54 protein-coding genes (1 of these 54 running past the window's edge) are annotated in these 56813 nt (G+C 59.8%); 29 read left to right on the top strand and 25 right to left on the bottom strand.

Annotated elements, in window-relative coordinates:
* On the top strand, nucleotides 1-545 hold the 3' portion of the coding sequence (locus tag ABJ99_RS21825) for a YceH family protein (protein WP_054087577.1). The gene continues 118 nt to the left of window position 1, outside the view; only the last 545 of its 663 coding nucleotides appear in the window; its start codon lies off the left edge, out of view; the stop codon is at nucleotides 543-545.
* A 42-nt stretch (nucleotides 546-587) separates the two neighbouring features.
* Here the strand turns inward: ABJ99_RS21825 and ABJ99_RS21820 are convergent, their stop codons facing one another.
* A complete protein-coding gene (locus tag ABJ99_RS21820; protein ID WP_054087576.1) occupies nucleotides 588-1403 on the bottom strand; it encodes a shikimate 5-dehydrogenase in 816 nt (271 codons plus the stop codon).
* Nucleotides 1404-1654: 251 nt separating this feature from the next.
* Here ABJ99_RS21820 and ABJ99_RS21815 point away from each other — a divergent pair, with 251 nt between their 5' ends.
* Nucleotides 1655-2011, top strand: a complete 357-nt coding sequence (locus ABJ99_RS21815; protein ID WP_054087575.1) for a hypothetical protein — start codon at nucleotides 1655-1657, stop codon at nucleotides 2009-2011.
* 174 nt (nucleotides 2012-2185) lie between these two features.
* The gene (locus ABJ99_RS21810; protein ID WP_054087574.1) at nucleotides 2186-2368 is read left to right on the top strand and encodes a hypothetical protein; all 183 of its coding nucleotides are present in this window, start codon (nucleotides 2186-2188) and stop codon (nucleotides 2366-2368) included.
* A gap of 18 nt (nucleotides 2369-2386) precedes the next feature.
* Here the strand turns inward: ABJ99_RS21810 and ABJ99_RS21805 are convergent, their stop codons facing one another.
* On the bottom strand, nucleotides 2387-2947 hold the full coding sequence (locus ABJ99_RS21805; RefSeq protein ID WP_054087573.1) for a hypothetical protein: 561 nt from the start codon (nucleotides 2945-2947) through the stop codon (nucleotides 2387-2389).
* A gap of 265 nt (nucleotides 2948-3212) precedes the next feature.
* On the opposite strand from ABJ99_RS21805, the gene pbpG reads away from it, so the two are divergent.
* On the top strand, nucleotides 3213-4148 hold the full coding sequence (gene pbpG, locus ABJ99_RS21800; RefSeq protein WP_054087572.1) for a D-alanyl-D-alanine endopeptidase: 936 nt from the start codon (nucleotides 3213-3215) through the stop codon (nucleotides 4146-4148).
* Between the two features lie 74 nt (nucleotides 4149-4222).
* Here the strand turns inward: pbpG and ABJ99_RS21795 are convergent, their stop codons facing one another.
* From ABJ99_RS21795 to ABJ99_RS21785, 3 genes are all read right to left on the bottom strand, one after another.
* Nucleotides 4223-5653: an NAD-dependent succinate-semialdehyde dehydrogenase gene (locus ABJ99_RS21795; protein WP_054087571.1), complete on the bottom strand. Its 1431-nt coding sequence runs from the start codon at nucleotides 5651-5653 to the stop codon at nucleotides 4223-4225.
* 157 nt (nucleotides 5654-5810) lie between these two features.
* On the bottom strand, nucleotides 5811-6671 hold the full coding sequence (locus ABJ99_RS21790; RefSeq protein ID WP_054087570.1) for an SDR family oxidoreductase: 861 nt from the start codon (nucleotides 6669-6671) through the stop codon (nucleotides 5811-5813).
* A 91-nt stretch (nucleotides 6672-6762) separates the two neighbouring features.
* Nucleotides 6763-7902 carry a glutathione-independent formaldehyde dehydrogenase gene (locus tag ABJ99_RS21785; protein ID WP_054087569.1) on the bottom strand — a complete coding sequence of 380 codons (1140 nt, stop codon included), beginning with the start codon at nucleotides 7900-7902 and terminating at the stop codon, nucleotides 6763-6765.
* Nucleotides 7903-8171: 269 nt separating this feature from the next.
* Here ABJ99_RS21785 and ABJ99_RS21780 point away from each other — a divergent pair, with 269 nt between their 5' ends.
* The 6 genes from ABJ99_RS21780 (at nucleotide 8172) to ABJ99_RS21755 (ending at nucleotide 13129) form a co-directional block, all read left to right on the top strand.
* Complete coding sequence (locus ABJ99_RS21780) at nucleotides 8172-8762, top strand: amino acid synthesis family protein (protein WP_007251777.1); 591 nt, start codon at nucleotides 8172-8174, stop codon at nucleotides 8760-8762.
* Nucleotides 8763-8795: 33 nt separating this feature from the next.
* A complete protein-coding gene (locus tag ABJ99_RS21775; protein WP_054087568.1) occupies nucleotides 8796-9629 on the top strand; it encodes an alpha/beta fold hydrolase in 834 nt (277 codons plus the stop codon).
* Nucleotides 9626-11107 carry an aldehyde dehydrogenase gene (locus ABJ99_RS21770; protein ID WP_054087567.1) on the top strand — a complete coding sequence of 494 codons (1482 nt, stop codon included), beginning with the start codon at nucleotides 9626-9628 and terminating at the stop codon, nucleotides 11105-11107. Before ABJ99_RS21775 ends, ABJ99_RS21770 begins: the two co-directional genes overlap by 4 nt.
* 13 nt (nucleotides 11108-11120) lie before the next feature.
* On the top strand, nucleotides 11121-11606 hold the full coding sequence (locus tag ABJ99_RS21765) for a flavin reductase family protein (protein ID WP_054087566.1): 486 nt from the start codon (nucleotides 11121-11123) through the stop codon (nucleotides 11604-11606).
* Between the two features lie 205 nt (nucleotides 11607-11811).
* Nucleotides 11812-12564 carry a GntR family transcriptional regulator gene (locus tag ABJ99_RS21760; RefSeq protein ID WP_007251773.1) on the top strand — a complete coding sequence of 251 codons (753 nt, stop codon included), beginning with the start codon at nucleotides 11812-11814 and terminating at the stop codon, nucleotides 12562-12564.
* A 1-nt stretch (nucleotide 12565) separates the two neighbouring features.
* A complete protein-coding gene (locus tag ABJ99_RS21755; RefSeq protein WP_054087565.1) occupies nucleotides 12566-13129 on the top strand; it encodes an NUDIX hydrolase in 564 nt (187 codons plus the stop codon).
* Nucleotides 13130-13207: 78 nt separating this feature from the next.
* Here the strand turns inward: ABJ99_RS21755 and ABJ99_RS21750 are convergent, their stop codons facing one another.
* Nucleotides 13208-13498: a DUF1330 domain-containing protein gene (locus tag ABJ99_RS21750; protein WP_054087564.1), complete on the bottom strand. Its 291-nt coding sequence runs from the start codon at nucleotides 13496-13498 to the stop codon at nucleotides 13208-13210.
* 94 nt (nucleotides 13499-13592) lie between these two features.
* Here ABJ99_RS21750 and ribBA point away from each other — a divergent pair, with 94 nt between their 5' ends.
* The 5 genes from ribBA (at nucleotide 13593) to ABJ99_RS21725 (ending at nucleotide 18911) form a co-directional block, all read left to right on the top strand.
* The gene (gene ribBA / locus ABJ99_RS21745; protein ID WP_054087563.1) at nucleotides 13593-14702 is read left to right on the top strand and encodes a bifunctional 3,4-dihydroxy-2-butanone-4-phosphate synthase/GTP cyclohydrolase II; all 1110 of its coding nucleotides are present in this window, start codon (nucleotides 13593-13595) and stop codon (nucleotides 14700-14702) included.
* A 269-nt stretch (nucleotides 14703-14971) separates the two neighbouring features.
* Nucleotides 14972-15997 carry an ABC transporter substrate-binding protein gene (locus tag ABJ99_RS21740; RefSeq protein ID WP_054087562.1) on the top strand — a complete coding sequence of 342 codons (1026 nt, stop codon included), beginning with the start codon at nucleotides 14972-14974 and terminating at the stop codon, nucleotides 15995-15997.
* On the top strand, nucleotides 15982-16938 hold the full coding sequence (locus ABJ99_RS21735) for an ABC transporter permease (RefSeq protein WP_080378258.1): 957 nt from the start codon (nucleotides 15982-15984) through the stop codon (nucleotides 16936-16938). Before ABJ99_RS21740 ends, ABJ99_RS21735 begins: the two co-directional genes overlap by 16 nt.
* A 6-nt stretch (nucleotides 16939-16944) precedes the next feature.
* A complete protein-coding gene (locus tag ABJ99_RS21730; RefSeq protein ID WP_007251767.1) occupies nucleotides 16945-17760 on the top strand; it encodes an ABC transporter permease in 816 nt (271 codons plus the stop codon).
* Nucleotides 17757-18911, top strand: a complete 1155-nt coding sequence (locus tag ABJ99_RS21725; protein ID WP_054087560.1) for an ABC transporter ATP-binding protein — start codon at nucleotides 17757-17759, stop codon at nucleotides 18909-18911. Before ABJ99_RS21730 ends, ABJ99_RS21725 begins: the two co-directional genes overlap by 4 nt.
* 7 nt (nucleotides 18912-18918) lie before the next feature.
* Here ABJ99_RS21725 and ABJ99_RS21720 read toward each other — a convergent pair whose 3' ends face one another.
* Nucleotides 18919-19824, bottom strand: coding sequence for a LysR substrate-binding domain-containing protein (locus ABJ99_RS21720; RefSeq protein ID WP_054087559.1), 906 nt, complete (start codon nucleotides 19822-19824; stop codon nucleotides 18919-18921).
* A gap of 113 nt (nucleotides 19825-19937) precedes the next feature.
* Here ABJ99_RS21720 and ABJ99_RS21715 point away from each other — a divergent pair, with 113 nt between their 5' ends.
* Nucleotides 19938-21032 (top strand): tartrate dehydrogenase, encoded by a 1095-nt coding sequence (locus ABJ99_RS21715; RefSeq protein WP_054087558.1) that lies wholly within the window; start codon nucleotides 19938-19940, stop codon nucleotides 21030-21032.
* Here ABJ99_RS21715 and ptrR read toward each other — a convergent pair.
* Entirely contained in the window at nucleotides 21029-21916 is an 888-nt protein-coding gene (gene ptrR / locus ABJ99_RS21710; protein WP_054087557.1) for a putrescine utilization regulator PtrR, read from the bottom strand. The genes ABJ99_RS21715 and ptrR overlap by 4 nt on opposite strands.
* Nucleotides 21917-22018: 102 nt before the next feature.
* Between ptrR and ABJ99_RS21705 the strand changes: the two genes are divergently transcribed.
* Entirely contained in the window at nucleotides 22019-23410 is a 1392-nt protein-coding gene (locus tag ABJ99_RS21705) for an aldehyde dehydrogenase family protein (RefSeq protein WP_054087556.1), read from the top strand.
* 138 nt (nucleotides 23411-23548) lie between these two features.
* On the opposite strand, the gene ABJ99_RS21700 is transcribed toward ABJ99_RS21705, so the two are convergent.
* Nucleotides 23549-24133 (bottom strand): flavin reductase family protein, encoded by a 585-nt coding sequence (locus tag ABJ99_RS21700; RefSeq protein WP_054087555.1) that lies wholly within the window; start codon nucleotides 24131-24133, stop codon nucleotides 23549-23551.
* 129 nt (nucleotides 24134-24262) lie between these two features.
* Here ABJ99_RS21700 and ABJ99_RS21695 point away from each other — a divergent pair, with 129 nt between their 5' ends.
* Nucleotides 24263-24886, top strand: a complete 624-nt coding sequence (locus ABJ99_RS21695) for a nucleotidyltransferase family protein (protein ID WP_054087554.1) — start codon at nucleotides 24263-24265, stop codon at nucleotides 24884-24886.
* On the opposite strand, the gene ABJ99_RS21690 is transcribed toward ABJ99_RS21695, so the two are convergent.
* From ABJ99_RS21690 to ABJ99_RS21675, 4 genes are read right to left on the bottom strand one after another with little or no spacing between them, the layout of a single operon-like run.
* Nucleotides 24867-25835, bottom strand: coding sequence for an XdhC family protein (locus ABJ99_RS21690; protein WP_054087553.1), 969 nt, complete (start codon nucleotides 25833-25835; stop codon nucleotides 24867-24869). The genes ABJ99_RS21695 and ABJ99_RS21690 overlap by 20 nt on opposite strands.
* A 2-nt stretch (nucleotides 25836-25837) precedes the next feature.
* Complete coding sequence (locus ABJ99_RS21685; protein ID WP_054087552.1) at nucleotides 25838-28054, bottom strand: xanthine dehydrogenase family protein molybdopterin-binding subunit; 2217 nt, start codon at nucleotides 28052-28054, stop codon at nucleotides 25838-25840.
* Nucleotides 28055-28063: 9 nt separating this feature from the next.
* Entirely contained in the window at nucleotides 28064-29047 is a 984-nt protein-coding gene (locus tag ABJ99_RS21680; protein ID WP_054087551.1) for an FAD binding domain-containing protein, read from the bottom strand.
* Nucleotides 29047-29727 (bottom strand): (2Fe-2S)-binding protein, encoded by a 681-nt coding sequence (locus ABJ99_RS21675; protein WP_054087550.1) that lies wholly within the window; start codon nucleotides 29725-29727, stop codon nucleotides 29047-29049. Before ABJ99_RS21675 ends, ABJ99_RS21680 begins: the two co-directional genes overlap by 1 nt.
* A gap of 908 nt (nucleotides 29728-30635) precedes the next feature.
* On the opposite strand from ABJ99_RS21675, the gene mqo reads away from it, so the two are divergent.
* From mqo to ABJ99_RS21655, 3 genes are all read left to right on the top strand, one after another.
* Complete coding sequence (mqo, locus tag ABJ99_RS21670; protein WP_054087549.1) at nucleotides 30636-32273, top strand: malate dehydrogenase (quinone); 1638 nt, start codon at nucleotides 30636-30638, stop codon at nucleotides 32271-32273.
* Between the two features lie 358 nt (nucleotides 32274-32631).
* Nucleotides 32632-35628: an ATP-binding protein gene (locus tag ABJ99_RS21660; RefSeq protein WP_054087674.1), complete on the top strand. Its 2997-nt coding sequence runs from the start codon at nucleotides 32632-32634 to the stop codon at nucleotides 35626-35628.
* On the top strand, nucleotides 35625-35999 hold the full coding sequence (locus tag ABJ99_RS21655) for a response regulator (RefSeq protein WP_054087547.1): 375 nt from the start codon (nucleotides 35625-35627) through the stop codon (nucleotides 35997-35999). Before ABJ99_RS21660 ends, ABJ99_RS21655 begins: the two co-directional genes overlap by 4 nt.
* Before the next feature lie 84 nt (nucleotides 36000-36083).
* Here the strand turns inward: ABJ99_RS21655 and ABJ99_RS21650 are convergent, their stop codons facing one another.
* Together ABJ99_RS21650 and ABJ99_RS21645 are read right to left on the bottom strand one after the other, a co-directional pair.
* On the bottom strand, nucleotides 36084-36812 hold the full coding sequence (locus ABJ99_RS21650) for a DUF72 domain-containing protein (protein WP_054087546.1): 729 nt from the start codon (nucleotides 36810-36812) through the stop codon (nucleotides 36084-36086).
* A gap of 78 nt (nucleotides 36813-36890) precedes the next feature.
* Entirely contained in the window at nucleotides 36891-37133 is a 243-nt protein-coding gene (locus tag ABJ99_RS21645) for a hypothetical protein (protein ID WP_054087545.1), read from the bottom strand.
* A 468-nt stretch (nucleotides 37134-37601) separates the two neighbouring features.
* On the opposite strand from ABJ99_RS21645, the gene ABJ99_RS21640 reads away from it, so the two are divergent.
* On the top strand, nucleotides 37602-38915 hold the full coding sequence (locus ABJ99_RS21640; RefSeq protein ID WP_054087544.1) for an APC family permease: 1314 nt from the start codon (nucleotides 37602-37604) through the stop codon (nucleotides 38913-38915).
* Here the strand turns inward: ABJ99_RS21640 and ABJ99_RS21635 are convergent.
* Nucleotides 38864-39658: a TetR/AcrR family transcriptional regulator gene (locus ABJ99_RS21635; protein WP_054087543.1), complete on the bottom strand. Its 795-nt coding sequence runs from the start codon at nucleotides 39656-39658 to the stop codon at nucleotides 38864-38866. The two genes, ABJ99_RS21640 and ABJ99_RS21635, sit on opposite strands and share 52 nt — an antisense overlap.
* Nucleotides 39659-39853: 195 nt before the next feature.
* On the opposite strand from ABJ99_RS21635, the gene ABJ99_RS21630 reads away from it, so the two are divergent.
* The 4 genes from ABJ99_RS21630 to ABJ99_RS21615 are packed head-to-tail and all read left to right on the top strand — an operon-like array spanning nucleotide 39854 to nucleotide 44406.
* Nucleotides 39854-41521, top strand: coding sequence for an FAD-dependent oxidoreductase (locus ABJ99_RS21630; RefSeq protein WP_054087542.1), 1668 nt, complete (start codon nucleotides 39854-39856; stop codon nucleotides 41519-41521).
* Nucleotides 41522-41556: 35 nt separating this feature from the next.
* Nucleotides 41557-42336, top strand: coding sequence for a MipA/OmpV family protein (locus ABJ99_RS21625; protein ID WP_054087541.1), 780 nt, complete (start codon nucleotides 41557-41559; stop codon nucleotides 42334-42336).
* Nucleotides 42337-42385: 49 nt separating this feature from the next.
* Entirely contained in the window at nucleotides 42386-43087 is a 702-nt protein-coding gene (locus ABJ99_RS21620; protein ID WP_054087540.1) for a response regulator transcription factor, read from the top strand.
* Nucleotides 43084-44406 (top strand): sensor histidine kinase, encoded by a 1323-nt coding sequence (locus ABJ99_RS21615; RefSeq protein ID WP_054087539.1) that lies wholly within the window; start codon nucleotides 43084-43086, stop codon nucleotides 44404-44406. Before ABJ99_RS21620 ends, ABJ99_RS21615 begins: the two co-directional genes overlap by 4 nt.
* Nucleotides 44407-44519: 113 nt before the next feature.
* On the opposite strand, the gene araH is transcribed toward ABJ99_RS21615, so the two are convergent.
* The 4 genes from araH to ABJ99_RS21595 all read right to left on the bottom strand — a co-directional run bounded on the left by araH (nucleotide 44520) and on the right by ABJ99_RS21595 (nucleotide 49165).
* Nucleotides 44520-45485 carry an L-arabinose ABC transporter permease AraH gene (gene araH / locus ABJ99_RS21610; RefSeq protein WP_007251745.1) on the bottom strand — a complete coding sequence of 322 codons (966 nt, stop codon included), beginning with the start codon at nucleotides 45483-45485 and terminating at the stop codon, nucleotides 44520-44522.
* A gap of 40 nt (nucleotides 45486-45525) precedes the next feature.
* Nucleotides 45526-47049, bottom strand: coding sequence for an L-arabinose ABC transporter ATP-binding protein AraG (araG, locus tag ABJ99_RS21605; RefSeq protein ID WP_054087538.1), 1524 nt, complete (start codon nucleotides 47047-47049; stop codon nucleotides 45526-45528).
* A gap of 55 nt (nucleotides 47050-47104) precedes the next feature.
* Complete coding sequence (locus ABJ99_RS21600) at nucleotides 47105-48118, bottom strand: substrate-binding domain-containing protein (protein ID WP_054087537.1); 1014 nt, start codon at nucleotides 48116-48118, stop codon at nucleotides 47105-47107.
* Nucleotides 48119-48292: 174 nt separating this feature from the next.
* Complete coding sequence (locus ABJ99_RS21595; protein WP_054087536.1) at nucleotides 48293-49165, bottom strand: SMP-30/gluconolactonase/LRE family protein; 873 nt, start codon at nucleotides 49163-49165, stop codon at nucleotides 48293-48295.
* Nucleotides 49166-49452: 287 nt separating this feature from the next.
* Between ABJ99_RS21595 and ABJ99_RS21590 the strand changes: the two genes are divergently transcribed.
* On the top strand, nucleotides 49453-50601 hold the full coding sequence (locus ABJ99_RS21590; RefSeq protein WP_054087535.1) for an aldose epimerase family protein: 1149 nt from the start codon (nucleotides 49453-49455) through the stop codon (nucleotides 50599-50601).
* Between the two features lie 48 nt (nucleotides 50602-50649).
* Here the strand turns inward: ABJ99_RS21590 and ABJ99_RS21585 are convergent, their stop codons facing one another.
* Genes ABJ99_RS21585 through ABJ99_RS29535 form a run of 4 tightly spaced genes read right to left on the bottom strand, consistent with a single transcriptional unit; the run spans nucleotide 50650 to nucleotide 53301 of the window.
* Nucleotides 50650-51546, bottom strand: coding sequence for a metal ABC transporter substrate-binding protein (locus ABJ99_RS21585; RefSeq protein WP_054087534.1), 897 nt, complete (start codon nucleotides 51544-51546; stop codon nucleotides 50650-50652).
* Nucleotides 51547-51557: 11 nt separating this feature from the next.
* A complete protein-coding gene (locus ABJ99_RS21580) occupies nucleotides 51558-52427 on the bottom strand; it encodes a metal ABC transporter permease (RefSeq protein ID WP_054087533.1) in 870 nt (289 codons plus the stop codon).
* A complete protein-coding gene (gene aztA, locus ABJ99_RS21575) occupies nucleotides 52424-53173 on the bottom strand; it encodes a zinc ABC transporter ATP-binding protein AztA (protein WP_054087673.1) in 750 nt (249 codons plus the stop codon). The genes ABJ99_RS21580 and aztA overlap by 4 nt, the downstream gene beginning before the upstream one ends.
* Nucleotides 53170-53301: a hypothetical protein gene (locus ABJ99_RS29535; protein ID WP_259469606.1), complete on the bottom strand. Its 132-nt coding sequence runs from the start codon at nucleotides 53299-53301 to the stop codon at nucleotides 53170-53172. The genes aztA and ABJ99_RS29535 overlap by 4 nt, the downstream gene beginning before the upstream one ends.
* Nucleotides 53302-53491: 190 nt before the next feature.
* Between ABJ99_RS29535 and ABJ99_RS21570 the strand changes: the two genes are divergently transcribed.
* Together ABJ99_RS21570 and ABJ99_RS21565 are read left to right on the top strand one after the other, a co-directional pair.
* Nucleotides 53492-54712 carry a putative DNA modification/repair radical SAM protein gene (locus tag ABJ99_RS21570; RefSeq protein WP_054087532.1) on the top strand — a complete coding sequence of 407 codons (1221 nt, stop codon included), beginning with the start codon at nucleotides 53492-53494 and terminating at the stop codon, nucleotides 54710-54712.
* Nucleotides 54709-55548 (top strand): TIGR03915 family putative DNA repair protein, encoded by an 840-nt coding sequence (locus ABJ99_RS21565; protein WP_054087531.1) that lies wholly within the window; start codon nucleotides 54709-54711, stop codon nucleotides 55546-55548. Before ABJ99_RS21570 ends, ABJ99_RS21565 begins: the two co-directional genes overlap by 4 nt.
* A 148-nt stretch (nucleotides 55549-55696) precedes the next feature.
* Here ABJ99_RS21565 and ABJ99_RS21560 read toward each other — a convergent pair whose 3' ends face one another.
* Entirely contained in the window at nucleotides 55697-56539 is an 843-nt protein-coding gene (locus tag ABJ99_RS21560) for a PhzF family phenazine biosynthesis protein (RefSeq protein WP_054087530.1), read from the bottom strand.
* Nucleotides 56540-56813 lie beyond the last annotated feature (274 nt).

Below are 56813 nucleotides of genomic sequence, written 5' to 3'. Positions count from 1 at the left end.
CCTACCCGCTGACCCTTAACGCACTGGTGATTGCCTGCAACCAGAAGACCAGCCGTGATCCGGTCATGAACCTGACCCAGGGCCAGGTCGGTCAAAGCCTGCGCGCGCTGGAAGGACGCGGCCTGACGCGTCTGGTGATGGGCAGCCGTGCCGATCGCTGGGAGCACAAGGTCGACAAGGGTCTTGAGCTGGTTCCTGCACAAGTAATCCTCACCGGTCTGCTGTTGCTGCGCGGCCCGCAAACCGTCAGTGAACTGCTGACCCGCAGCAATCGCATGCACGACTTCGAAGACAGCGAGCAGATCGTTCATCAACTCGAACGCCTGATCAGCCGCGGGCTGGCGGTCCTGGTGCCACGCCAGTCCGGCCAGCGAGAAGACCGCTACATGCACCTGCTGGGTGATCCGCAAGACAGGCAAGAGCTTCTCGCGACTCGCCAGCAACCGCCGGAACGCGGCGCAGCGAATCCGGCCGCCAGTCAGCGCATCGATGAACTGGAAGCGCGAGTTGCCGCACTGGAAGAACGCCTCGCCAGGCTGGAGTGAAACGCACTGCCCTGCCCGTCTTTAGCGCACAGCAGCGTGTGGCTATCCGGCTCTGGCAAAAGCCGCCGCTTGCTGGAACTGCTCATCGGTCGGGCGCACGCCGGTATAGAGCACGAATTGCTCCAGGGCCTGGATGGCCGCGACTTCATCGCCGCTCACGACGCGCTTGCCCAGCCGACGTGCAGCCTGGATCAACGGTGTTTCAGCAGGCATCGCCACGGCGTCAAAAACAGTCTGCGCAGCTTCGATAGCCGGCAGGTCGAATGCCAGTTCATCGGCCTGCGCACCTTGCATGCCCAACGGGGTGACGTTGACCAGCAACGGAGGCCGCGCCGTTCCCAGTTCCGCCTGCCAGCGAAACCCGCAGGCCTCGGCCAGACGCTGCCCAGCCTGCTGATTGCGGGCCACAATCAGCCCATCGGTAAAGCCTGCATCCCTTAGCGCAAATGCAACGGCCTTGGCCATGCCGCCGCTGCCGCGCAGGGCAAATGCGCTGTGTGGCACAGCGTGACTGTCCATCAACTGCGCCACGGCAATGTAGTCGGTATTGAACGCTTTCAGATGGCCGTCGGTATTGACGATCGTGTTGATCGACTGGATAGCGGCCGCCGACGCGTCCAGTTCATCGACCAGTTCGATGCAGGCTTCCTTGAACGGCATCGACACGGCGCTGCCGCGAATACCCAGCGAACGGATGCCCGCTACGGCAGCCGGCAGATTATTCGGCGAGAAGGTCTTGTAATAGAAGTTGAGGCCCAATTGCTGGAAAAGATGATTATGAAAACGGACGCCGAAGTTTCCCGGGCGCGCGGCCATGGACATACACAACTGCGTGTCCCTGTTAGCTGTAATGGGCATGATGCTTCCTCCAGACGGTAATGGCTTGCCACTTCGACAACAGCGTAAGCTACGCACCAGGGTCTGTTCCCGTTGCATCACGAGCCGCGATGCAACGGGAACAGACCCTGGCCGATGCGGAAACGCACCTTACATAAAATTTACTCAGCGCTTTCGCAGATTCTTACAATTTCGATGTCATAGTGTTATCCCGTGGCAGTGCTTGAGAGTGATGCAGGCGCGCGACAACGGGTTGAGAGCGAGGAACAGTCATGATTCGTCAAATCCCCAAAATTGCCTTGTTTGTAGGTGCCTTGGCCCTTGCTGGCCAGGCGAATGCTGACCGTGGCTGGGGTGGCCCTGCCGTGGTAGGTGCTATCGTAGGCGCTGCCGTTGTCGGGGCGGCGGTATCTTCAGGCCGTGACAGAACGGTTTACGTGGAACGCGAGCCGGTCTACGTGCAACAGCAGCCGGTTTATTACGCACCACCGCCGGTCTACTACCAGCCGGCTCCGGTGTATCAGGTTGTCGAGCGCTACCCGCCGCCCCCACCGCCGGGCTACTACCATCGCTGGGGCCCGCCCCCAGGCCCCGCTTATTACTATGGTCCGCCACGCGGTCGTTGGTAACAGAACAAAAACCCGCCTTTTCAGGCGGGTTTTTTAATGGGTGTGCGCATGACATGGCCCGCTCGCGCAATGCTGCGAACCCCTGTTGTTATCAATGACTACTATCGAGAACGTCGATTTCTAACGTTGCCGATTGCCCCCTACAGTAACGCCATGGTTCGAGGAGGCAGCGTTATGACCAAGGTAAACATCATGTCCGTCGTCGGCAGCGCAGTGCCTGCCACGCTGAGAGCAAAAGGCTTGCTGGCCTGTTGGTATCTCATTCAGGACGGCGAGCCGGTCAGTGGCCCGCTCGCGTCGTTGCCGGTGGCCGAAGCGCTGTCGCGTCAACTGCAACGCCAACCCCTCCACAGCTGATTAACACGCTGCTTTCCCTCAGATACGTTCGGCCATTGCCGCGTTGACCTGGCAGCGGTGAGCCAGTTTCTGCAAACGCTTCTCCAGCGCCATGAACACCACGCGGTCAGTGCGGCCGCTGTCGAGTTCGTCTATCAGGTCATTGGCGACCTGTCGCAATTCATGCGCCAACACCACCCGGTCGTCATTCAGGTCCTGCTTGTGGGACTCGAACAGCCGGTGCAGGTAATCCTGCAACGTGTACTTCAGGCTGTGCCGGTCACTGGCACGCAAGTGCGTCAGGTTCAGGCTGATCTGCCCCTGCAACTCGCTCAACTCGCCACACAGGTATTGCATGCGACGGGCATAGCCCACTTCCCGATCACGCAGCTGCTTGTGCGCCAGCGCTGCGTCCTGTTTGCGCTGGATGGCCGGGACCGCCACGGCAACCATCAAACCGACGATCAGGCCGATGGCCTGCATCCAGCCAGCCCAGTCGGCCGGGCGCGAGGTCAAGCCTGCGCCCAGTAACAGCACGACAACCAGCGAAGCAGCGATCACCAGTAGCAGATAATCCTTGCCGATAAACCCCTTGAGCATTGCATGACTCCTTGAACCGCAGACCTGAATGCAGGGAATGCTAATCGGTGCGGGCCGCGCGCACCACGACTATTCAATTCCCAAGCCGTTTTAGGTAGCCCGTGAGCAGAAAGCCACTTAACAGTGACTTAACGGAATCCCGATTCCTGCATCTATTGATGAATCGCCCTACATCACCCATCGACATACGTCAAAGTCTGCTCATAAAATGCAGCGTTTTGACGCGATCCCTCCATTACCACCCTTTATCGAGTGAGCCTTGCTCTTGAAAATTCGTCTGTCTGTTTTGGGCCTATTATGTGTACTTACAGGTCCGGTACTTTCCACTACCACGTTTGCCAATGAAACCGCTGTCCTCAACCGCGACCCGTCCAACCTGCATCTCGCTTCCGGCAGCGCGATGGTCATCGATTTGCAGACCGACAAAGTGCTGTATTCCAGCAATCCGGATGTCATCGTACCGATTGCCTCGGTGACCAAGCTGATGACCGCCATGGTCGTGCTCGACGCCAAACAGTCGATGGATGAAGTCATCCCGGTGAATATTTCCCAGACTCCGGAAATGAAAGGCGTGTTCTCCCGCGTCAAGCTCGGCAGCGAAATGAACCGTCGGGACATGTTGCTGATCACGTTGATGTCTTCGGAAAACCGCGCTGCTGCCAGTCTGGCGCACAGCTATCCGGGCGGCTATCCGGCGTTCATCCTGGCCATGAACGCCAAGGCCAAGGCGCTGGGGATGAAACACACGGCGTATGTCGAACCTACCGGCCTGTCGGTGTACAACGTTTCGACCGCACGTGACCTGACCAAACTGGTGATGGCGGCACGCAAATACCCGATGCTCAGTGAACTGAGCACCACCGAACAGAAGACGGTCACCTTCCGCAAACCGACCTACACCCTCGGCTTCAGCAACACAGATCATCTGGTGCGCAAGGATAGCTGGAACATCAAACTGACCAAGACCGGCTTCACCAACCAGGCCGGTCACTGTCTGGTGCTGCTGACGACCATGGCCAACCGCCCAGTGTCAGTGGTTATTCTCGATGCTTTCGGCAAATACACCCACTTCGCCGACGCCAGCCGGATCCGCAAGTGGATGGAAACCGGCCAGAGCGGTCCGGCACCGGAAGTCGCCCTGCAATACAAGAAAGAGAAGAACCTGGTCATGAAGCAGACCGGTATTCAGGCCAAGGATTGATCATCCCTGGTGCGTAACGAAAAACGGTCGCGATGCTTGCACATCGCGAACGTTTTCATTTAACCGACCAGCACTCAGTTGTACTGCGTCACCAGCTTGGTGTTCAGGTACGCCTCGATGGCCTCGGTGCCGCCTTCGGAGCCGTAGCCGGAATCCTTGATCCCGCCAAACGGGACTTCCGGCAAGCCGATGCCCTGGTGATTGATCGACAGCATGCCGGCTTCAATGTGGCTGCTCAGCGCCTGAGCGGTCTTCATCGACGTGGTGAATGCGTAGGACGCCAGCCCGAATGGCACACGATTGGATTCGGCGATGGCCTCCTCGACCGTATCGAACGGCACCAGCAGCGCGACCGGACCAAAAGGCTCTTCGTTCATGATACGCATGGCAGGCGTCAGGCCGCTCAACACTGTTGGTTCGAAGAAATAACCTGGCCCGTTTATAGCCTTGCCACCGGCCGACAGCGTTGCACCGGCGCCCACTGCATCCTCAATCAGGTCAACCAGTGCCGGGATGCGTCGGTCGTTGGCCACTGGCCCCATGGTCGTGCCCGACTCCAGTCCGTTGCCGACCTTGATCTCACGGGTCAGACCGATGAATTTCTCGGTGAACGCGTCCAGCACCTTGCGCTGCACCAGAATCCGTGTCGGTGATACGCAGACCTGACCGGCGTTACGGAACTTTGCAGTGGCCAGCACGCGAGCAGCGAGGTCAATGTCAGCGTCGTCAAACACCAGAGCTGGCGCGTGCCCGCCCAGTTCCATGGTCGCGCGCTTCATGTGCTTGCCAGCCAAGGCCGCGAGCTGCTTGCCGACCGGCGTAGAACCGGTAAAAGTCACTTTACGAATCACCGGATGCGGAATCAGGTAGCCGGAAATTTCCGCCGGATCGCCATAAACCAGGCCAATAACGCCTGCCGGGACGCCAGCATCAGCAAACGCGCGAATCAGCTCGGCTGGCGATGCGGGCGTCTCTTCCGGCGCCTTGACGATGATTGAACAGCCGGCCGCCAAGGCCGACGACAGCTTGCGCACCACCTGATTGATCGGGAAGTTCCACGGCGTGAACGCGGCGACCGGACCGACCGGTTCCTTGATGACCTTTTGCTCGATGGACGCGCCACGCGAAGGCACAAGTCGGCCATAAGAGCGGCGGCCCTCTTCGGCCAGCCAGTCGACGACATCCGCAGCCGAAAGGGTTTCCATGCGCGCCTCGGCGAGCGGTTTGCCCTGCTCTTGCGTCATGATCCGGGCAATGCTGTCAGCACGCTCGCGCAGCAGATTGGCGGCTTTTTGCATGATCTTGTAACGGTCGTAGGCCGATGTGCTGCGCCAGGTGGCAAAGCCACGCTCGGCTGCCGCCATTGCTTCGTCGAGATCGGCGATACTGGCGTGTGCCACGCTGCCCAGCGACTCGCCGGTGGCAGGGTTGATCACTGGCAGGCTGCGGTTATCGCGACTGGCGCGCCATTGGCCGTCAATATAAAGCTGTACGTCTGGATACATCAGAATTCTCCATGATGATCAGGAGGAAATCGCTCGAAAAAGCGGTGTAGCATTTAGAACGGTAATACGCAGTGGGTCGAGCAACATCGGAGGTCTTGCTGGGAACGGTGCATGAGCCAGGTGCCCGCATCAGGCACCTGACAGGTCATATCACGCATCACAGAATCGGCTTGCCGCCCGTCACACCATAACGCGAACCCGAGATGTAACTGGCTTCGTCGGAGGCCAGCAGCACATAGATCGGGGAAACCTCGACCGGCTGACCGGGGCGGCCCAGCGGAGTCTCGGCGCCGAAGCTTTTCACGTCCTCGTCGGTCATGGTCGCCGGAATCAGCGGGGTCCAGATCGGGCCGGGGGCTACGCTGTTCACGCGAATGCCTTTCTCGCCCAGCAATTGCGCCAGGCCGCCGGTGAAGTTGGCAATCGCGCCTTTGGTGGTCGCGTAAGGCAACAGTGTCGGCTTGGGCATGTCCGAGTTGACCGAACTGGTGTTGATGATCGATCCGCCACGTGGCATGTGCGGAACCGCAGCCTTGCAGATCCGAAACATCGCGGTGATGTTGATATCGAAGGTTTTGACCCACTCTTCGTCGGAGATCTCTTCCAGCGTTTCGTGATTCATCTGGAACGCAGCATTGTTGACCAGCACGTCGATACGGCCAAACTCGGCGACGGTCTTGCTGACGATGTCTTCGCATTGCTGCTTCTGCGCCAGATCGCCCGGCAACAACAGGCATTTTCTGCCGGCCTCTTCGACCCAGCGCTTGGTTTCTTCAGCGTCTTCGTGCTCGTCCAGGTACGAAATCGCGACCTGAGCGCCTTCGCGGGCAAAAGCAATCGCCACGGCGCGGCCAATGCCGCTGTCAGCGCCGGTGATCAGTGCGATCTTGTCTTTGAGGCGGCCAGAGCCCTTGTAGCTCTTTTCGCCGCAATCCGGGTACGGGTCCATTTTGCCCTGCAGGCCTGGAACCTGTTGCGGCTGACTGGCAAACGGTGGTTTGGGGTAGTCTTCATTCATCTGGATACGTCTCCTTGAACGGTAACAACCCTTGTCGGCGGCACTGTGGCCTGGCTCGACAAGGGCGCTGGTGCAGGTTGCAGCAAGACAATCAGGCGCCAGGCTTGAGCACGACTTTGGTCCAGCCCTCATCGCGAGCGTCGAAGTGCTCATAGGCCGCCGGGCCTTCTTCCAGCTTCAGGCGGTGAGAAATGATCTGCGAAGGCTTGGCACGGTCGTGATGAATCAGCTCGGCCAATCGACGGTTGTAAGCCTTGACGTTGGCCTGGCCGGTGCGGATCTGCTGGCCCTTGAACCAGAACGAGCCGAAGTCGAAGGCCATCTTGCCCTCCTTCGCCAGGTCGTTATGAGCCCCCGGATCCTGTGGCACGAACACGCCTACGACGCCGATCCCGCCGGTCGCCTTGGTCGAGGCCACGAGGTTGTTCATGGTCACGTGATTGGCTTCGTGACCGTGCCGGTCACAGCACTGATAACCGACGCACTCGCAACCCCGATCGGTGCCTTTGCCATTGGTCAGGTCAAGAATCTGATCCACAGCGCCCTGCTCCAGCGAGTTGATCGGCGTCGCGCCCATCTTCGCTGCGAGGGCCAGACGGTCAGGGTGGTTATCGACCACAAACACCTGCGAAGCGCCCTTGATCATTGCCGAATGCGCGGCCATCAGGCCAACCGGACCAGCGCCATAAATGGCCACGCTTTCACCCGGCAGCAAACCTGCCAGCTCGGTGGCGTGCCAGCCGGTCGGGAAGATGTCCGAGAGCATGACGTAATCATCCTCGCGCTCGGACGCATCTTCTGGCAGTAGCAGGCAATTGAAGTCAGCGTACGGCACGCGCAGCAGCTCGGCCTGGCCGCCTTCGTGGTCGCCCATGTCGGCAAAGCCGTACGCTGCGCCAGCACTGCCCGGGTTGGCGGTCAGGCAATAACCGGTCAGGCCTTTCTCGCAGTTTTCGCAGAAACCACAACCGATGTTGAACGGCAGGCAGACCCAGTCCCCCACTTTGATGCGGTCAACACCTGCGCCGACCTCGATGACCTGGCCCATGTTTTCATGGCCGAAGATACGCCCGGTTTCGAACGAGGTCCGGCCTTCGTACATATGCAGGTCCGAACCACAGATATTGGTGGAAGTCACTCTGATCAGAGCATCTGTCGGCTTCTCTATCTTCGCGTCCGGTACGTTCTTGACACTGACGTCACGCGGACCGCTATAGACGATGGCTTTCATATCCGGCTCTCCTGAGTTTGAAAATTCGCTGTAGCTTTTTACGGCTCACCGAATGTCTGTCACAACGAGAACGGGCATGTTCAAAACGATTGCCTGCACACCTGACGAGCGGTCGTGGGCGACCAAGACAGAGTTCACACTTCACAGCAGTTCAAGATCAATCCAGGTGACGGATACACGCGTGTGCCGCGCGTAAATAAGCGTTTTCACGCCCAACCTTATGGTATACCATAATACGAAATACAAAGTAGCTGCTCCGGGAGTCGTTCATGAGCTTTGAAATTCGCAAGATCGTTAATTACACCGAAGAAACCCTCATCGAAGGCGGCAAAGCCACCGACAAGCCGGTCACCATGGTTGGCCTGGCGGTCGTGATCAAGAACCCATGGCTGGGCCGTGGCTTTGTCGAGGATCTCAAGCCGGAAATTCGCGCCAACTGCTCGGATCTGGGTGAACTGATGGTCAAGCGCCTCACCGATGCCATCGGCGGTGCAGACCGGATCGAGGCCTATGGCAAGGCGGCGGTGGTTGGTACGGACGGCGAAATCGAACACGCCTCGGCGGTGATTCACACCCTGCGCTTCGGCAATCACTACCGCGAAGCGGTAAAAGCCAAGAGCTACCTGAGCTTCACTAACAAGCGCGGCGGCCCTGGCACTTCCATTCAGATTCCGATGATGCACAAGGACGATGAAGGCCTGCGTTCGCACTACATCACCCTGGAAATGCACATCGAAGACGCGCCGCGCGCCGACGAGATCATCGTCGTGCTGGGCGCTGCCAATGGCGGACGTCTGCACCCGCGTATTGGCAATCGCTACCTCGATCTGGAAGAGCTTGCTGCCGAAAAGGCCCAGTAATCGTCTCTATCACCTTCTGCGCAGGAGCGATCCATGACTCAGCTCACCGCTGAACGCACCCCGGCGGGTACCAGCTATCTGGCTACCGGCCAAGGTCACCCCGTGGTGTTGATTCACGGGGTGGGCCTGAATAAAGAGATGTGGGGCGGCCAGATCGTGGGGCTGGCGCCGCATTATCAGGTCATTGCCTACGACATGCTCGGCCATGGCGCCAGCCCGCGCCCCGATCCTGACACTGGCCTGCCAGGCTATGCCGAGCAATTGCGCGAGCTGCTGGCGCACCTTGGCCTGGCGCAAGCAACGGTGATCGGCTTCTCGATGGGCGGGCTGGTGGCACGCGCATTCGCGCTGCAGTTTCCCCGGCACCTCTCGGGGCTGGTCATTCTCAACAGTGTCTTCAATCGCAGTCCGGAACAGCGCGCGCGCGTGGTCGAGCGCACCAGTCAGGCTGCCGAACACGGCCCGGATGCCAACGCCGCCGAGGCCTTGTCACGCTGGTTCAGCCGCGAGTATCAGGCGGCCAATCCGGCGCAGATCGCGGCTATTCGGCAAAACCTGGCCAGCAACGATCCGCAGGGCTACCTGACCACGTACAAACTGTTTGCCACTCAGGATATGTACCGCGCGGAAGATCTGGGCGATATTCGCGCACCGACATTGATCGCCACTGGTGAGCTGGACTCTGGTTCCACACCGGAAATGGCCCGTGAACTGGCCATGCGCATCCACGGCGCCGAAGTTGCGATACTGCCAGATCAGCGCCACATGATGCCGGTGGAGTCGCCGCGCCTGGTCAACCAGGTGTTGCTCGACTTTCTGGACAAGTCGGCTTCCGTCCACAACTCGATAAAGGGGATCGTTGCATGAGCCTTACCCGTTTTCAGATGTGCATCGACGGCCAGTGGGTCGACGCGCTGTCCGGCAAGACCTTCGACAGCCTCAACCCGGCACTGGCCGAACCCTGGGCGCAATTGCCCGACGCCGATGAGGCGGACGTCGAACGCGCTGTGCAGGCGGCGCAAAAAGCCTTCGAAAGCCCCGCATGGCGCGGTCTGACGGCCACCGCACGCGGCAAACTGTTGCGCCGGCTTGGCGATCTGATTGCCGAAAACAAAGAGCAACTGGCGCAACTGGAAAGCCGCGACAACGGCAAACTGATTCGCGAAACCCGTGGCCAGGTCAGTTACTTGCCAGAGTTTTTCCATTACACCGCCGGGCTGGCTGACAAACTCGAAGGCGGCACCCTGCCCCTCGACAAGCCTGACCTGTTTGCCTACACCGTGCACGAACCGATGGGTGTGGTGGCCGGGATCATTCCCTGGAACAGCCCGCTGTACCTGACCGCCATCAAGCTCGCTCCGGCGCTGGCCGCCGGCAATACCATCGTCCTCAAGCCTTCGGAACACGCCTCGGCGACTGTGCTGGAACTGGCGCGACTGGCGCTTGAAGCAGGCATTCCGCCCGGCGTGGTCAACGTCATCACCGGTTACGGCCCCACCACCGGCGCGGCCCTGACTCGCCACCCGCTGGTGCGCAAGATTGCCTTCACCGGCGGCGCTGCCACGGCACGTCACGTGGTGCGCAGCAGCGCCGAAAACTTTGCAAAGCTGTCGCTGGAACTGGGCGGCAAGTCACCCAACATCATTTTTGCCGACGCCGACCTGGACAGTGCCATCAACGGCGCAGTCGCCGGCATTTATGCCGCTTCAGGACAAAGCTGTGTGTCCGGCTCGCGCCTGTTGGTGCAGCATGAAATCTACGACGAGTTCGTCGAGCGCCTGGCCGAACGTGCGAGCCGGATCCGCATCGGCAACCCTCAGGACGAAACCACTGAAATGGGCCCGATGTCCACCGCTCAACAGCTGGCGGTAGTCGAAGGCCTGGTGGCCGACGCGCTGGCCGAAGGGGCACGCCTGCGGCTGGGCGGCAAGCGGCCCGAGCTGGACAGCAAAGGCTGGTTTTATGAGCCGACGCTGTTCGAGTGCGACCACAACTCGATGAAGATCATGCAGGAAGAAGTCTTCGGCCCGGTCGCATCAGTGATCCGTTTCAAGGACGAAGCCGAAGCGTTGGCGATTGCCAACGACTCGCAGTTCGGCCTGGCCGCCGGGATCTGGACCCGCGACCTGGGCCGCGCCCACCGGCTGGCTCGGGATATTCGTTCCGGGATCATCTGGGTCAACACGTATCGCGCCGTATCGGCCATGGCGCCCATCGGCGGTTTCAAAAACAGCGGCTACGGCCGCGAGAGCGGGATAGACTCCGTGCTGGCCTACACCGAACTGAAAACGGTGTGGATCAACCTTTCGCAGGCGCCCATGCCTGATCCATTTGTCATGCGTTAACGAGGCCGCTGCGATGATCGAACCGAGTATCTACAAAGAAGTCATGGCGTCATTCCCTTCCGGCGTGACGATTGTCACCACACTGGACCCCGAGGGCAATCTGGTCGGCATCACCGCCAGTGCGTTCAGTGCGCTGTCCATCGACCCGGCACTGGTGCTGTTCTGCCCCAACTACGCGTCCGACACTTATCCGGTGCTGCGCGACAGCAAGAAGTTTGCGATTCACCTGCTGTCTGCCGATCAACAGGTCGAGGCCTACGCGTTCGCCAGCAAGGGCAAAGACAAGACCAAGGGCATCGAGTGGCAGTTGAGCGCGCTGGGCAACCCGTTGCTGGACAAGGCCACGGCCATCATCGAGTGCGAGTTGTGGCGCGAATACGACGGCGGTGATCACGCGATCATTGTCGGCGCGGTGAAGAACCTGATTCTGCCGGCGATCCCGGTCACCCCCATGATCTATCACCGGGGCAAGATGGGAGCGCTGGCGCCAATCGTCTGAGGCTGCGGCGGGGGCTTTTGGTGGTGGCAGGCATCGGCGTGATAAACTCGGCCGCGACCCGGGTTCAAAGCGCCGGGGCATGCAGCAGGCCGCGTGGTTCGCGGGCTGACGACATGAGCAAGGCGTTGTTTACGATCATGTCTACCGTCATGTTTTTTACACCGCCAGCCTTTTTACATTGACAGCCCAATACCGAGCACACCCGATGAAACGCCTGCCACTCGACGACAACTTCAAGGTCAATCGCAACCCGATCACACTGCGGGAGATCGTGCTGGACAAGCTGCGCAGCGCGATCATGAACTTCCAGTTGCTGCCCGGCGATCGTCTCGTCGAGCGGGATCTGTGTGATCGTCTGGGGGTCAGCCGCACCTCGGTACGCGAGGCGCTGCGCCATCTGGAATCAGAAGGCCTGGTCGAGTTTGCCGATGCCAAGGGTCCACGCGTCGCCATCATTACCCTCGAAGATGCCTGCGACATCTACGAACTGCGCTGCGTGCTGGAGGGCCTGATCGTCCAGTTGTTCACCCTGCGCGCCAAACCCAAGGACATTCGAGCGCTGGAAAAGGCGCTGGAAGAGAATCGCCAGTCGCTCAAGGAAGGCGAGTTGCAGCAGGTGATCGACTCGGTGCAGGGTTTCTATGATGTGCTGCTGGAAGGCTCGGGCAATCAGGTTGCCGCCACTCAGTTGCGCCAGTTGCAGGCGCGCATCAGTTACCTGCGGGCGACCTCGGTTTCTCAGGAAAACCGCCGCGACGCCAGCAACAAGGAAATGGAACTGATCGTCGAAGCGATCAAGAGCGGTGACCCGCTGGCGGCGCATCAGGCCTCGGTCGATCACGTGCGCAACGCTGCGCGGGTGGCGCTGGAATACCTGAAATCCAAACAGGATGACGACGCAAAAGTCCGCGATATCGTTGCGCCTGTGGCCCTCAAAGAACCCCGCATAGGTCGATGAAATGGCCACACCGCGCTTCTGTCCTCAATGCGGTGGCGCTGACCTGGTTCAGCGTATCCCTTCGGGCGACACCCATGCGCGGTTGATCTGTGGCGGCTGTCAGTACGTTCACTACGTCAATCCGAAAATCATCGCGGGCTGCATCATCGAGCAAGAAGGCAAATATCTGCTTTGCCAGCGCGCCATCCCGCCACGTCCCGGCACCTGGACACTGCCCGCCGGGTTCATGGAAAGTGGCGAAACCACCGAGCAGGCGGCCTTGCGTGAAGTCTGGGAAGAGAGCGGCGTGCGCGCTGAAATCCTCTCGCCCTACTCGATTTTCAGCGTGCCGCGGATCAGCGAGGTGTACATCGTGTTCCGCGCCATTGCTCTGGAAATCACCGGCCGCTTCGGCCCGGAAACCCTCGATTACAAATTCTTCGCCCCCGAAGACATTCCCTGGGACAGCATCTACTACCCCGCCATCCGCCAGATACTGGAACGCTATATTGAAGAGCGCCAGGCCGGTGTGTACGGCATCTACATCGGCAACGATGACACTGGAAAAGTCCACTTTATAAGGTGAAGAGCAGCTGCAAGCGAAGCGGTCCGAGGCGCACGTGATTTTGCTTCTGGCTTGAAGCTTGAAGCTTGAAGCTCAAGTTTACAGCTGCCCCTCCACTATCACGATTTCAGCCTTCGATGCGCCCTGCCGATGGCTCATGGCGTCCTGGTATTCGGGTGACTTATAGCAGGCAACCGCCTGTTCATAGGATTCAAACTCGATAATCACCGTGCGTTGCGGCGTCGCTCGCCCTTCAATGGCTTCTGATCGACCGCCGCGAGCGAGAAATTTCCCACCATATAACTGGAAAGCGGCTGGCGCGCGCTGGGTGTATTCGCTGTACTGCTGAGGGTCGGTCACATCGACGTGCGCAATCCAATAAGCCTTCATCACGATCTCACTGTTTCATTGATTGGGAATCTGTGAAATATTCTGTCTTATGGTATACCACGATTTAGTCATCCATTAAACCGGGATCCCGAGCATGGCATCCGATCGCATCGAAGACATTATTGAAGACTACCGCCAGGGCAAGATGGTCTTACTGGTCGACGACGAAGACCGGGAGAACGAAGGCGATCTGCTGCTGGCCGCCGACTGCTGTTCGGCGCAGGCCATCAGCTTCATGGCCCGTGAGGCACGCGGGCTGATCTGTCTGACGCTGACCGATGAGCATTGCCAGCGTCTGGGCCTGGAACAGATGGTGCCGAGCAATGGCAGCGTATTCGCCACGGCCTTCACGGTGTCCATCGAGGCCACCACCGGCGTGACCACCGGCATCAGCGCTGCGGATCGAGCCCGCACGGTGCAGGCGGCGGTCAATCCGGCTGCAATTCCCGAAGACCTCGTGCAGCCAGGCCATATCTTCCCGTTGCGTGCGCGGGACGGCGGCGTACTTACTCGCGCCGGTCACACCGAGGCAGGTTGCGATCTCGCAAGGCTGGCCGGTTTTACGCCCGCCTCGGTGATTGTCGAAGTCATGAACGACGACGGCAGCATGGCGCGGCGTCCGGACCTGGAGCGGTTCGCGGAAAAACACGGCATTCGCATCGGCACCATTGCCGACCTGATTCACTACCGGCTGAGCACCGAACACACCATCGTCAGAATCGGTGAGCGCGAACTGCCCACGGTGCATGGCACCTTCCGCCTGTTCAGCTACGAAGACCGCATCGAAGGTGGCGTGCACATGGCCATGGTGATGGGCGAGATTCGCCGTGACGACCCCACGCTGGTGCGCGTGCATGTGGTCGATCCACTGCGTGACCTGGTCGGTGCCGAATACACCGGCCCGCCCAGCTGGACGTTATGGGCGGCTCTGCAACGGGTCGCCGAAGAAGGTCGTGGCGTGGTTGTGGTGTTGGCCAATCACGAATCCTCCCAAGCCTTGCTGGAGCGCATTCCGCAACTCACTCAACCGCCCCGGCAGTACACACGTTCGCAATCGCGCATCTATTCCGAAGTCGGTACTGGTGCGCAGATCTTGCAGGACCTGGGCGTCGGCAAGTTGCGCCATCTCGGCCCACCGCTGAAATACGCCGGCCTGACCGGCTACGATCTGGAAGTGATTGAAAGCATTCCGTTTCCCGGCTGATGCGGTGACGAACGGCCTTTGTCCCCCTGGGTTTCACGCTTGAAAAGCACCGAATGAAGGCATTTGGACAGGGCAAAACCCTTGCAGAAAGTTTGGAATACCATAATATGGCATTCCATAAATCGTAAGTTTTGTCAGGTACACCCGGCACGGGACAGCATCAATAAAAGCACCTGACCGTTTCAAGTTTCGAGGCCCACTGGACCGACTGCTCCCGACTAAGCGGGCGACAAAAGCCCGCTCAAAACACAACAAATGAGGGCGTGAACATGGTGTTGAACAAACGTGCAACGGCAGTCCTGGCAGCCGGGGTGCTGGCTATATCGAGCGTTGCCGCTATCGCTGCCGAAAGCGTCAATTTCGTGAGCTGGGGCGGTTCCACCCAGGACTTCCAGAAAGAAGCCTGGGCAGCCCCCTTCAGCAAAGCCAGTGGCATTACCGTCGTGCAGGACGGGCCGACCGACTACGGCAAACTCAAGGCCATGGTCGAAAGCGGTAACGTGCAGTGGGACGTGGTCGATGTCGAAGCAGACTTCGCCCTGCGCGCCGCCAGCGAAGGCTTGCTGGAGCCGCTGGACTTCAACACCATCAAGCGCGACGAGATCGACAAGCGTTTTGTCACCGATCATGGCGCAGGCTCGTTCTTCTTCTCCTTCGTCCTCGGCTTCAACGAGAGCAAAGTAGGCGCCAAGCCGCCTGCGGACTGGTCCGCCATGTTCGACACCAAGACCTACCCCGGCAAACGCGCCCTGTACAAATGGCCTAGCCCCGGCGTACTCGAGCTGGCCCTGCTGGCGGACGGCGTAGCGCCTGACAAGCTGTACCCTCTGGACCTCGATCGCGCTTTCAAGAAACTCGACACCATCAAGAAAGACATCGTCTGGTGGGGCGGCGGGGCGCAATCGCAACAACTGCTGGCTTCCGGCGAAGTGTCGATGGGCCAGATGTGGAACGGCCGGGTCTACGCCCTGCAACAGGACGGCGCACCGGTGGGCGTGAGCTGGAAGCAGAACCTGGTCATGGCTGATTTTCTGGTGGTGCCCAAAGGCGCCAAAAACAAGGCCGCTGCGATGAATTTCATCGCCAACGCGACCAGCGCCAAAGGCCAGGCCGACTTCTCCAACCTCAGCGCCTACGCGCCGGTCAATACCCAAAGCGTGGCGCGACTGGACTCCACGCTGGCACCTAACCTGCCGACCGCGCATGTCGCCGACCAGATCACCCTCGACTTCGCCTATTGGGCCAAGAACGGTGCGGACATTGCGACACGGTGGAACGAATGGCTGGTCAAATAAAAATGACGGCTGCCGTCTCTCGTCAACCCAACCCGGCCGGTGGTGCGCACAGCACTGCCGGCGCGGCCTACCACAAGGCGACGAGCATGCAGCCATCCCCTTCCCTCGCACAGCGCTGGCGTGGCAGCCGCAACCTGCTGCCGGCGCTGCTGTTTCTAGGGCTGTTTTTCTTCGCGCCGTTGATTGGTTTGCTGCTGCGCGGTGTACTTGAACCAGTGCCCGGCCTGGGCAACTACGAGCAACTGTTCGCCAACTCGGCCTATTCCAGAGTTTTGCTGAACACTTTCTCGGTTGCCGGGCTGGTCACGCTGTTCAGCCTGTTGCTGGGCTTCCCGCTGGCCTGGGTGATTACCCTGGTGCCACGCGGCTGGGGACGCTGGATTCTCAATATCGTGCTGCTGTCGATGTGGACCAGCCTGCTGGCCCGCACCTATTCGTGGCTGGTATTGCTGCAGGCTTCCGGGGTAATCAACAAGGCGCTGATGGGCATGGGCGTCATCGATCAGCCGCTGGAAATGGTCCACAACCTGACCGGCGTGGTGATCGGCATGAGCTACATCATGATTCCGTTCATTGTCCTGCCGTTACAGGCGACCATGCAGGCCATCGACCCGATGGTGTTGCAGGCCGGTTCGATCTGCGGCGCGAGCCCGTGGAGCAATTTTTTCCGGGTGTTTCTGCCGCTGTGCCGTCCAGGGCTGTTTTCCGGAGGCCTGATGGTATTCGTCATGTCGCTCGGTTACTACGTCACGCCCGCGCTGCTGGGCGGCGCACAGAACATGATGCTGCCTGAGTTCATCGTTCAGCAGGTGCAATCGTTCCTCAACTGGGGGCTGGCCAGTGCCGCCGCTGCGTTGCTGGTGCTGATCACGCTGGTGCTTTTCTACTTCTACCTGAAGCTCCAGCCGGAATCTCCGGTCGGCGCCAGTAACGCGAGGTAAACCGCCATGCTCCTGACACCCAATGCCATGAGCCCGGGTCTGCGCACGGGCCTGTACCTGACCACAGCGGTGATCGCGCTGTTTCTGCTGCTGCCGATCCTGTTCATCATTCTGCTGTCGTTTGGCTCATCGCAGTGGCTGGTGTTTCCTCCGCCTGGCTGGACGTTGAAGTGGTATCAGCAGTTCTTTTCCAACCCGGACTGGATGGCGGCGGCGATGTCCAGCCTCAAGGTCGCGATACTGACCACCATCGCCTCGGTAGCACTGGGCCTGCCGACCGCCTTTGCCCTGGTACGCGGCCGGTTTCCGGGACGCGACATGCTGTACGGTGTGTTCACCCTGCCGATGATCGTGCCGCTGGTGATCATCGCCGTGGCGGTGTATGCGCTGTTCCTCAAACTCGGTTACACCGGCACGCTGTTTTCCTTCGTCGTCAGTCACGTGATCGTCGCCCTGCCGTTCACCATCATCTCGATCATCAACTCGCTGAAGCTGTTCGATCAGTCCATCGAGGATGCTGCGGTGATCTGCGGCGCATCGCGTTTGCAGGCGATCTACAAGGTGACCTTCCCCGGTATCCGGCCGGGCATGATGGCCGGCGCGCTGTTCGCGTTTCTGGTGTCGTGGGACGAAGTGGTGCTGAGCGTGATGATGGCCAGCCCGACCCTGCAGACCCTTCCCGTGAAAATGTGGACCACGCTGCGTCAGGACCTGACGCCCGTCATCGCTGTCGCCTCAACGCTGCTGATCGCACTGTCGGTGGTGATCATGTTCATCGCTGCGACCCTGCGTCGTCGCAACGAAGCCAGGAGTATTTCATGAGTGCCGTGATCAAAGACTCCGCCCAGCCACAGCAAAAACCGCTGGTCGCGCTGTGCAACCTGAACAAGCATTACGGCAACTTTGCCGCCGTCGACGACATTTCCCTGGATATCCAGGAGGGCGAGTTTCTGACCTTTCTGGGTTCCAGTGGCTCGGGCAAAAGCACCACGCTGTCGATGCTGGCCGGTTTCGAAACCCCCAGTTCAGGCGAGATTCTGGTGGGCGGCAAATCACTGGTGAATGTGCCGCCGCACAAGCGTGATATCGGCATGGTGTTCCAGCGTTATTCGCTGTTTCCGCACCTGTCGGTTCGCGACAACATTGCCTTCCCGCTGGCCATCCGCAAGCTGCCGACGGCCGAGCGCGAGAAGAAAGTCGATGCGATGCTCAAGCTGGTCCAGCTGGAAGAATTCGCTCACCGCCGCCCTTCACAGCTGTCAGGCGGCCAGCAGCAACGGGTCGCCATCGCCCGAGCGCTGGTCTACGAACCGCGCATCCTGCTGATGGATGAACCACTCGGCGCGCTGGACAAGAAACTGCGCGAAGACTTGCAGGATGAACTGCGTCAACTGCACCGTCGGCTGGGCATCACCATTGTTTACGTGACCCACGATCAGGAAGAGGCCATGCGCCTGTCCCAGCGCATTGCGATTTTCAGCCACGGCAAGATTGTCGGTCTGGGCAGCGGTTACGATCTGTATCAGAACCCGCCGAATGCCTTTGTGGCTTCGTTTCTCGGTAACTCCAACTTCCTGAAGCTCAAGGCACAGGGCAACGCCGTGGCCACGTTCGAAGGCAGTTCGCTGGCGATTCGCCTGACGTCGGGGCTCAAGACTGATCAAGACGTGCTGCTGATGGTGCGTCCGGAGAAGGCTCAGGCGTTGAGCGTTTCCCAGACAGCCGCCACGCCACTGGAAGCCGGCTGGAACGAAGTCAGCGCGAATGTCACCGAAGTGCTGTTTCTCGGTGAGAGCCAGACCTGCTCGGTGGTGACCACCGGTGGCATGGCGATGACCGTCAAAGCCTTGTCGGCCACAGGCATGCCGCTCAAGGCCGGCGATCCGGTGCGAGTGCGCTGGGCCGCCGCCGACGCGTGTATCTACACCGAGTGGACCGACAGCGACCTGAACAAGGCAGCCGGGGCGCACTGACTCTGAATCAGACGGGCGCGTGATGCACGGCGAAGTAATCGCGCAGGAATTCCACTGTGACGCGAATTTTCGCCGAGCTCATCAGCGGTGAAGTGTGCACCGCCCAGATATCTGCATCCTGCCGATACTCCGGCAGAACCTGGATCAGCCGACCTTCGGCCAGGTCGGTGCGCACATCCCAGAGCGAACGCAATAACAGCCCTCGCCCGTCCAGGCACCACTGGCGGGCAATTTCGCCATGGTTGGTCGACAGACTGCCGGTCACCTTCACCGTTTCTGCGCCTTGCGGCCCGTGCAGATGCCAGATGCCAAATGGCCGATCACGTTCCTTGATCACCAGGCAATCGTGGTTGGCCAGTTCACCCGGATTGACCGGCGTGCCCTGGCGCAGCAGATACGCCGGGCTTGCGCACAAGACGCGCCAGTTGCGGGCCAGATGGCGGGCGCGCAGGTGCGGAGCGATCTGGTTACCGACGCGGATGTCCAGATCCACGCCCTCCTCGATCAGGTCGACCAGCCGATCCTGAATATCCAGCCGGATATCCAGCTTCGGGTAACGCGCCGCCAGCTCTGACAAGGCCGGCGCAACAAAGCGCCGGCCGAAGCCCTGACTGCTGACCACACGCAACAGGCCGCTCGGTTCGCCGTGCAACGCCGCCACTTCATCGCTCATCTGCTGCACGGACTCAAGAATGCCCTTGGCCCACTCGTAGACCCGCTCGCCGTCCTCGGTGATCGACACCTGCCGCGTGGAACGGTGCAGCAACACCACACCCATGTTCTGCTCCAGCAACTTGACGCGCTTGCTGACGTACGCAGTAGACATGCCCAATTCATTGGCCGCCCCGACAAAGCTGGAACGCCGCGCAACGTGAATGAACACGTTCAGGTCATCAAGGCTTGGATAGTTCACGATTCGTGTTTTCTCAATCCATTAATCGGCTGATTATCTTTATATCGTGCGCTTATAGCATGGGTGTCCTTCCAAGCCTATTCATCACAATTCACTCATCGGGAGTGTCGGCCATGAACACTAAAAAACTGCGTATCGCGGCCATTGCCGGAGACGGCATCGGTCTTGAAGTCTTGCCCGAGGGGGTCAAGGTCGTTCAGGCGGTTGCTGCGAAACACGGGCTGGACCTGGAATTCGAGTACTTCGAGTGGGCCAGCTGCGATTACTATCTGGAACACGGCAAGATGATGCCGGACGACTGGTTCGACCAGTTAAAAGGCTTCGATTCGATTTTCTTCGGTGCCGTGGGCTGGCCGGACAAAGTGCCCGACCACATTTCCCTGTGGGGCTCGTTGCTCAAGTTTCGCCGTGAGTTCGATCAGTACGCCAACATCCGCCCGGTTCGACTGTTCCCCGGCGTACCCTGCCCGCTCGCCAACCGCAAACCGGGTGACATCGACTTCATCGTGGTACGCGAAAACACCGAAGGCGAATACTCGTCGCTGGGCGGGATCATGTTCGAAAACACCGAAAACGAGTTCGTCTTGCAGGAATCGGTGTTCACCCGTCGCGGTGTCGACCGCATTCTCAGATTTGCTTTCGAGATGGCAAGCAAACGCGAGCGCAAGCACGTCACTTCGGCGACCAAATCCAACGGCATGGCGATCAGCATGCCCTACTGGGACAAACGCACCGAGGCCATGGCGAGTCAGTACCCGGACATCAGCTGGGACAAGCAGCACATCGACATCCTGTGTGCGCGCTTCGTGCTGCAACCCGAGCGCTTCGACGTGGTGGTGGCCTCCAACCTGTTCGGCGACATCCTCAGCGACCTCGGCCCGGCGTGCGCCGGCACCATCGGCATCGCACCGTCGGCCAACCTCAACCCGGAGCGCAACTTTCCGTCGCTGTTCGAGCCGGTGCACGGCTCGGCCCCGGACATCTTCGGCAAGAATATCGCCAACCCAATCGCCATGATCTGGTCCGGCGCCCTGATGCTGGAATTCCTCGGTCAGGGCAATGAGCGATTCACAACGGCGCATGACGACATCATCACAGCTATCGAACAGGTGATCGCCAATGGCGACATCACGCCGGATCTGGGCGGCACGCTTTCCACTCAGCAAGTGGGCGCGGCGATTGTCGAGCGAGTTTCTGCGGCCCGTTAAGCGCTTTGCGTGACGCTGGCCGGCGTGCCGCGCTGCTCCAGCAACTCCACGAAACGGGTCAGGCTGCGAGACACCGTGCCCCTGCGCCAGATCAGCCAGGTGTGCAGAAAGCGAAACTTTTCAGACAGCGGCCAGACGCTGACCGTGGCGCAACCGGGCATGCTTTCCAGCATGCTGCGCGGCATCAGCGCCAGGCCGGCACCGGCGCTGACGCAGGCGAGCATGCCGTGATAGGACTCCATTTCGTGGATCTTGCCCGGCACCGCGGCGTCTTCGGTGAACCAGCGCTCGAAGTGATGGCGGTACGAGCAATTGGCGCGAAACGCATAGATGCTTTCGCCATTGACATCACGGCCACGCTTGACCGGGCTGTGGTTAAGCGGCGCAATAATAACCATCTCCTCTTCAAATACCGGGACGCCTTCCAGGGATGGATGCAGGACAGGCCCGTCGACGAACGCGGCCACCAGTCGTCCAGCCAGCACGCCATCGATCATCGTGCCGGACGGTCCGGTGGACAGGTCCAGTTCGACCTTGGTGTTTTGCTGGTTGTAGACCGCCAGCAATGCCGGAATGCGCACAGCAGCGGTGCTTTCCAATGATCCCAGCGAAAAAGGCCCCTGTGGCTCGTCTCCGGAAACGGCCGCACGCGCTTCCTGCACCAGGTCCAGAATCCGTCGCGTGTAATCGAGAAAATTCCAGCCTGCGGGGGACAGACGCAGGCGATGTTTTTCGCGAATGAACAGGTCGACGCCGAGGTCCTGTTCGAGCTGCTTGATGCGCGTGGTCAGGTTTGAAGGCACGCGATGAATCTGCTGCGCGGCAGCGCTGATGCTGCCGTGTTCAGCGACGGCCTTGAATATTTCTAGCTGGACCAGATCCACTTCATTCTCCAAACATGAACTATGCGATCATTATTATTCAGTTTTCGAGAGCATAGCACGTCGATAGACTGGCCCCACTCCCCACCTGGACAGGATGGCGCAATGACCACTATCAACAGCAATACCCATGCGATCTCGATCAACCCGGCTATCGGCGAGCAGATCGGCCACTATCTATTTGAATCTGCAGCGGTGCAGGACACTACCCTCTCGCGTGCGGCCAGCGGTTTTGCAGGCTGGAAGCGCACGCCTGTCCAGCAACGTGCCCAGTTGATCACCGCCATGGGCCAAGTGCTGCGCGACGACGCTGAAAACATCGCCCGGATGATAAGTCGGGAAATGGGCAAGCCCGTGGTGCAGGCAAGAGGCGAGGTCGAAAAATGCGCGCAGTTGTGTGACTGGTACGCGGCACAGGGCCCGGCGATGCTGGTGGCCGAATCGACTCAGGTCGAGGATGACAAGGCGCGTATCGAGTACCGCCCGCTGGGGCCGATTCTTGCGGTGATGCCGTGGAACTTCCCGATCTGGCAAGTGCTGCGCGGTGCGATACCGACGTTACTGGCTGGCAATACCTACGTGCTCAAGCATGCACCGAATGTGATGGGCTGTGCGTATCTGATGCGCGACGCGTTCCAGCAAGCGGGTTTTCCCGAGGGCGTGTTCGAAGTGCTTAACGTGTTGCCAGAGGGCGTTTCAAAGGCCATCGCTGACCCGCGCATTGCGGCGGTGACGCTGACCGGCAGCGTGCGTGCCGGCCAGGCGATTGGCGCTCAGGCCGGTGCAGCGCTGAAGAAGTGTGTACTGGAACTGGGCGGTTCCGATCCGTTTATCGTGCTCGACGACGCCGATCTGGATCAGGCAGTGAAAGCGGCAGTCGTTGGCCGGTTTCAGAACACCGGGCAGGTGTGTGCGGCGGCCAAGCGTTTGATTATCGAGCAAGGCGTGGTGGAGGAATTTACCCGTCGGTTCGTTGAGCAGACGCGCCAGCTGGCGGTGGGCGATCCGCTTTCCAGCGAAACCTGCATCGGCCCGATGGCACGCTTTGATCTGCGCGACGAACTGGATGCCCAGGTTCGCGACACCCTGAGCGAAGGCGCGAAGCTGTTGCTGGGCGGCAAGAAAGCGGATGGACCGGGCAATTATTACGAGCCGACTGTTCTGGGCGATGTCACCGACCAGATGACCGCATTCCGGCAGGAACTGTTCGGCCCGGTCGCCTCGATCATCACCGCCCGCAATGCGCAGCACGCCCTGGAACTGGCCAACGACAGCGAATTCGGCCTGACCGCAACCGTGTACACCCGCGATCTGGAGCTGGCAGAACGCATGACCGAAGAACTGGAAACCGGCGGCGTGTTCATCAACGGCTACAGCGCTTCAGACCCGCGCGTAAGCTTCGGTGGCGTGAAGAAAAGCGGCTTTGGCCGAGAGCTTTCGCACTTTGGCGTACGTGAGTTCTGCAATGCACAGACCGTGTGGCGCGATCGCCACTGAGGAATGGGAGACCCCCGTACACATGCCCCCGAGGGAGCCGTGTTTGTGTGTGTGTGTGCTTCGACTGTCGTGCGACGCTCTGCGTTGGCATGCCGTTCTGGACGCTCCGCGTCCGATCTTCTCGCATGTTCAGGCCGATTACTCTTCGCCCGCCTCCACAATCGCAGGCTCGCCTATCGTGTAAAAGTGCCCGCCTGCGACGTAGTGCAGGCTGCGCCATTTCGGATCGGCTTTTTCGAATTCCCAATGCCCGTTTCTAAACACTCGGGTATCAGCCCACGCGCCCACCACTTCGCCGATGAACAGGTCGTAGGCCTGCTGATTATGCGGCTCGGGGATGACTTTGCAGATCAGCCAGGCGGAGCATCCGGCCACCAGCGGAGTGTCGTGATCCTCGAAGCGAAACAGGTCAATATTGGCCTTGTCCAGCTTGTCGGGGGTGAACACCTTGCTCTGGGTGCCGACGTCAAAGGTCATCTGCAATTGATCCAGATTAGGCACCTGCAGCGCGAAATAGCCGCTCTTCTCCACCAGCCCGCGGGTCTTGGTCATCTTGTCGATTACCAGCGTCACCTTGGGTGGCGCAAAGTCCAGCGCACAGGCCCAGGCTGCAGCCATGACGTTATGAACGCCTTCGTGACTGGAAGATATCAGCACGGTCGGGCCGTGCTTAAGCAGACGGTAGGCTTTTTCCAGCTCGACAGGACGGATGTGATTGTCCACGTGTAACCCTCGGAAACATGATTCGTACCGCTACCGGCCGAGCAGCTAAATAAGGCATCCTGCATGCGCTACGCCGTGCAATATTGCGCGGCTGCAAGCGAAGCCCTTCACCACTCATAAGGCATCGGATTGAGCAGCATAGACAGCCAGAACCCCAAAGTGTTCGCCCTGGTCCTCGCCGCAGGCCGCAGTCGGCGATTTGACGGTGACAAACGTCAGGCGCCACTGCCCGGTGGACATACGTTGCTGACTGCAAGTCTCGAAAATGCCAGCAAAGCCTTTGTGCATGTCGCCGTGATACTGCGTCCGGACGATGATGCCAAAGCGCTGAATATTCCCGCAGAGGTCAAGATCATTCGCAGCGAACACGCCGATCTCGGCATGGGCCACAGCCTGGCCAGCGGAGTCGCAGCGGTCATGAACTCGTCGGCCGACGCAATCGCAGTGCTGCTGGCAGACATGCCCTGGATACAGCCACAGACCTTGCGCGACCTGGCCGTGCTGGCTGATCCGTTGCGCATCGCCCTGCCGATGCATGAAGGCCAGCGCGGCCATCCTGTGATCATCGGGCGCCGGTTCTGGCCGCAGTTGCTGTCACTCGAAGGTGATCAGGGTGCAAAGGCGCTGATCGTCGATAACCCAGAGCGGTGCGACTTACTGGGTTGCGACGATCCCGGCGTTTTGCGCGATGCAGACACGCAATCAGCGCTGGCCATGGCCTGCCGGCAACAGCTTAAAGATCGTCGCGACTGACCCCGTTGGCGACCCGCAGGATATCGGCCATCACTGCAATCGCAATTTCTGCCGGGGTCTTGCTGCCGAGATTCAAACCGATAGGCGCGTGAATGCGCTCCAGCACCTCGGCCTCCAGCCCGCCGATCCGCGCCAGACGCTCCAGACGCTTGCTGCTGGTGCGCATCGAGCCCATTGCGCCGATATAAAACGCCTCGGTGCGCACGGCTTCAAGCATGCTCAGGTCATCCAGCTTCGGATCGTGCGTCAACGCCAGTACCGCCGTCGAACCGTGGCAGCCGCCTTCGGCGATGAACACCGCAGGCAAAACCCCGCGCACTTCAACGCCCGGCATCGAGAACCCTGCCGTGACTTCGACACGCGGGTCACAGACAATCACTTCGTAGCCCATGGCGACGGCAAAACTGGCGCAGAACTCGGCCACGGGTGACAGACCGGCAAGCAGTACGCGATAAACCGCGCCCGTGCGGATGCTGATGCGTTCGCCGTCGACCTGTATCCGCGCCTCACCCAGCGCGGCAGGTCCCACGCTTCTCTGCACGCCACCCAGTTGCACTTCCCTGCTGACCAGCTCGCGTCCGGCCAGCGCCTGTTCGATAGCCGCCAGATGGGCGTCGGCTTGCGGACTTGGTGCGATGAATTCGATCAACACGTCCAGCACGCCGCCACACGGCAAGGCCCGCGCAGGCGCAAAACCGCCATCGCCATAGCGAACCACCTGATTGACCTGCTGAAACTGTCCGGCGGCGACGCGCTCGAGAAAGTCTTCTTCCACACAGCCGCCCGACAGCGATCCGCGATGCTCACCACTGCTCAGCGCCACCAGCATTGCCCCCGGCCCACGCGGGGCCGAGCCGAAGGTCGAGAGCACCGTGCACAGCCAGACCGGCTTGCCAGTGACCAGCCAGTCACGCGCCTGTTGCACAACCTGCAAATCGAGTTGTTTCATCCTTACAACCCTGCCATCAGTTTTTCCTTGGTGATCGGCAGACTGCGCACCCGCTTGCCCGTCGCGTGATAGACCGCGTTGGCCACCGCCGCCGCCAGGCCGGTCACGCCGATTTCGCCGATGCCGCGCACACCGAACTCGCCAAGGTTGTAATCCGGGTAATCGAGCAACAGCACATCGATGTCGGGCTGATCGGCATGCACCGGCACCACGTACTCGGCGTAGTTGTTATTGACCGGCATGCCGCTGCGCGGGTCGTACTCGGCCGCCTCGAACAGCGCCATGCCGATACCCATCACAATCGCGCCTTCAACCTGATTGCGTGCCGCCAGCGGGTTGACCACCTTGCCCACGTCAATCGCGCTGACCACACGCGAAACCCGCAGGCTGGAAATGCCCGGGTCCCAGCGCACTTCGACAAAATGCACACCGAAAGAACGGAAGGAGTGCTTGCCGGCTTCGGGCATGCCGCTCTGGAAATTACCCTCGGCGCGTGCCAGACGCTGGCCGTTTAGAACATCGACAAAACTGACGCGCTGCTCGCCCATCACCAGTTGACCGTTTTCGACCTTGATCGACCCGGCATCCTGCCCGGCGAATACCGAACCCTTGCTGACCGCGTACTGACGCAGCTTCTGCAAGGCTTCACGCGTTGCCCCGGCAATCGCCGGCATCACGCTGGCGGTGACCCATGAGCCACCGGAAACAGGGCCTGCCGGAAACGATGAGCTGCCCAGCTCCACCTCGACACGCTCCATCGGGATGCCGGTCAACTGGCTGACGGTCTGCGCAACGATGGTGTAAGTCCCCGTACCGATGTCCTGCAAGCCACACTGTGCCAGCGCCGTGCCATCGGCACGCAGAATGACGCGCGCATCGGTCGGCACTTGATGAGCCTCCCAATTGCACGCGCCCATGCCGTAACCAATGATTTCATCACCTTCACGCATCGACCCGACTTCAGCGTTGCGCGCCTGCCAGCCGAACCGTTCGGCAGCTTTGTCGATGGCTTCCGGCAAGTGATTGCTCGACCACGGCAAGCCCATGCTTTGATCCATGTCGGACAGGTTCAGCTTGCGGAACGCCAGCGGGTCCATGCCGCTGGCGAGGGCCATTTCATCGATAGCCGACTCCAGCGCGAACAGGCCCGGGGCGGCACCCGGTGCGCGCATTGATGTGGGCGTACCGCGATTGATCGGGCTGATCTTGTGGCTGACCAACACGTTGTCACAGGCGTACAGGCTTTTCGTCACGCCACCGCAGTTCTCGGTGTAGTCATCGAGCATCGAAGTGCTGTTGAGCGATTCATGCCGAATCGATACCAGCTTGCCGCTGGCATCAGTGGCCATACGCAGACGCTGACGGGTTTCCGGGCGGTGGCCCACGGTGGTGAACATCTGCGCACGCGGCAGCACCAGCTGCACCGGTCGCCCGGTCATTTTGGCGGCAGCGCAGGCGGCCACCGAATGCGGCCACGGCCAGAGTTTGCCGCCAAATCCGGAGCCTATGAACGGTGCCCGCACTTCCACCCGGTCGGGCGGAAGGTCAAAAACGTTGGCCAGCAGGTTGCGATGGTTGACCACGCCCTGAGTGCTCTCGCAGACGAACAGCTTGCCGTCCTGCCACCACGCGGTGCTGGCGTGCATTTCCATCGGGTTATGCACTTCGACCGGCGTGGTGTAAGTCTGATCGACCTGAGCCTTGGCGCTCTGAAATGCGCTGTCCGGGTTGCCACGGTTATGCCCCGCACCGCCATCGCGGACGCCATTGACGCGCATGCCTTCCTGCAGATCCTTGACCGCCGGCCGCTGCTGGTAATCGACAGCCACACGATGCGCGGCCGCTCTCGCCTGCTCGAAGCTTTCGGCGACCACCAGCGCAACGAACTGTCCGGGATAGTAAACCTGATCATCTTCAAACGGCAGGCGGTGCTCGTCAGCCTTGCTCGCCGACAGCATCCTGGCGAAGCTCAGCTTGGTATTCGGGGTGCGGTGCAGCGCAGGAAAGTGGCCGTGATGGAAGACATCCACCACGCCCGGCATCGCTTTTGCCTGCTGGTCGTTGATGGCCACGATGCGCCCGTTGCCAATCGTGCTGTAGACGCCATAAGCGTAAAGCATCTTGCCCATGGGATGGTCCGCCGCGTAGCGCGCCTGACCACTGACTTTCTGGCCGCCGTCGATGCGACGTTGCGGCGTGCCGATAATATTTTCGCTCATGAGAAATTCCTAGGCCGTGAGGTCGCGAAGATTGCGGACGATGACCTGCTGACCCAGCGGGATCTTGAAGGCGTTGTGTTCGTAGGCGCGCGAGCCTTTCATCGCCAGCTCTGCGACCCTGGTGAAGGTGTTCATGTCAGCACGCTGACCGATCAGCGCCCGTTCCGCCTCGACCGCACGCCATGGCTTGGTGCCCACGCCACCCAGTGCAATGCGTGCATCGGCAATGCGCTTGCCGTCCATCACCAGAATCACCGCGCTTGACGCAAGTGCAAACTGGTAGGAGGTGCGATCACGCAGTTTCAGATAAGAGGATCGTCCGCCTGCCAGTGGCGCATCCAGGGTTACATGGGTGATCAGTTCGTGAGCGGCCAGCGCATGTTCGTGGTGCGGCGTGTCACCGGGCAGCAGGTGAAAGTCGGCAAACGGAATATCCCGTGTGCCATTGGCACCTTGCACCGTGACCTGCGCACCAATCGCCGCCATACCCACACACATGTCCGACGGGTGCGTTGCAATGCAGTGATCGCTGGTGCCCAACACGGCGTGTACGCTGCGGTTCAGGCCACCGATGGCTGCGCAGCCCGAGCCAGGCTGGCGCTTGTTGCACGCCGATACATTGTCGCGAAAATACGGGCAGCGCACGCGTTGCATGAGGTTGCCAGCCGTGGTGGCCTTGTTGCGCAACTGAGTCGATGCCCCGGCCAACAACGCTTCGGACAATACCGGGTAGCGCTGCTGCACCAATGGGTGACTGGCCAGGTCGGTATTACTGACCAGAGCGCCGATGCGCAGACGCCCGTCAGGCAACGATTCGACCTGTTTCAGCGCCAGGTGGTTGATGTCCACCAACTGCTCCGGCTGCATGACATCGAGCTTGACCAGATCGAGCAAGGTGGTGCCGCCCGCCAGATAAAAACGCTGGCCTTGGCCCGACGCCGAAGTGACCGCCTGTGCGGACGAAGCCGCGCGCGCGTAATCGAAAGTTCGCATCAGGCAGCTCCCCCCATTTTCGAACGCGCCGACTGCACGGCCGACAGAATGTTCTTGTACGCACCGCAACGGCAGATGTTGCCGCTCATGGCTTCGCGCACACTGGCATCATCGGACGGGATGTTCGGGTCCTTGAGAATGGCGACCGCGCTCATGATTTGCCCTGACGTGCAATAACCGCACTGGTAGGCGTCGTGTTCCCAGAAGGCTTCCTGAACCGGATGCAACGTGCCGTTCTCGGCCAGCCCTTCGATGGTGATGATGCTGTCGCCCTGATGCTGCACGGCGATGGACAGGCAGGAGTTGATCGCCACACCGTTGACCAACAGCGTGCAGGCGCCGCACTGGCCATGGTCGCAGCCTTTCTTGGTGCCGGTCAGTTGCAAGCGGTCACGCAACACGTCGAGCAGCACCGCGTTGGCTGGCACGTTCAGGGAATGAACCTGACCGTTGACCTTGAGCTGGATACGGTGTTCGCCGGCTGCCGGTGCGTCATTGTCCTCGACCACTGGCGCCACCGCTGCAGCGGGTGCTGCCTGCAGCATGCCGTCGGCGGGTATCCAGGTGGACAATGTGGCGGCAGCAATACCCGATGCGCCGAACTTCAGAAAGTTGCGGCGCGAGGGCTGCACGGCACTGCTGTCAGCAGCAGGTTCCTTGTGCTTTTTTGGTTCAGTCATCAGGATCACTCGGTAATAGCCGACGCTGCTATCAAGCGACAGGCGTTATTTTTGGTCAGCGGCCCGGACGTGCTTGTGCTCACTGACCTGTTATTTTTCATCGGTCATGAGAGCCAAAACGCTATCACCGGCATAAGTGTTTAACTGGCCAGCGCCACTAAAGTTCCAACTCATTGACGGGCGTCTGTATTCGGAGGCTGGCAACGCGACGCACGATCGCTGTTGACCCTAGCAGCTGGTTCAGGCGCTGATTAGCCAGCCAGATTGACTAGCGGTCATGAAAAACATTCATGAATAGGTAGAGCGATGGCCGAGTGCGCTCAGCAACGCTCGCATCAGTGGGCGGAAAAGGAGTGGTCGATACAGGCGTGCACGGTCAAGCGTCAGCTGAAGCTGGCCGCTCAAGACTTGGTCGAAAATGACGATATAGAAGGTCATGTGAAAGTCTTGAGGCGTCTAAATCGGGGCATTGATGACCGATTTGATGGTGGCACCTCGCAACCGGTACCCGGTTTATGCGAAAATGCCGCGTCTTCGCCGAATGGCACCATGGTTTTGCGCAGAGCGTGTAAAAAATACGCCTCTAGCGTGCCTCCATGCCCTAGTGCGGCGTCTCAGACTCCGTGAGCAGGCTGACCCGGTGTGATTTGCCTGGGTGTATCCGGATAGATTTCCGGTCACTGCAACACACCGACAGAGCAAGAATGTCACTCATGACGCTGAGTCCAACGATGATAAGAAGCCAGCGCAGCAGGACATAAATTGAGGTCTCAATCGGTATTATATTGGCCTTGTATGTCCACCTCTAGTCCCTGTGAGTGCGAGAGTTTGTCGCATGCGTCGATGCATGTGACAGGCCGCAGCTTCAGGAGCAGTCGGCGGATGGCGTTTATCAAATGGATGGCAGAATGTTTAAGAAAGTGAATACGGCCCTTTTGGGTATGGCCATTTCCATGGGCATCATGCCCGTGCATGCAGCTGAAACCAAAAAAGTCGACGTACTGCTCGTCGGCGGCGGCATCATGAGTGCAACCCTGGCGGTCTGGCTCAATGAGCTGGAGCCGAGCTGGTCGATGGAAATGGTCGAGCGTCTCGACGGCGTCGCCGAAGAAAGCTCCAACGGCTGGAACAACGCCGGTACCGGTCACTCGGCTCTGGCCGAACTGAACTACACCCCGGAAGACAAGAACGGCAACGTTGATATCTCCAAAGCTATCGAGATCAACGAAGCGTTCCAGATTTCGCGTCAATTCTGGTCCTGGCAGGTCAAGACCGGCGTTCTGAAGAACCCGCGTTCGTTCATCAACTCCACGCCGCACATGAGCTTCGTGTGGGGCGACAACAACATCGAGTTCCTGCGCAAGCGTTACGCAGCATTGCAGGCCAGCCCGCTGTTCAGCGGCATGCAATACTCCGAGGACCACGAGCAGATCAAGAAGTGGGTCCCGCTGATGATGGAAGGTCGTGACCCGGCGCAGAAGCTGGCCGTGACCTGGAGCCCGATCGGCACCGACGTCAACTTCGGCGAGATCACTCGTCAGTTCGTTGCCAATCTGAAAGCCAAGCAGAATTTCAATCTGCAGTTGTCGAGTGAAGTCGAAGACATCAATCACAACGACGATGGCACCTGGCGCGTCAAGTACAAAAACCTGAAAGACGGCACCGTCACCGAAACCGATACCAAGTTCCTGTTCATCGGTGCCGGCGGTGCGGCTTTGCATCTGCTGCAAGAGTCGGGCATTCCTGAAGCCAAGGAATACGGCGGCTTCCCGGTCGGCGGTTCGTGGCTGGTGACCGAGAACCAGGACCTCGCCATGCAACACATGGGCAAGGCCTATGGCATCGCGCCGACCGGTGCGCCACCCATGTCGGTTCCTCACCTGGACACTCGTGTCCTGGACGGCAAGCGCGTGATCCTGTTTGGCCCGTTTGCGACCTTCTCGACCAAGTTCCTGAAAAACGGTTCTTACTTCGATCTGTTGACCAGCACCACCATGCACAACGTGTGGCCGATGACCCGCGTCGGTATCGCACAGTACCCGCTGATCGAATACCTCGCAGGCCAGGTGATGATGTCTGACGACGATCGCTTCGCTGCTCTGAAAGAGTACTTCCCGAACGCCAAGAAAGAAGACTGGCGCCTGATGCAAGCCGGTCAGCGCGTACAGATCATCAAGCGTGACGAAGAGAAAGGCGGCGTTCTGAAGCTGGGTACCGAAATAGTTGCTTCCAAGGACGGCTCGATTGCCGGTCTGCTGGGCGCATCGCCAGGCGCTTCGACCGCAGCGCCGATCATGCTGGGCGTGCTTGAGAAGGTCTTCAAGGACAAGGTAGCAACCCCGGCCTGGCAGGAAAAACTGCGCCAGATCGTGCCTAGCTACGGCACCAAGCTGAACAACAACCCGGATCGCGTTGCCGAGGAATGGGCTTACACCGCCGAAGTCCTGCAGCTGACTCCACCACCGCCGGTCAACAAGACAGGCACCGCGCCAACGCCTGCTGCTCAGCCAGCGAAAAGCAATCCAGCCAGTGACATGGCGCTTTAAGGCCTACACCGCTTGAAGCAAAGCCCCGCCAGACTCTGTCTGGCGGGGCTTTTTTGTGCCCGGGCAGGAATCAGCCGCAAAACCAGTTAAAGCTACGCATCCTCTTGGCACCTGTTATGGTGGCCCGCTTCATTCCATCTCTGGCTGCGCCAGCAGAGCTGCATCACCCAAGTCTCCACGCCGCACCTTCGCGGCAACCTCGCATTTCTTGCGCTGTCCATCTGGGCCACAGGCCGCCCAAAGCATTGTTGCGGCTGATGAAACCTGCCCAAATCGTTTGTAGTGCATTACAACTGCCTGGCGCACAAGGGCAGCGAATTGCTGTTCCCGGCTGAAACACCCCATGGAGTTCCACGAAATGATCGAGCAGACACTCGAAGCAAGCCCCGATGCCGGTCTCGAAGCCGCGCTTGCCGAATGTGCACGTGAGCCGATCCGTGTGCCTGGCGCGATTCAGCCGCACGGCGTGTTGCTCAGCGTCGCTGGCGATCCACTGTGTATCGAACAGATCAGCGCCAATTGTGCGACGGAGCTGGGGCTGGACAGCGCCGAGCTATTGGGCAATCTGCTTTCAACGCTGTTGTCACCAGAGCATTCGATGCTTGTTGATCAGGCGTATAACCACCCCGCCGCAGCGAACAGTGATCCGATGCGGCTGACGGTAGGCGCTGTCGATTACAGTGCTTCGTTGCACCGTGCCGGGGATGTACTGATTATCGAGCTGGAGCCGTTTGTTGAAGTGGCTCAGGAACAATCCAGAATCATTACCCGCGTGTTGCGCAACCTTCAGGCGGCCACCACCCTGGAAACGCTGTTCGATATCGGTGTTCACGAGATTCAGGCGCTGACCGGTTACGACCGAGTGATGATTTACCGCTTCGAGCCCGAAGGCCATGGCAAGGTGGTCGCACAGGCTCTGACGGGGCCCCTGCCCAGTTACAGCGGCTTGAACTTCCCTGGCTCGGATATTCCCGCTCAGGCGCGCGAACTGTATCGCCTGAACTGGATTCGCGTCATCCCGGACGCCACCTACGTTCCTGTCCCGTTGGTTCCGACGCTACGCCCGGCCACCGGGCAACCACTCGATCTGGGTTTTTCGACACTCAGAAGCGTGTCCCCCGTGCATTGCGAGTACCTCAAGAACATGGGCGTGCGCTCATCGATGAGCATCTCGCTGCTGGAGGGGGGTGAACTGTGGGGCCTGATCGCCTGCGGTCATCCCGAGCCGCTGCTGGTGTCTCGAGAGCTGCGCGACGCCTGTGCCATGATCGGCCAACTGTTGTCGGTGAAGATCTCCGCAATCGTTGCGACACAGATCCAGCGTGAGCGCGAAGAGAAAGTTGTTTTGCTGCGGCAACTCGCAGATGCCATGAGTCGGGCTGATCATGACATTCTGGACGGCCTGATGAGCAGGCCGGAGTTGCTTCAGTCGCTGACACTGGCCGACGGTGCCGCCGTTTTGATTGATGACCGCATTCATCTGTTTGGCCAGTGCCCGACCCACGACGAGGTGCGCGCGCTGTATCTGTGGATACGAAACAATGGGCTGACCAGTCAACGGGGTACAGAGCAGGCGACAGGCCTGCAGGGGCTGGGCGTTTTCCACACGAACTCAATGCAGAAACTCTACCCTGACAGCGCCGCCTATCGCGCGCTGGCGAGCGGAATCATAGCGTTCACCTTACCCAAGCCGGTCGATAACGCCGTCATGTGGTTCCGTGCCCAGCTTACCTCCACCATGAACTGGAGCGGCGACCCGGCCCATCACGTCAGCGTCAGCCCGGCCGGTTCTGCGAGCCATCGCCTGCGTCCGCGGCAGTCTTTCGACGTCTGGGCACAGGAGGTTACCGGTATCGCCAGACCTTGGTCCCAAGGCGATCTTTATGGCGCGGAAGACCTGCGACGCTCTGCTCTGGAAACCGATCTTGAACGCCAGGTGCAGCGTGAGCAGGAAGCGGTTCGCTTGCGTGATGAACTGGTCGCCGTGGTGTCCCACGACCTGCGCAACCCCATGTCGATCATCATCATGCAGTGCGGCATGATGCAACGCTGGACCGTCGGCGACTCGAGCATTGAAAATCGCAATATCCAGCGTGCGCTGGGCACCATAGAGAAAGCCACGACGCGCATGAACAGCCTGCTGGAAGATCTGCTGGACACTGCCCAGATCGAAGCCGGCCGTTATCAGCTGTCGCGTCTGCCCCTGAGCGTCACCAGCCTGCTGGAAGAAGCCTGCAGCCTGCTGGTCATGCTGACAACGGAGAAAAATATCGAGCTCAATTGTAGCGCTGCACAGGGCCTGATCATTGACGCTGACCCGGAGCGGATCTTCCAGGTGCTCTCCAACCTGGTTGGCAACGCCATCAAGTTCACCCCGAAAGGAGGCCGGATCAACATCGATGCGGTCGCCCATGAAAACGACGTTCTGTTCAGGGTCAGCGATGACGGGATTGGCATCCCGGAGGAACATCGACCGTATATTTTTCAGCGCTACTGGTCCGTCAAGGAAGGCAACCCGCGTGGCAACGGCTTGGGATTGTATATTTGCCAAGGCATCGTCACCGCCCATGGTGGCCGGATATGGGCGGACAGCTCGCTCGACGCTGGCAGCGTGTTTTCCTTCACCCTGCCCCTCCACCAAGGCCTGAATACCGTGGGTGAAACGACATTTCTGAAGCAGAGTGGCACTACTCACCGCCTGGCCCAATCGATCTCCAGCAAACTCGAACGCCAGCAACAGGAGGATCGTCTCACCCGCGCGGGATTGTTGAACGAGCTGAACCACCGGGTCAAAAACACTTTGGCGACTGTGCAGGCGATTGCCTCTCTCACGGTCAACAGCTCCGCTTCCCTCGAATCCTTTCGCAAGAGCTTCGATGCGCGCCTGTTTGCACTGAGCCAGGCTCACGATGCACTGGCACGCGCAGAATGGATCTCCACCGAACTGGTTGATCTGATTGAGCTGTTGCAGAAGATGGACGGCGGCCAGCACCTGATCAACTTCAAAGGTGATCCGGTCACTCTGGAGCCTCGGGTATCCCTGACGCTGTCAATGGTGCTGCATGAGCTGATGGCTAACGCGGTGCAACACGGCGCGCTCTCATCATCGACAGGCCGGGTGACCGTGATCTCCACCTTGGAGACCGAACAGAACCCACCCACGCTGAACATCGAATGGCTGGAAACAGACGGCCCGTTGATCAGCCCGTCCAGCGTCAAAGGTTTCGGCTTTCGCTTGATACGCCGCAGTATCGAGCGAGAGCTCAAAGGCAAGGTCGACGTTCAGTTCGCCCGGACCGGTATCAACTGGTCAATGCTGATCCCTTGGCCAGAAAAACCGGAAAGTTGTCTATGAACTCTGGATCAAACGAAACATCGCTGCCCAGAGTACTACTGGTAGAAGACGAGACCATGCTCGCGATGCTGATGGAAATGATGCTTGAAGACCTGGGTTTTGCGACTGCCTACCACGCCAGCACGCTGGAGGACGGCATTGAATATGCCCGCAACGGCGAGTACGAGCTGGCCATACTGGATATCAACATCATCGGCGGCACCTCATTTCCGATAGCTGCCGCCATCGCTGATCGGGGCATACCTTTCATGTTTTGCTCCGGATATGGCCGGTTGGGCATTCCCGAGACCTGGATGGACCGGCAGTGCGTCAGCAAACCGTTCAGTGCCGATCAGCTGGATCAGGCTCTGGACGATCTGCTCCACGCCTGACCCGTTTTTTTTCAACAGGCGTCGTTGTCTGGCAACTGAAAGCGGGACCATTGAATGCGCTTGAGAATGGGCACGCGGTGCTACTTATTGGCTCATTGTCTGAAGGAACAATGCATCGCCGACAGCGGCACCGCTGGCTGTATTATCGAATACGCACCATGTTTCAACGCCCTCTTCGACCGATGCCTGTACCTGTCGGGCCAGAGATGCCAGCCGTTCAGCGCCATAGGCACTGTGATAGATCTGCGGTGAGCCATGCAGCCGCCAGTAACGCGCTCCTTGCCACCCTGCGGGGATACCGCCCTGGCTTATCGGCGAAGGATCGGCTGCCACTTGTGCAATGCGCTGCGCAAGCAATAAAGCTTCGGCCTGGCGCCAGGACTCATGACGTGGTTCAAGAACCAGTGTGCCTGCATAACGATCACGCAGTGCGTCGAAAAAGCGTCCCGCAACATCCGGGATATAGTCCAGGGAAGGTGGCAACTGGATAAGCAGGCAGCCCAGTTTTTCGCCCAGTTCGCAGCACTGAGCAAGAAACGTATCCAGTAACATTTCACAGCCCTGCAAGCGTTGTTCATGGGTAACACGTTTCGGAATCTTTACCGAAAAGCGAAAATCGGCAGGCACCGACTGCGCCCAGCGTCTGTAAGTCTGCGGACGATGCGGCCTGTAAAAGGAGCTGTTGATTTCGACGGCGTTGAAGCGTGACGCATAACGCTGCAAATGGCTCCCTTGCGCAGGAAACACAGGCCAGTGCTCGCGTCCGAGACTCCAGCCGGCGCAGCCGATACGCGATGCTTGCGAAGTACTCAATACAACACCTTCCCTGCCTCACGCATGAATATTTCCACCGTCTTGGGGCCCACACCTTTAAAGGCAGCCAGACAGAGATCAAAGCTTGCCGATCTCTCCAGTCGCCTCACCAATCGTGGCAAGCGTGGCTTCGATATCATCGAGCGCCTGATCAAGACCGACGAACGATTGCTGGATGGCTTCCCGGTCATCGACTGTCTGCCGACCGCGCAAACTTTCGTCGCGTTCCAGTTCACTGAGCTGCAGGTTACGAACCTCTTCGCGTAACGTTTGCAGAGTCGTCCAGACCAGACGGTACTGTTGCTGGCTGCTGTGTCCCACCTTTTTATCCTCTCGATTCTCTTGGGCATACGCTTGAGACAGCCTGCAACCCGGATGCTCCGTTTTATTCCTCGATAACGAGCTGAAAACACCGCCGGTCAGGGTCGCTGCCCATCGCTTTGAATTTCCCCTCGCGATGGCGATCACTTTTCAGTGCCTGCATCGATGGTAATCGGTGACAGATGTGAACCCTGCCGGAGGAACCGATGACTGCTGCAATTGACCGGCAACGGCGCGTGAAACGGTCTTTGCCTGCCTGCGCCATGCTGCGAATAGCGTATTTTCTGCAGACCTTTGCTTAGCGCTGCGTCCGGAAGCGCCGCGTCGACGTCTGCCTGACCTCTGTAGAACGAAGCAACGGCGTTGAGCAGCCCACGCGAAAACGCCTGACCGAACCACTACTCGATTGCGCCCTTTAGCCGTAAGCCCAACCCCGTAGCAGCGCTAATGAAAAAGGAATCTTTCACCATGGCCACTCCAGACACACCGTCGCTGCACCGCGCAATCACCGCCCCCCTGTTGACGCTGTTCATCCTTGGCGACGTACTCGGCGCCGGGGTCTACGCCCTGGCAGGCACAATCGCCGGACGCGTCGGAGGCGCCATCTGGGCGCCGCTGCTGATCGCCCTGTGCTTTGCGCTGTTGACCGCCGCTTCCTACGCTGAACTGGTCACCAAATACCCGCGCGCGGGCGGTGCCGCCGTGTATGCCGAAAAGGCTTTCGGTAAACCGTTGCTGTCGTTTCTGGTCGGTTTTTCCATGGTCGCCGCTGGCGTCACCAGTGCCGCCGGGCTGGCGGTGGCCTTTGCCGGCGACTACTTTCAGGCTCTGGTCAATTGGCCTGCGCAGTGGGTCTGTGTCGGATTTCTGGTCATTGTCGGCCTGCTTAATGCGCGCGGTATCAAGGAGTCGCTTTCGGCCAATCTGGTCATGACGGTCATCGAATTGAGCGGCCTGCTGATGGTCATCGCCGCCGCTGCCTGGTTCGTCAGCCAGGGCCATGGCGTTGCGCAACGAGTCTTCGAGCTTGATGCCGCCTCTCCGGCCACAGCCATTCTTGCCGCGTCGCTGCTGGCGTTCTATTCATTCGTGGGTTTTGAAACGTCGGCCAATCTTGCCGAGGAGATCAAGGATGTGCGCAGGGTGTATCCGCGCGCCTTGTTCGGCGCGCTGCTGGTCGCCGGTGCGATCTACATGCTCGTCGGCGTAGGCGCTGCAATGGTGCTGCCCGTCGAACAGTTGAAAGATTCGCACGCGCCACTGATGGACGTGGTCAGTGCCTCGGGCCTCGGAATACCCGCACCCTGGTTCGCAGTCATTGCATTGATTGCGGTTGCCAATGGCGCGCTGTTGACCATGATCATGGCCAGCAGACTGACCTTCGGCATGGCCCGCGAAGGCCTGCTGCCCGCGGTGATGGGCTCGGTGCTGCCCAAACGGCGCACACCGGGTCTGGCGATTCTGGCAACCACACTGGTGGCCATCGCACTGTCGTTTACCAGCACCCTGACCATCCTGGCTGAAACCGTAGTGCTGTTGCTGCTCTTCGTGTTTCTCAGCGTGAACATCGCTGTGCTGGTTCTCAAGCGCGACAAGGTCGAAGCCGACCACTTCGAAGTTCACTGGGTGATTCCGGTCCTGGGCATTCTCTCCTGCCTGCTGCTGCTCACCCAGCAAGGTCCGGAAACCTGGCTGCGCGCAGGCATCATGCTGGCCGTCGGCGCCGCGCTTTACGGGCTGGCGCGATTGGGCAGCTCGGTGTTTGTGTCGCATCCGCGCTGAGCATCGAACGCCAGCCCCAGCCCGTCGATGATCAGTTGCAGCCCAAACCTGAACTCGTCTTCGACCGAAATACCCGGTAAATGGCTGCCTGCGGCGGCAATGGCCGGGTATTCACCGGCATCGAGCGTGGCAAAAAAAACCACCAGTTCATCGCTTTCGACGGCCTCGCCTGAGCCACTGGCATGCTGCTGTATGGCAAACCCTAAAACGTAGTGGGCCACGGTGATATAAGCACGGGCGGCCAGTTCCGCAGGGAAGCCGTTGTCCAGAAACAACGCAATGCCCTGCTCGCGGCGCTTCAGGCCGTTGGGCCCGACCGGAATCTGTGAAACCAGCAGCGGCACGACGCCTGGATGCCTGCGCAATACGCCATAGAGCTGCTCGGCGCCCGACGCACAGGCTTGTTGCCAGGTCGTGGCAGCGGTGCCCTTCTTGACCGATGAGGCCTGTTGATCGGCAGCCGTTTCGCCCAACACGCTATCGACCACATGCACCAGTATTTCGTCCTTGCTGGTGAAGTGCCTGTAAAGCGTCGCGGTCCCTGACCCCAGGCGTTCGGCAAGCAAACGCATGTTGAACGCCGACGCACCCACCGCATCAACCGTCTCCAGCGCCGTTGCGATAATTCTGTCGAATGAAACCGAGGGACGCCCACGCCCCCCGGTCTTCTGCAAACGGGGTGAGCGGTTTCGCCACCAGGCGGGGGTTCCGGGAGCGGGCTGGCAATCAAGGTCTTTAGTCATTCGGGGATTATAAGCCAAACCCGAACCCCCGCGACCAGCCTCGCCGTGCACGTTTGTCCAACACCGCCTGTCTGATCGCCGCTCTCCAGACACAACAACGCGATTGACAGAAGCATTTTACGGATACGTCGTATCCATAAATGGACAAACCCTGTTCGCCTCTGGATGTGGCCCCCTTGATGTGGAGTTCAAATCATGCCGGAAGCGGATAGCCGTCTCGGTGCTCACTCGCAGATATCGCCTGCAAAAAATCACTACTCGCCGGATCAGGAGTATTCCGACGTCTTGATCATCGGTTCCGGACCGACCGGCCTGACCCTGGCCTGCGATCTGGCCCGACGCGGGATCAACGTCCGAATCATTGAAAAGGCGGCTGTGCCGTTCAACGGTTCTCGCGGCAAGGGCATACAGCCACGAACGATTGAGATATTCGATAGCCTTGGCGTCGCCCAGCCACTGTTGCGCGCCGGGCAGCTTTATCCGCCGATGAAGTTTCATGTCTCTTGGGTGAAAATCAAATGGAACATGATGAAGTACCAGAAACAAACGGCGGATATTCCGTACCCGAACGTATGGCTGGTGCCGCAATGGCGCACCGAGCAGGTCTTGCGCGAAAGGCTGGCGGAATCGGGCATTCAGGTCGAGTGGGCAACGGAGGCGCTGGACATCAGCCAGGATGCCGAAGGTGTTTCGGTACAGGTCGCCAGCCAGGGGCGGACCCACACCCTGCGCGCACGCTATCTGGTCGGTACTGACGGCGGCAAGAGCTTCGTGCGCAAGCAATTGGGGGTGAATTTTGCCGGTTCCACGTCAGAGGAAGGCCGGATGATCGTTGGCGATCTGCACGTCGAAGGACTCTCCCGGGATGCATGGCATGTCTGGCCTACGCGCAAGGGTGGAATGATCGGTCTGTGTCCGCTGCCGCATTCGAATCTGTTCCAGTTGATGATGCGCCTCGAGCCTGACGAGCCAGCTCCGCAACTCTCTGAGCAGGTCATCCAGGCCCGCTGGCTGGCCGCCACCGGGTGCAGAAACATTCGGTTGCACAGCCCGACCTGGCTGTCGGTATTCCGCCCCAATATAAGGCTGGCCGAGCGTTATCGGGTCGAACGCGTATTCCTCGCTGGCGACGCTGCCCATGTGCACACCCCGGCAGGTGCGCAAGGCCTGAACACTGGCGTGCAGGATGCCTGGAACCTCGGCTGGAAACTGGCCGCCGTGCTGGGCGGTGCACCTGAGACGTTGCTCGACACCTATGAAGAGGAACGCAGGCCGGTAGCGGCCGCCGTGCTGGAACTGTCGAACGAGTTGTTTCAAAACAGCAGAAGCGCCGGCATTCCAAAACTCAGGCGTGGCGACCGGGAGCGACAGTTGTTGCTCAACTATCGCCACCGTTCGCTTTCCTCGAACGATCGTGAAAACGCTGACGGCAAGGTTCAGGCAGGTGATCGAGCCCCGGATGCCGTGTGTTCGCAGCAAGCCTGTGGAAGCACTCGTTTGTTCGATGTGTTCCGGGGTGGGCACTTCACTGTGCTGGCGTTCGGTGAACATGCCATCGACGCGATCAACGCGCTTGGCGCCCACGACAAACATCGCCTGCGGGTCTACGCCGTGCGACCCGCACACGTCACTCACGACAGGCGCGGGCTGGCGGATGAAGACCGTCAGGCCCATCACGCCTATGGCGTGAGCACCGGGGAAAACATCGTCTTTCTGATACGCCCCGACGGCTACGTCGGACTCGTGGCAATGGCCAACTTCGCGCAGGTGGCCACGGACTATCTGACTGCGGTGCTCGGGGGTATCGAACACGAGATCGTGAGAGACAACGACGTGCGCGCGACATGCGTACGTGCACACTGAAGCACGTCAGAACACTCACTCAGAGAACACCCTTTATGAAACCTGTCTTCATACCTGCTTTGGTCGCTGCTGCCCTACCCGCGCTGTCGTTGTCATCCGCTCATGCAGAACCGGGTGATTTCAGCCTGGGCCTGGGCGCCGCCATCAACGAAAGCCCGTATGCAGGCGTCGGCACACAGGTCAACCCGATCCCGCTGATCAACTACGAAGGCGAACGCTTTTACGTAAATGGCGTGACGGCCGGTTACCACCTGATCAACACAGAGTCGTTCGCGCTCGATGCCATTCTTGCCCTGCAGATGGACGGCATCGACCGGGACGATTTCGGTCGCCGTGAACTGGCCAGAAACGGCATAAACCGCGATCTGCTGGAAGACCGCGACAATGGCATCGACGCCGGGCTGGCAGCGAAATGGCAAGGATCTGCCGGGCTGCTTGAACTGGTGGCCAAAAATGACATCAGCGGCGCCAGCGATGGCTACTCGCTGAACCTCGAATACGCTTACCCCTTCAGCTGGGGCGACACTCGTTTCAAACCTAATATCGGCGCCACCCACCTGTCCGGAAATCTGGTGGACTACTATTACGGCACCCTGAAAGAGGAAGAGCGACGCGGCATTGCCGAGTACCGCCCCGGCAGCGCCACAGTGTCTTATGTCGGCATCGGCTTCTCCCAGCCGCTCGGCAAACAATGGGAGGTCTCGGGAAACCTGCGCTACAGCGCCCTGCCGGATGAACTGAGCGACAGCCCGCTGGTGGAACGTGACACCGACAGCTCCACGTCGCTGTTCATCGGAATATCGCGAAAATTCTGATGCTGACGCCCCGCTTTTTCACCTTTGCGCTACTCACTGTGAGCCTGCCATGCCTGACCGTTCGCTGAGCATCCTGATCGTTGAAGACAACCTTGCGCTGGCCGCCAATATGTTCGATTACCTGGAGGCCTGCGGGCATACGCCGGATGCCGCTCCGGACGGAAAGTCGGCCATTCGCCTGCTCGTGGAAAACCGCTATGACGTGATTGTGCTGGACTGGATGATGCCGCGCATGGACGGGATCTCGCTGCTGCGTCATCTGCGCAGCGAGTTGAACGACCCGGTGCCGGTCATGTTGCTGACCGCCAAGGACCAGCTGGATGCCAAGCTCGAAGGCTTCGAATCGGGCGCGGACGACTACATCGTCAAACCGCTGGCCTTGCCTGAACTGGAGATTCGCCTACGCGTGCTGACAGCGCGCAGCCAGCAGCGGTCAGCTGCGCGACAAATACTGCAGATCGCTGACCTGCGTTTCGATCTCGGCACACAAATAGTGACGCGCGACGGTGTTGCGCTGCCCTTCTCGCCGATCCGACGGACGCTGCTGGAAGTATTGATGCGCCAATCACCGCAGGTGGTCACCCGCACGCAGCTCGAAACACTCATCTGGGGTGACAGCGTGCCCGATGGCGACCTGCTGCGCTCACACATGCACCTGCTCAGAAAAACAATTGATGGCGAGCGTGCTGCCGGGCAAAAGCTGCTTCACACGGTGCAGGGCATCGGCTTTCGTCTGTGCGTGTGCGAATGACTGACTTTGCTCGCCGACGGGGCAGCCTGCATCGCCTCGTCAGCGCAATAATTCTCGGTTTCGGGCTATTGATGACGACCGGTCTGACCACCCTCGCATTCATGAGCCAGGAGCTCATTGATCATCCGATCTGGAAGGATTTGCTGGAGACCGCGACCGCCAGAACGCTTGAGGACGACGTTCGGCCGGGGTCACAGAAGAACGACAGGGTCAAAATCTGGAAATTGTCAGACGACACACCGGCCACGGACCTGCCGCCCTCTCTCGCTGCCCTCGCGCCGGGCTATTACAGCGAGGGCGATCTGGACCGCCACGACGCTGATAATGGCGATCGCGACTACGCGGTGCTGGTGACCTCGCTTGGCAAAGAGCGCCTGATAGCCGCCATCGACATCAGCGATCTGGAGCGGGAACAGAACTTCATCGCGCTGGTCGGGGCAATGTTCCTGGTACTCAATCTGATTCTGATCATCGCCGTGATCGCCTGGCTGTACGTCCGCCTGCATCTTCCGGTTCAGGGCCTTGCACTGGGCATGAAACAACTCGACCCGGAGCGTCCTGCTCAGCGATTGCCTGTGCGCTATGCTCAGGAGGAGCTCAGGGACATTGCCTGCGGCATCAACGCGCATCTGGAGCGGGTCGAGCAATTCATGGCCCGAGAACGCGCGCTTCTGGATCAGGCCAGCCATGAGTTCCGCACGCCGATCGCGGTGATCAGCGGTGCGCTGGATATCCTCGCCAGGCAAAAACTGCCGCTACGTGCAGAGCCGCCACTGCAACGCATGCGCGCCACCGTGGATAACCTGACGGAAATCATGGTTGCGCTGCTTTACCTGTCACGTGAGCCGTTGACCTCCAACCGGGACGACCCGATCGAACTCGATCGCCTGCTACCCGGCCTGGTCAAGGATCATGAGCATTTACTCGACGGTAAGCCGGTGAAGTTCTCGGTGCAGATCCAGCAGACGCTGACGTTGCACGTGCCGGAAGCGATGTTGCGTATCGCCGTCGGCAATCTGTTGCGCAACGCGGCGGATAACACCTACGACGGCACAATCGCTGTGCGGCTCAAGGATGATGTGTTGAGCGTGACCGACTCGGGCGAAGGCTTTGACACCGAGCAGGCTTCCCGCCATTACCTGTCGCTGCTAAGAAACCCGATCAGGACGGGCAGCGGCAAAGGCCTGGGGCTGTTTCTGGTGCGACGTATCTGCGAACGCTTTCAGTGGACGCTGACGCTGGAGTCGATGCCGACACTGGGCACCCGGGCCGGACTGGACTTCCGGTTACAAGAATCATCGACCTCGGAGAACACATGAACTGTTCAGCAGCACCACTACCGCTTTGATACTCCAGTCGCGCCCGGCCAACGCCCATAAAAAACCCCTGCCACTGTACCGGCAAGGGTTATTTTCATGACGGAGTCACACGTTCAGCGGCGTTTCATCCGGTCGATGATCACCGCCAGCAGCAGAATCGTGCCGCGAATCACGTACTGATAAAACGTATCGATATTTTTCAGGTTCATCGCGTTCTCGATGATTGCCAGAATCAATACGCCAGCGATGACGTGACGAATCATGCCGATCCCGCCACTCAGCGACACACCGCCCAGCACACAGGCTGAAATCACGGTCAGCTCGAAGCCCTGACCGATCATTGGCTGACCCGAGGTCATGCGCGAGGCCAGGACGACCCCCGCCAACGCGCCAATCAGGCCGTGCACAGCGAAGATGATGATCTTGGTACGGTCGACATGCACGCCGGCCAACAAAGCAGCTTCCTGGTTGCCGCCGATGGCCATAGTGTTGCGCCCGTAGGTGGTGTAATTGAGCAGCCAGCCGAAAAAGATGAAGCAGGCAATGGTGATCAGGATAGGCACCGGCACGCCGTACACCTGACCGTTACCGAAGATGAAGAAGTCCTCGTTGGACACGCCGACGGCCTTGCCGTTGGAAAAGATGTAGGCCAGACCACGCACGATCTGCATGGTCGCCAGCGTCGCGATCAGAGCGTTGATGCGCAATTTGGCAATCACGATGCCGTTGATCAGGCCGACCACCAAGCCCAGCGCCAGTGCGGCAGACACGCCCAGAAACACGCTGTCGGTGTCGCGGATCACAATACTGGCGATAACCCCGGAACAAGCCAGCACCGACCCGATCGACAAGTCGAAATGTCCGGACGCCAGGCAATACAGCATGGTGCAAGCCGCGATACCCACGGTTGAAATGGCCAGGCCCAGGCCACGCATGTTCAGTGGCGACATGAAGTTGTCGATAAACACGGCGCAGAGCAGGAAAATTCCCACGGCCGCCAGGAGCATCACCCAGTCATCGACAAAACGACGCAGGTTCATGCCCTGACGGGGAGCCTGCAGGCTGGATTCGGTAGACATACGCACCTCTTTTTTATTGTTCATGGTCAGGGACCGATTGTCAGCCGCGCGTGCGTGGCAGAGCCAATTGCAGGAGTCGCGACTCGTCAGCCTCGTCGCGGTTGAGTTCGCCGGTGATTGCGCCTTCGCTCATCACCAGAATGCGGTCTGAAATACCCATGACTTCCATCAGATCGCTGGACACCACAATCACCGCAATCCCGTCAGCAGCAAGGTTGTGAATGATTTCGTAGATTTCAGATTTGGCACCGACGTCGATGCCGCGAGTCGGCTCGTCCAGCAACAGTACCTTCATCGGCATCGACAGCCAGCGACCGAGAATCGCTTTCTGCTGGTTGCCCCCGGACAGAAACATGATCTGTTGGTCAGGCGACGGCGTCTTGACGTTCATCGACTTGATCTGACTGCGCGCGTTATCACGCTCCCAACGGCCCTGAATCAGGCAGCCAAGGTTCACGTGCCGCGGCCGGGCACCGATGTTGATGTTTTCTGCAACGCTCGACAACGGCACGATGCCTTCTTTCTTGCGATCCTCGGGGCACAGCAGAATCCCCGCCTCGATGGCATCACGCGGCGATCGCAGGGTCAGCGGCTGGCCATCGAGTTGCAGACTGCCCGCCGTGCTGCGCGTCAGCCCTGACAACATACGAAACAACTCGGTACGCCCCGCGCCCACCAGGCCGAAAAAGCCCAGCACCTCGCCCTTCTGTACGGCGAAGGAGACCGGCTCATGCAGGCCTGGCCCCATCAACCCGGTCACGCGCAGGCTCGGGCCTTGATGCTGGCGGGGCCGGTAATTGTAGATATTCTGGATATCGCGACCGACCATGCAGGTCACCAACCGGTCGTGATCGAGGTCGGCCATCTGCTCGAACGTTTTGACGAAGCGTCCGTCCTTGAACACTGTCACGGCATCGCAGACGCGAAAGATTTCTTCCATGCGATGGGACACATAAAGAATCACCCGGCCTTCGTCACGCAGCCGCACGATGATCGCCATCAAGCGGTCGATCTCGCGCGCCGACAGGCTGCTGGTCGGTTCGTCGAAGGCGATGACATGGGCATTGCGCGACATGGCCTTGGCGATTTCGACCAGTTGCCGCTGGCCCAGCGAAAGATCGCCCAGCCGGGTGTGCGGATCAATTTCGTCGGCCAGCCCCTTGAGCAACTCGGCGGCCTGACGGTACATCGCGCGACGATTGATCAGACCGAAACGGTTGGGCATGTGCCCGAGCAGCAGATTCTCGGCAACGGTCATTTCCGGCACCAGATGCAGCTCCTGGTGAATCACCGCCACACCCGCTGCAATACTGTCGGCAGTGGACCTGAACTGGTGAGTCTGGTCGCCGATCTGCAGGCTGCCACTGTTGGGCTGATACGACCCGCCAAGGATTTTCAGCAGCGTCGACTTGCCTGCGCCGTTTTCGCCCATCAGCGCATGAACGCTGCCGGGACGGGCTTCGAAGGTGATGTCGGACAGCGCCTTGACGCCCGGAAACACCTTGCCGATGCCATTGAAACGCAGCGCGCCGCCTATGGGTTGAAGCTCGATAGCCTGTTGCATGAAACCAACCTCCTCGCACAGTTGAAGGGCCCGAAAATCAGGCCCCTCGCTCAGTTCACTTCCACAGACCGATTTTGGTCAGTTCGGCCTGGAAGTTTTCGCGAGTGATCAGTGTCACGTCATCCATAGCGGTGTACTTCGGCGGTTCCAAATCTTTGGTGACCCAGTTGAACACGTACTCGGCCGTCTTGTAGCCTTCCTTGTCCGGGCTGGGCAGCATCGAGCCGAAGAATCCACTCTCTTTCTTCTTCAATTCATCGATCGCGTCGGTACCGTTGATACCGATCCCCAGCACGTTCCTGGCGCTGAAGCCGTTACTGGCGGTGGCGCGTACACCGCCCAGTACGGTGTTGTCGTTCATGCCGCCGATGATCAGGTTTTTAGCATCGCCCGGCAGCTTTGGCAGGGCCGAGTTGGTTGCGTCCATTCCGCCCGGAACATCAAGCGTCTTCTGTGCAGAAAACAGGATGTGATCCGCTGGCAAGCCGGCTTTTTTCAACGCGTCCACCGAGCCGTCAGTGCGCTTCTTGCCGGTATCGAGTTCGCTGTAAGTGTTAATGATTGCGTAAGTGCCTTTCCACTCGCCCTCATCCCACTTGCGATTCTTCGCCTCGGTTGCCATGGCGGCGCCCTGCTTCTGGCCCACTTCGAAAGCCGCCATGCCGAGGTACGGCACGTCCTCCATAGGCTTGCCCTTGGCGTCGACAAAGCGGTCGTCCACTGCCATGACTTTCATGTTGTAGGACTTGGCTTTGGCGACGATTGCAGGGCCGAGGGAAACATCAGGCGGGCAGATCACGAACCCTTTGACACCGTTGGCGGCCAGGTTATCGATGGCTGACAGGGTCTTTTCGCCGTCGGGTACGGCAATCTTGATGACGGTAAAGCCAAGGTCCTTGCCAGCTTTTTCGGCAAATTGCCACTCGGTCTGAAACCACGGCTCTTCAGCCTGCTTGACCAGGAAACCGATTTTGACTTCTTCAGCGGCAGAAGTGACACCACTCATGCCCAGGATGGCGGTGGCAACAGCGGCACAGCACAGGGAACGAATCCCGTGACGACTCAACATAGCTAGCTCCTTATTTTTATTGAATAGCTACAACGTTCAGCGAGTTGGCGGTGACGAGCGCGGAGACGTCCGGCACCGATCAAATAGTCATACCATATAATGTATGACCGCTATGTAACCTAATGTCACTCTGCCGCCGCGCTCCTGACGGAATGCGCCGACCGAAAAAAAGCCTCAACCGGCGAAGCGCTGGCACCGTGTTCCTGTGACGCCGACATGCGCCATCAACAACGCACCGTCGAACTGACCATGGGCGTCGGCAGGCGCAGCGCTGGTGATATACAGCGTGTCCAGATCAGGACCGCCGAACACACAACTGGTGGGATGGCTGACAGGCAATTCGACGATCCGGTCGACGCTGCCATCGGGCGCGAAGCGGATCAGGCAGTTGCCGCCCCAGCGTGCGTTCCAGACATAACCCTCGGCGTCCATTGCCGAGCCGTCGGGCGAACCGCGACTGTGCCCGGCGGCCCAGATCTGGCGGGGGCCCAGCGCACCGTCTTCCCGCACCGGGTAGTGATAAATGACGTCATCGAGGGTATCGGCGCTGTACAACACGCTGCCGTCAGCGTTCCAGAGCAAGGTGTTGACGATGCCCTGCCCGTCCAGCAAGCGAGTCACGCTCGCGTCGGCATCGACGCGAAACAACCCGCCCGAACGACGAACCAGAGGCACGTCACCTCCCTCAGCGTCGATATTGTTTTGCATGCTGCCCAGCCACAGGCGGCCACTTGCGTCGCAACGGGCCTCGTTGGCGCGATTGCCGGGCGTCGGGTCGGCCACACAGAACAACGACAATGAGGTTTTTTCAGAGGTCAGATCCAGGCGATAAACGCCGCTGGCCAATGTCACCAGTGCGTCGCCTTGTGCGGTCGGAATAAACGCGGAAACAGGCTCGGGCATACGCCATTGGCGGTACTGCCCGGCAGCCAGCCGACAGGCGAAAAAGCCGGCGATGTCGACCCAGTACAGGGCCTGCGCTTCGGCATCCCAGAAGGAGCCCTCGGCCAGCTTGAAACGGTGCTCGGAAACGGGCAGCCAGTTCATGAAAAATGTCCTTTGTTATTGTTGTAAAGGCACTTTTAAAATAGGGGTATCGCTCAATGGTCGTGTCGTGCACCTTGCCAGCCTGTCCATCGCGCATCAGACAAGCCCGTCCGGCATAAAATGTTGCCAGATCGGCTAAAGTGACGCACAGCGCTTCGCTGACACATGCACTACTAAATAGTATTACAATTTATTTTTCAAGCGGCATTTTATCGGCTATAAACCCATGCATCGGATGAAATCCGATCAAATAGTCTTACCAATAACAATAAAAGTGGGTAGATCAGATGAAAACGCATGCTCTTCTCAGCACCCTTGGACTGTCTTTGATGATCAGCACCTTGACTGCACAGGCTGCAGCTCTCTCCAGCGAACACAGCACCTTTGGCCAACTGCCGGACGGCACCGCCGTCGAGAAATACACCTTGCGCAACAGCCACGGCGTGCAGGCCAGCATCATCACCTATGGCGCCACCCTGCAATCGCTGCTGGTGCCGGACAAGGCTGGCAAGGTCGAAGACATCGTGCTGGGTTTCGATGATGTGCAGGGGTACCAGAACAACGGCACGGTTTATTTCGGCGCGACCATTGGCCGCTTCGGCAACCGCCTCGCAGGCGGCAAATTCACCCTCGATGGCAAGACCTGGCAGGTTCCGCTCAACGACAAGACCAACGCCTTGCACGGCGGCGACAAGGGCTTCGACAAGCGCCTGTGGAAAGCCGAGGAAACCAAAACCGGTGATTCGGTCGGCGTGAAACTGACTTACGTGTCACCCGATGGCGAAATGGGCTTCCCCGGAACCTTGCAGACCGAAGTCACGTACAGCCTGAGCGACAAGAACGAGCTGAAAATCGACTACCGGGCCACCACCGACAAGCCGACGGTGCTGAACCTGACCAACCACAGTTACTTCAACCTGGCCGGCGCAGGCAGCGGCGATGTGCTCAAACAGGTCGCCACCCTGCACGCTTCGCATTACACACCGGTCAACGACAAACTGATCCCGACCGGCGAACTGCCCGCCGTGGCTGGCACGCCGATGGACTTCCTCAAACCCACCGCCTTCGGCAAGCACATCAAGGATGATCATCCGCAGCTCAAGTACGCCGAGCCCAAGCAAGGCGGCTTTGACTTCAACTGGGTTCTGGACACCAAAGGCGATGTGAAGAAACTGGCTGCCGAAGTCAGCGATCCACAGTCCGGGCGCAAACTGCAGTTGTTCACTACCGAGCCCGGCGTGCAGCTGTACACCGGCAACTTCCTGGATGGCAGCATCCACGGCAAGGGCGGCAAGGTCTACCCGCACTGGGGTGCGTTCACGCTGGAAACCCAGCATTACCCTGACGCGCCCAACCAGCCGACATTCCCCAGCACTCGACTGGATCCGGGCAAAGCCTACACTCAGACCACTGTGTTCAAATTCCTCACTGACTGAGGCATGACATCGCGCAGCCCAACTCGCACGGGCTGCGCGTATTCGGGTTTACTGATTGCGCTTCATCGCTGCCGTCAGCGTATCGACGTTGTAGCGAAACATCTTCGCGTACGTCGGCGCGGGGCCATCGGTTGGCGACAGCGATTCAACGTACAGCTCGCCGCCCGGCTGGGCTCCACTGGCCTGGGCGATCTGCTTGACCAGACGCGGATCACTGGAGTTCTCGAAGAAATACGCGCTGACGTGTTCGGCCTTTATCTGCCGGATCAGCTTCGAAACATCGGCTGCCGACGCCTCGGACTCGGTGGACAGACCCAGTGGTGAAAGGAACGTCACGCCGTAGGCATCACCGAAATAACCGAACGCATCGTGAGAAGTCAGGATCTTGCGGCTGGCCGCCGGGACTGAATTGATCTGGTCACGGGCGTACTGATCGAGCTGTTGCAACTCAGCGATGTAGCGGTCGCCATTGGCCTGGTATTCGCTGGCACCTTCGGGGTCGGCTTTCTTCAATGCAGCGATGATGTTGCGCACATAAATCACCCCGTTGGCAGCGCTGTTCCAGGCATGCGGATCGACGATGCGTTTGCCGTCTTCATCCATGCTGCGCGTCTTGATGCCTTGCGAAAGCACCACCGGCTGGCCTTTGTAGCCTGAGGCCTTGATCAACCGGTCCATCCAGCCTTCCAGATGCAGGCCGCTGACAAAGGCCAGATCGGCATTTTTCAGTGCCTGGGCATCACTTGGCGTTGGCTCGTAGACGTGCGGGTCGCCATTCGGGCCGATCAGCGATTTAACGTGAACACGCTCGCCGCCGACCGTGCTGACCATATCAGCGATCACCGTAAACGATGCCACCGTCTCAAGTGGTTTGGCCTGGGCCAGACTGGCGAACGCGGACAACGCCAGTGCAGCCATCGAACTCAACAGCATCAATCGTTTCATGACATACCTTTTCAGTGGGCCAGGTGAGGTTTGGGAAACAGCCGACGCACAATGCCTGTGCGTCCGAACAGCAGGGAAAACGCGTAAAACGCACTGGCGGTCAACACGATGGCGGGCCCCGAAGCAACGCCAAGGTGATAGGAAACGATCAGGCCGATCAGCCCGGACAAGGTGGCGAGCAGCGTCGAAATCAACATCAGGCCGCTCAGCGAATTGCTCCAGAATCGCGCAGCCGTTGCAGGCAGCATCATCATGCCCACCGCCATCAACGTGCCCAGCGCCTGAAAACCTGCGACCAGATTGAGCACGACAAGCAGCAGAAACAACACGTGATACAGCGATCCACGACCACCCACGGCGCGCAGGAAACCCGGATCGAAGCATTCCAGCACCAGTGGGCGGTAGATCACCGCCAACAACACCAGCGTAAACGAAGCGATGCTGCCAACCATGTAAATCGACGCGTCATCGATGGCCAGAATGGTGCCGAACAGCACATGCAGCAGGTCGACGCTAGAGCCGTGCAGCGACACGATCAGCACCCCGGCGGCCAGCGAGGTCAGGTAAAAACTGGCGAAGCTGGCATCCTCGCGCAGTGACGTCAGGCGGCTGACCAGCCCGGACAGCAACGCCACCGCCAACCCGGCGATCAGGCCGCCGAAGCCCATGGCGGGCAGTGAAAGGCCGGCGAGCATGAAGCCTATCGCGGCCCCCGGCAGCACCGCGTGACTCATAGCGTCGCCCACCAGGCTCATGCGTCGCAGCATCAGCAACACGCCCACCGGGCCCGAGCCGATACCCAGGGCCAGACACGCCACCAGCGCGCGACGCATGAAACCGAATTCGATAAACGGCTCGACGATCAGGCTGTAAAGCATCATGAGCGCTCGTCCTCGACATCACACAACAGTGCGTCGGGGCTCCAGTATTCCGCCATGTTGCGCGCCTTGCGCAGGTTGGCGACGCTGAGCACATCTGCTGTGTCACCCCAGGCGATGGCTTCGCGGGCCATCAACAGCGTTTGCGGAAAGTGCTGACGAACCTGATCGATGTCGTGCAACACGGCAATCACGGTCCGTCCCTGCCCGTGCCAGGCCCGCACCAGTTCCAGCAGATCGCGAGTGGTGCGCGCATCAATGGCGGTGAACGGCTCGTCCAGCAGGATCACCGAAGCGTCCTGCAGCAACAGCCGGGCAAACAGCACGCGCTGGAACTGGCCGGACGACAGCGAGCCCACGCTGCGACCTTCGAACCCTTCCAGCCCGACGGTGCGCAGCGCCTCTGCGGTGAGCCGGGCATGATTGCGCGTCAGGCCACGAAACGGCCCGATGCTGTGCCATGCACCCATGGCCACGGTATCCGCCACGCTCAACGGAAAGCTGCGATCGATTTCGGCGGCCTGAGGCAGGTAGCCGATCGTGCGGGTTGCCAGACGCCCCCGATCGACACGCCCCTGCGCAGGCTTCATGGTCCCGGCAATGGCCTTGATCAGGGTCGACTTGCCGGCACCGTTCGGTCCGACAATCGCCGTCAGGCTGCCCGCTTCGAATCGACCGTTGAGGTGATGCACAGCGGGTCGGCGCTCGTAAGCCACCGTAAGGTTTTCGAGGCTGATCGCGGCACTCACGGAATGGCCACCGACCAGCCGATCGCCGCCCACAACAGCGCCAGTACCGCAAGGGAGAACAGCACTCGTTTCCAGGCCGACTGGGCCAGAACGGAAGCCGGGATCGAAGAAGATTGAGAAGATTTCACGCGCCAGTAACCTGCAATTATTCGTTACAGTATTACATACCAAAGACACGCTTCGTTATAAAATAACATTTAAAAAATACGGCTTGTTGCCGTGTTTACGCCTGCCGACCTTCGGTCTGATCGCGTTTGCATTGCTTGAGTCTGTACTGGCAAACCTATACTGTACATCCAAACAGTCAAGGGTCTTTCCATGGAGCTCATCGACAAGCTCAGCATCCTCGCAGACGCCGCCAAGTACGATGCGTCGTGCGCCAGCAGTGGAGCCCCCAAGCGCAGCTCGCAGAACAAATCCGGGCTGGGTTCGACTAATGGCATGGGCATCTGCCACAGTTATACGCCCGATGGACGCTGCGTCTCGTTGTTGAAAATTCTGCTGACCAACTTCTGCCTGTATGACTGCCAGTATTGCGTCAACCGTCGCTCCAGCGATGTGCCGCGCGCGCGCTTCACCCCCGAAGAAGTGGTCACCCTGACTCTGGACTTCTATCGTCGCAATTGCGTCAGCGGGCTGTTTTTGAGTTCCGGGATCATTCGCTCGGCCGACTACACCATGGAGCAGTTGGTCGAGGTGGCGCGGTTGCTGCGCGAGGTGCACGAATTTCGCGGCTACATCCACCTCAAGACCATTCCCGACGCTGACCCGGCGCTGATCGAAAAGGCCGGGCGTTATGCCGACCGCCTGAGCGTCAACATCGAGCTACCGACCGATCTCAGCCTGCAAACCCTTGCGCCGGAAAAAGACGTCGCGTCCATCAAGCAGGCCATGCAGACCATCTACACCGGCGAACAGACCGTGCGCAACGAACCGCGCTCGCCGCGTTTTGCACCAGCCGGGCAAAGCACGCAAATGATCGTCGGCGCTGACGCCACCGATGACAGCACCATCCTGCACAGCGCGCAGTCGCTGTACAGTGACTTCAAGCTGCGCCGGGTCTACTACTCGGCGTTCAGCCCGATCCCTAACAGCCCCAACAGCGTGCCGCTGGCCGCCCCGCCGCTGATGCGCGAGCACCGCCTGTATCAGGCAGACTTTCTGCTGCGCGGCTATGGTTTCACTGCTGGCGAATTGCTCAGCGGGCCCGGTGATCTTGCCCTGGATATCGACCCGAAGCTGGCGTGGGCATTGGGCAATCGGCAAGTGTTTCCACTGGACCTGAACAACGCCGACCCGGCGCTGATCGCCCGGGTGCCGGGCATCGGCATTCGTACCACCCAGCGGCTGGTCGAACTGCGCAAGCAGCGGCGCATTCGTTACGAAGACCTGACCCGCATGCGTTGTGTGCTGGCCAAAGCCAAACCGTTCATCATCACCAGCGACTATCATCCGCCACATGCCGAGACCACCAGCGAGTTCCTGCATCATCAGCTGCGCGACCGGCCGCAGCCCCAGCAAATGGGGCTCTGGGGATGATCTGTCTTGATTGTGATGATCTGTTCGAAACGTGGCGAACTCAGGCACGCTGGCTATTGAGCCACGAGATCGACCCCAGCCAGGTCAGCTGGAGATCTCCTGACGCAGCTGACTTGTTCGGCAGCGAAGAAGAATACCCCAGGGAATCCGGGCCGTTTCAGGCGCGGGTTCCGCTGGAGTTGCTGAAACTGCTTGAAAGCTCGTCGCGCTATCGCGGCGAGCAGCGCTGGAGCTTGCTGTATGAAGTGCTGTGGCGTGTTACGCATGGTGATCGAACGGCCATGATGGCGGGCGACAAACTGGGCAGCGAGCTGCATCGACGTCTCAAATCGGTACGGCGCGAGGCGCATCATCTGCATGCCTTTCTGCGTTTTGTAGCGCTGCCGCCTGCCGATAACGACGCAGCAATCATGCGCCCGCAGTATGTGGCCTGGCATGAGCCTGCCCACGATATTCTGCTGAGTGCCAGCGAACACTTTATCGGGCGAATGGGCCAGCATCGCTGGATGATTGCCACGCCATACGACGGTGTCTATTACGACGGCAATGAGCTGATTCACGAACGCCGCTGCCCGGAAGCCTGGAAGACCATGGCGCGGCAGGTGGAGGACCCGCACGGTGAGCTTTGGCTGACTTATTACAGCCACATCTTCAATCCCGCCCGGCTGAACCCCAAGGTCATGGAGGGTCACTTTCCTTCACGCTTCTGGAAAAACCTGCCGGAAGGTCCGCTGATCCCGGCACTCATCACTCAGGCCAGAACCGGCAAACAGCGCGACGGCCAGGCCAGCGACATCGCCGCCCGACGCGGCAAGAAGATTGCGCTGAGGGATTGAGTCCTTAACGTTGCGACGCTCGTGCCCCGGCTTATGCATCCAGGATCGAACGCAGAGCGTCCAGAACGGCATGCGACGCGGAGGCGGCGCGTCGCACGAGGTCGCACGCTAGTCGAGATTATTGGGAATGCCTGGGTTGATGTATAACCTAGAACGAAACCCGCCCTTCAATGCAGGTTACGGTCGAACCGCCCACCCAGATATCGTCACCCACGCGCTGAATGGACACCCGCCCCTTGCGTCCGAGTGCAGTGCCCTGGCTGACGACGTAACGCTCGGGCGCAAGGCCCTCTTCCAGAAACCAGCGGGCAATACCGGCGTTGAGGCTGCCGGTCACCGGGTCTTCGGCCATGCCGTCACCGGGCACGAAAGCGCGCACTTCAAACTGCGCTTCGTCACCATCCACCGTAGGGTCCCATGGCGCGACGACGCCGAGCTTCAGGCCGCTCAGTTGCGCGTAGTCGGGCTGCAAACTGAGCACACTGGCGCGATCTGCAAGCCTGAAAGCGACCCAGCCGGGGCCGTTATCCACCCAGCGTGCATCCAGAATTTCACCCGTGCCGAGCTTCATGCCGAGGCGAATCTGCTCGATCAGCTCCGGTTCTACCGCGCCTGAACGCAGCAATGGAGGCGCAGTGAATGCCAGTCCGCTGCCCTCGCGGCGAATGCGCACCAGACCGATGCCGCACTCCTGAATGATTTCCTCACCCTGCGCCACGCCGCCACTCTCCAGCCAGGCGTGGCAGCTGCCCAAAGTGGGATGGCCAGCGAACGGCAGCTCGACAAGGGTCGTGAAGATACGCACGCGATAGTCGGCGCACGGGTCTGTCGGTTTGAGCAGAAAGGTCGTTTCACTGAGGTTGGTCCAGCGCGCGAACGCTGCCATCTGCTCGTCGGTCAGGCCATCGGCGCCCAGCACCACGGCCAGCGGATTGCCGAGTAGCGGTTGATCGCTGAACACATCCAGTTGTTTGAAATCGAACGATCGCATCAGGCTTCCTTGGCATAGAGACAAAGAACCAAGGTTGCCATGACTGTGGCGCAATCAACAACGGGATATTGAACCCACCTTGAGCCTGGCTGCTCACAGCTCGAACGCTGCTGCAAGGCTTTGTACGAAGCCGGCCGTTCCTTGCCTGTTTTTGCCTTGCTGACCTTCGTTCGCCTACTTTTCGTACAGAGCCTAGTGGGGTGTTTCACAAGTACCAATGAAAATATGATCTATGCTCATCTGAAACCAACTCGTGAGAGCTGAGCATTTATAT

The organism is Pseudomonas syringae pv. cilantro, from assembly GCF_001293775.1.
GTDB classification, from domain to species: Bacteria; Pseudomonadota; Gammaproteobacteria; order Pseudomonadales; family Pseudomonadaceae; genus Aquipseudomonas; species Aquipseudomonas syringae_P.
Note: the sequence above shows the minus strand (reverse complement) of the source record. Positions and strands in the feature narration are given on the sequence as shown.

Excerpts from the sequence above, each read along its gene's own strand:
- ABJ99_RS21820 (WP_054087576.1), bottom strand. The coding sequence starts at position 1,403 with ATGCCCATTACAGCTAACAGGGACACGCAGTTGTGTATGTCCATGGCC.
- ABJ99_RS21815 (WP_054087575.1), top strand. The coding sequence starts at position 1,655 with ATGATTCGTCAAATCCCCAAAATTGCCTTGTTTGTAGGTGCCTTGGCC.
- ABJ99_RS21810 (WP_054087574.1), top strand. The coding sequence starts at position 2,186 with ATGACCAAGGTAAACATCATGTCCGTCGTCGGCAGCGCAGTGCCTGCC.
- ABJ99_RS21805 (WP_054087573.1), bottom strand. The coding sequence starts at position 2,947 with ATGCTCAAGGGGTTTATCGGCAAGGATTATCTGCTACTGGTGATCGCT.
- ABJ99_RS21795 (WP_054087571.1), bottom strand. The coding sequence starts at position 5,653 with ATGTATCCAGACGTACAGCTTTATATTGACGGCCAATGGCGCGCCAGT.
- ABJ99_RS21790 (WP_054087570.1), bottom strand. The coding sequence starts at position 6,671 with ATGAATGAAGACTACCCCAAACCACCGTTTGCCAGTCAGCCGCAACAG.
- ABJ99_RS21785 (WP_054087569.1), bottom strand. The coding sequence starts at position 7,902 with ATGAAAGCCATCGTCTATAGCGGTCCGCGTGACGTCAGTGTCAAGAAC.
- ABJ99_RS21780 (WP_007251777.1), top strand. The coding sequence starts at position 8,172 with ATGAGCTTTGAAATTCGCAAGATCGTTAATTACACCGAAGAAACCCTC.
- ABJ99_RS21775 (WP_054087568.1), top strand. The coding sequence starts at position 8,796 with ATGACTCAGCTCACCGCTGAACGCACCCCGGCGGGTACCAGCTATCTG.
- ABJ99_RS21770 (WP_054087567.1), top strand. The coding sequence starts at position 9,626 with ATGAGCCTTACCCGTTTTCAGATGTGCATCGACGGCCAGTGGGTCGAC.
- ABJ99_RS21765 (WP_054087566.1), top strand. The coding sequence starts at position 11,121 with ATGATCGAACCGAGTATCTACAAAGAAGTCATGGCGTCATTCCCTTCC.
- ABJ99_RS21760 (WP_007251773.1), top strand. The coding sequence starts at position 11,812 with ATGAAACGCCTGCCACTCGACGACAACTTCAAGGTCAATCGCAACCCG.
- ABJ99_RS21755 (WP_054087565.1), top strand. The coding sequence starts at position 12,566 with ATGGCCACACCGCGCTTCTGTCCTCAATGCGGTGGCGCTGACCTGGTT.
- ABJ99_RS21750 (WP_054087564.1), bottom strand. The coding sequence starts at position 13,498 with ATGAAGGCTTATTGGATTGCGCACGTCGATGTGACCGACCCTCAGCAG.
- ribBA (WP_054087563.1), top strand. The coding sequence starts at position 13,593 with ATGGCATCCGATCGCATCGAAGACATTATTGAAGACTACCGCCAGGGC.
- ABJ99_RS21740 (WP_054087562.1), top strand. The coding sequence starts at position 14,972 with ATGGTGTTGAACAAACGTGCAACGGCAGTCCTGGCAGCCGGGGTGCTG.
- ABJ99_RS21735 (WP_080378258.1), top strand. The coding sequence starts at position 15,982 with ATGGCTGGTCAAATAAAAATGACGGCTGCCGTCTCTCGTCAACCCAAC.
- ABJ99_RS21730 (WP_007251767.1), top strand. The coding sequence starts at position 16,945 with ATGCTCCTGACACCCAATGCCATGAGCCCGGGTCTGCGCACGGGCCTG.
- ABJ99_RS21725 (WP_054087560.1), top strand. The coding sequence starts at position 17,757 with ATGAGTGCCGTGATCAAAGACTCCGCCCAGCCACAGCAAAAACCGCTG.
- ABJ99_RS21715 (WP_054087558.1), top strand. The coding sequence starts at position 19,938 with ATGAACACTAAAAAACTGCGTATCGCGGCCATTGCCGGAGACGGCATC.
- ABJ99_RS21705 (WP_054087556.1), top strand. The coding sequence starts at position 22,019 with ATGACCACTATCAACAGCAATACCCATGCGATCTCGATCAACCCGGCT.
- ABJ99_RS21690 (WP_054087553.1), bottom strand. The coding sequence starts at position 25,835 with ATGAAACAACTCGATTTGCAGGTTGTGCAACAGGCGCGTGACTGGCTG.
- ABJ99_RS21685 (WP_054087552.1), bottom strand. The coding sequence starts at position 28,054 with ATGAGCGAAAATATTATCGGCACGCCGCAACGTCGCATCGACGGCGGC.
- ABJ99_RS21680 (WP_054087551.1), bottom strand. The coding sequence starts at position 29,047 with ATGCGAACTTTCGATTACGCGCGCGCGGCTTCGTCCGCACAGGCGGTC.
- ABJ99_RS21675 (WP_054087550.1), bottom strand. The coding sequence starts at position 29,727 with ATGACTGAACCAAAAAAGCACAAGGAACCTGCTGCTGACAGCAGTGCC.
- mqo (WP_054087549.1), top strand. The coding sequence starts at position 30,636 with ATGTTTAAGAAAGTGAATACGGCCCTTTTGGGTATGGCCATTTCCATG.
- ABJ99_RS21660 (WP_054087674.1), top strand. The coding sequence starts at position 32,632 with ATGATCGAGCAGACACTCGAAGCAAGCCCCGATGCCGGTCTCGAAGCC.
- ABJ99_RS21655 (WP_054087547.1), top strand. The coding sequence starts at position 35,625 with ATGAACTCTGGATCAAACGAAACATCGCTGCCCAGAGTACTACTGGTA.
- ABJ99_RS21640 (WP_054087544.1), top strand. The coding sequence starts at position 37,602 with ATGGCCACTCCAGACACACCGTCGCTGCACCGCGCAATCACCGCCCCC.
- ABJ99_RS21635 (WP_054087543.1), bottom strand. The coding sequence starts at position 39,658 with ATGACTAAAGACCTTGATTGCCAGCCCGCTCCCGGAACCCCCGCCTGG.
- ABJ99_RS21630 (WP_054087542.1), top strand. The coding sequence starts at position 39,854 with ATGCCGGAAGCGGATAGCCGTCTCGGTGCTCACTCGCAGATATCGCCT.
- ABJ99_RS21625 (WP_054087541.1), top strand. The coding sequence starts at position 41,557 with ATGAAACCTGTCTTCATACCTGCTTTGGTCGCTGCTGCCCTACCCGCG.
- ABJ99_RS21620 (WP_054087540.1), top strand. The coding sequence starts at position 42,386 with ATGCCTGACCGTTCGCTGAGCATCCTGATCGTTGAAGACAACCTTGCG.
- ABJ99_RS21615 (WP_054087539.1), top strand. The coding sequence starts at position 43,084 with ATGACTGACTTTGCTCGCCGACGGGGCAGCCTGCATCGCCTCGTCAGC.
- araH (WP_007251745.1), bottom strand. The coding sequence starts at position 45,485 with ATGTCTACCGAATCCAGCCTGCAGGCTCCCCGTCAGGGCATGAACCTG.
- araG (WP_054087538.1), bottom strand. The coding sequence starts at position 47,049 with ATGCAACAGGCTATCGAGCTTCAACCCATAGGCGGCGCGCTGCGTTTC.
- ABJ99_RS21600 (WP_054087537.1), bottom strand. The coding sequence starts at position 48,118 with ATGTTGAGTCGTCACGGGATTCGTTCCCTGTGCTGTGCCGCTGTTGCC.
- ABJ99_RS21595 (WP_054087536.1), bottom strand. The coding sequence starts at position 49,165 with ATGAACTGGCTGCCCGTTTCCGAGCACCGTTTCAAGCTGGCCGAGGGC.
- ABJ99_RS21590 (WP_054087535.1), top strand. The coding sequence starts at position 49,453 with ATGAAAACGCATGCTCTTCTCAGCACCCTTGGACTGTCTTTGATGATC.
- ABJ99_RS21585 (WP_054087534.1), bottom strand. The coding sequence starts at position 51,546 with ATGAAACGATTGATGCTGTTGAGTTCGATGGCTGCACTGGCGTTGTCC.
- ABJ99_RS21580 (WP_054087533.1), bottom strand. The coding sequence starts at position 52,427 with ATGATGCTTTACAGCCTGATCGTCGAGCCGTTTATCGAATTCGGTTTC.
- ABJ99_RS21570 (WP_054087532.1), top strand. The coding sequence starts at position 53,492 with ATGGAGCTCATCGACAAGCTCAGCATCCTCGCAGACGCCGCCAAGTAC.
- ABJ99_RS21565 (WP_054087531.1), top strand. The coding sequence starts at position 54,709 with ATGATCTGTCTTGATTGTGATGATCTGTTCGAAACGTGGCGAACTCAG.
- ABJ99_RS21560 (WP_054087530.1), bottom strand. The coding sequence starts at position 56,539 with ATGCGATCGTTCGATTTCAAACAACTGGATGTGTTCAGCGATCAACCG.